Below are 53,409 nucleotides of genomic sequence, written 5' to 3'. Positions count from 1 at the left end.
CCGTGCATAATGGTGCTGTGTCGTAAGGTATTCGGGCGATGTTATTCTCTCGACCCGCTCCTTCGCCTTGCGCATCTCCTCGGCCCAATCCTCCTTTTCCTGAGGGGGCGGGGCAGGCCGGGCCCAGGTTTTGGGGCGCCGGGCGCGCATCCATTGCAGCGCGGCGGCGACATCGGGACGCACTTCGCGCTTGTAGCGCACGATCACCGGCGCCTCGGCATCAGCCGGGTGATAGACGCGCACCGCCTCCTCCTCATAGCCGATCGCGCGCTCGTACAGCGCGCGCTCGACACGGTCGTCGGCAACGTCTTTCCCAAGCTTCGTCGCCTCGGCGAACTCAGGATATGCGGCGCGCCAGCGAAAGATGGTGCTGCGCGAGACGCCGAACGCCTCGGCCAGCTCACGATCGGTCAGGCCATGGGCATAAAGCTCCTGCGCCTGACGGATATAATCGGTTTTGAAAGTTGAGGGTCTGGTTTCCATGCTGCCGGGATAACCGGCTCTGCATGGGGTTTGAATCGAGAGGGCGATAAAGTTCCGGGGGAGATATGGGACACCGGTTGTGCCGTATCTCTGGTGCGCGGCGATCGGGGATCCCTGTAATAATATATATAAATATCAGTAGTTTACTGGTTTTCGCGAGGCGCGGATCGCGAAATAGATATTGTGTCCCCGAAATCGCGACCGGGCCGGTGATGGCGACCGGTGTTGTGACAAGAATCCAGCGCTTCTGCATCCGTAACCACGGGCCTGCCGTATCTCTCGCTGCGATCACGCGAGATCGCGCAGGAGAGCGTCAATGACCAAGTCGATCCGCATGTCGATCTTCGCCGCATCGCTCATGCTTAGCGGCACCGCGATCGCAAAGGGGAACCCGATGGTTGGCGGTGCCGCGATGTATCCGACCAAAACGATCGTCGAGAACGCCGTTAATTCCAAAGACCACACCACGCTCGTTGCCGCAGTCAAAGCGGCAGGTCTGGTCGATACCCTCAACAGCCCGGGCCCGTTCACCGTCTTCGCGCCGACCAACGCGGCGTTCGCCAAACTGCCTGCGGGCACGGTCGACACGCTGCTCAAGCCTGAGAGCAAGGCAATGTTGACCAGCGTCCTGACCTATCACGTCGTTCCCGGCCGGATCAGCGCAGCGGACATTGCCGCCAATGCCAAGGCGCACAAAGGCATGGCGACTTACACCACCGTGCAGGGTGAAAAGCTCATGTTCACGAAAGCAGGCATGGGCTGGAAGATCACCGATTCCAAGGGACATAGCGGCAAGATCACCATCGCCAATGTCGATCAGTCGAACGGCGTGATTCACGTCATCGACACGGTGATGATGCCGTAGTCCGGACAACGTCAAACCTCGGCGACAAACCCCGGCGGCGCGGTCACGCGCCGCCGGCGACGATCGCTAAGCGGAGAAGGGGCCATGCCCAAAAAAACCGTTGGGGAAGAATTGCAGACTCTTTTCAGATTACACGACCAGGGCAGGATCGCTCCGGACGAATTCCAGTATCGCAAGGGGCTTTTGCTGAAGTGCACGGAATGCGAGCTGTCAGCCTTTCTACCTGACCCGGGAGCCGCAACGCGCAGGGCCGCCGTCGCGACTGCCGGTGTTGTGCTGCTGGCCATCATCATGATCGTCCTCGGCCACAAACTGTAGCTGCATTCAGGGCCGCTCCCGAGGGAGCGGTGAGTCGAGCCGGCCAGACCCGACCCGCCAGCATCCGCCTGCGCGTCCGATTTGGGCTCTGTCCTGCCGGGTGAAAACCATGGTCAGATCGAGCTCATCGCGGGGCGCCGCCCGGGAACATCATTCCACGTGCATCCGCACGACATGTTGACCCGTACCTGTTTGCCGAAAGCAGATCCCGATGACTGTGCGCCTGGCTCGCTTGTTGGCGAACGGCCGTGCCGTGCCCGGAATAATCCAGAAAAAATGAATCTTTTCAAATACTTGCAACCAATTTGATATCCGGTAGTTTGCACTGGATGTGACGCATCAGGGAGGTTTGGCAATGACAATCGACCAGGAACAATTGATCGACGTCCTCGACCGGCGTGTCGACCGTCGCAATGAGCGACGCGATTTCTTCAAGGCGGCATTCGGCGCGGCCGCGGTGGCCGGTGCGGGTGTGACCGCGCTCTCCTTTGCCGGCACTGCCGGGGCGCAGAGTGCGCCGAGTGATGCCGATGTGCTGAACTTCGCGCTGAACCTCGAATATCTCGAGGCGCAATTCTATCAGGTGGCGGTGTTCGGCACCGGCCTGCCGGCCGGACAACTGACCGGCACCGGCACGCAGGGTGCGGTGACCGGAGGCCGCAAGGTGACCTTCACCGACCCGGTGGTCGCGCAATATGCCAAGGAGATCGCGCAGGACGAAGTGGCGCATGTCGCATTCCTGCGCACTCAGCTCGGTACCGTGGCGGTCGCGCAGCCGGCGATCGATATCGGCGTCACCCCGACCAGCGCGTTCAGCAATGCCGCGCGCGCGGCCGGCCTGATCGGCGCGGGCGCCGCGTTCGACGTTTATGCCAGTGACGAGAATTTCCTGCTCGGCGCGTTCATTTTCGAAGATGTCGGCGTCACCGCCTATAAGGGGGCGCCGCCGTTGCTGAGCAACAAGACCTATCTGGAAGCCGCCGCCGGCATTCTGGCGGTCGAGGCCTATCATGCCGGGCTGGTGCGCACCGTGCTTTATGCCAAGGGGCTGGCGACGCCGTCGCTGCGCACCTCGGCCGATGCGATTTCCGGCGCGCGTGACAGCCTGGATGGCGCGAGCGATCTCGATCAGGGGATCACCGGCACCGGGACGGGCACTGGTACGACGTCGAACATCGTGCCGCTCGACGCTGACGGGATCGCGTTCAGCCGGACCACGGGGCAGGTGCTCAACATCGTGTACCTGACCAACACGGCCGCCGGCATGGGCGGGTTTTTCCCCGCCGGCGTCAACGGCGCGATCAAGACAAGCGCGGCCAACTGAGCCGCCCCAACCGCTCATCAGCCCGATCGTCACCCATTCAGGGGAGATTTCCGATGCACGATACCGACACGCTTCTCCAGGTCCTCGAGATATCCGATCGTCGTCGCGCGGAGCGCCGCGACTTCATGCGCACGGCGGCCAAGGTTTCGATCGCGGCCGGCGGCCTGTCGCTGCTCGCCGCGTGCGGTGACAATGATAAATGGGACGGGCCGTCGCCGACTCCGACGCCATCACCCACACCGACCCCCACACCGACGGTGACCGACGCCGATGTGCTGAATTTCGCGCTCAACCTCGAATATCTCGAGGCACAATTCTATTCCTTCGCTGCGTTCGGTGCAGGGTTGCCCGCGTCGATGCAGACCGGCACCGGCACGCAAGGGGCGGTGACCGGCGGTCGCGCGGTCAATTTCGTCGATCCGGTGGTGCGCGCCTATGCCCGCGAGATCGCCTTTGACGAACTGGCGCACGTCAATTTCCTGCGCACTCAGCTTGGTGCATCGGCGGTCGCGCAACCGGCGCTCAACATTTCGGGCGATGCGAACGGGGCGTTCACCGCCGCGGCGCGGGCGGCCGGCGTGGTGCCGATGACCGGCACCTTCGATCCCTATTCGAGCGACGAGTTCTTCCTGCTCGGTGCGTTCATCTTCGAGGATGTCGGGGTGACGGCGTACAAGGGCGCGTCGATATTGCTGACCAACAAGACCTATCTCGAAGCGGCGGCCGGGATCCTTGCGGCAGAGGCCTATCATGCCGGCCTGGTGCGCACCGTGCTTTACGCCAAGGGCGTATCGACCACGTCACTGCGCACTGCTGCAGGGCAGATCTCCGACGCGCGCGATAGCCTGGATGGGCCAAGCGATCTCGATCAGGGCATTCTTGCGACCGACCTGACCATGTCGAACATCGTGCCCACTGACGGCAACGGCATCGCCTTCAGCCGTACCGCCGGCCAGGTGCTCAACATCGTCTATCTCAACAAGGCGGCGACGGTCGGCGGGGGGTTCTTCCCCAATGGCGTCAACGGCACGATCCGGACCAGCGCCGCCAGCGGCTGAGTTCGGCTGGGGCGCGCGCAATCTTCCCGCGCGCGCCCGTATCCCGTGTCCTAATTCATGCACCGTCATCGCAATTCGCGGTGGAGCGACATCGCCATGGCCTTGGGCGCCGCTTCGCTGCCCTCGCAAGCGTCGTTTGCCAGCAGGACGAATCCCATTTGCTCCCTGGGGTAGAGGACCATCTGGCTGGTTTCACCGACCGTCCCTCCCGGGTGCGCGGCCGAGCCATTTTCCGCCGGCTATCGGATCGTCAGCGATGTCGTGCGCCAGGGTGCCGCCGGCCTGGGTTGAAGGCTTGCCGGGCGGCATGAGTCATGCTTGGTATCGCCCGATGACGATCAGGGCGATCATGGTCGATGTGGATGGCGTGATCATTGTCCATCCGGATGCGCGCGGGTGGAGCGCCCATCTTGAACGCGACGTCGGCGTGCCCGCATCGGCGCTCCAGACCCGGTTCTTCGAACCGCACTGGGACGATGTGATCCACGGACGCGCATCCCTGCGCGAGCGCCTTGCGCCCGTGCTGAACGAGATATCGCCGCACGTCACCTGCGATGCGCTGGTTGATTACTGGTTCGGCAACGATGCCCATATGAACCACGCTTTGCTGGCTGAACTGGCGTCAATTCGCGCCGCCGGGACGGCGGTTCATCTCGCCACCGTCCAGGACCATGAGCGCGCGCATTATCTGTGGCACGACCTCGACCTGCGCAGCAGATTCGACGGCTTGCATTATGCCGCCGAGCTTGGCTGCGCCAAACCCGCGCCGGGCTTTTTCAGGAGCATCGAAGCGCGTACCGGCTTTCGGCCGCAGGATCTGTTCCTGATCGACGACAGCATCGCGAACGTCGAAGGCGCCACCGCATGCGGCTGGGCCGCGGCGCTATGGACAGGGACGGAAACGGTGCGATCCCTCGTTCACAACCGGCTACGGCATGACGGTACCGAATGACGTTACGGGGCGGTGAAATACACAATATTCTCGATTCTCGCGCGCTGCGCTCAAGCTGGCGGGCTTCGTCATAGGGAAACGGCGATCGATGGCCTGGGACTTCATTAAAAAGATTATGGGTTCCGCCGTGGAAGGCGAGGCACGGGCGACGAAGCCGCCAGCGAAGCAGCCGCCAGCGACGCAGCCGCGACAACAAGGTTTCGGAAGGGCATTGCCCCGACAGCCCGCAAAGGCTTCTTCAAACGCCGATCAGACCGATGCGATGATCGCCAGGATGGTGGAGGAGTCACAGCAGCAGGCTGTCGCTGCCCAGAACGCGCGAACGGCCAAATTCCGTGCCCATGTGGCGCGTCCTGTACCGCCAATCACCGAGGCTGCTCGATCGGAGGTGCGTCGCGCCCAGGATGCCAAGCTGGCGATACGCCACGTCTTCCCCCCGCGCCTGCCGCAGCGCAGCCTCAGCTTCCTTGGTGGATCTCCGGTCGTTCCGACGGATGACAGCTTCGATTGGCCGATGGTGCATAACCGCGAAGGACTGCTCGAGCGCCTTAATTTCATGGCACAGATCGACTGTTCCGATATCCCATCTGGCCCAGCGAGGAACCTGCTGCCGAATAGCGGCTATCTCTATTTCTTCGCTCCGATGTCACTCGAATTCGGCCCGGACGCCCAGCACTTCGTTACGCGATACCTGCCCGGCCCCGCGCGCAAAAGTTGGCAGCCGGATACGTATCTGGCGGTCGGGAAGATCGCGAACCTTTCCGAAGATGTCATCGCACTACGGGGGACAAACTGCGCGTACCCCAAGGTCGAAATCGAATTGGGCTGGTTGGAGGAGCCATCCGATGCGGACGTCGAGGCACGGAGGGCGGAGGGCCTGCCGCACGAGGTTGCGGCGAAAATCCACATTGAGCGTGCCGACGCCTTTCTAGGCCCCAAACGGTTCAGCGAACGCCAGTTGATTGTTTCGGGAGGCGGCAATGCCGATTGGCTTCTCGAGGAAGATTTCCCCACCAACCGGGCCATGGCGCGGACCTTGCGCGACCGCATTTCGAGCCATTGCGCAGCGCAGAACAAGATACTCGATCAGCAGCGTGCCGCGCTGGCAGCGGCCGCCGAGGATGATCCGGCGTTTGCCGTCATCACGGAACGCAAGAGCGCAATATCGGCCCTTAACGAACGATCCAGCAAGGCATTCGCCGGCACGGACTGGAACCAGAGCAATACCGTCGCAGCGCTAACGGAGGACCAAAGAACACGCGCCAATATCTTCCTTCGTGAGATCCTGGAGGAAGGGGGGCTGGTCTGGGCGGAGGGTGCTGAGCGCCCGCACTGGCGCGACAAGCAAGTTATCCATGGCTGGATGGCCCTCGCTGCAGTCAAGGGGGCGCAGGCGGCGTTGATGCGGGAACCGGCTCCCGAGGTGGCACCAATCCCGCCTGCAATCATCGATGCGCTCGCCTTGCGCCACGACGCCCGCCAGCATCATTCGTTCGGCAATGGCATCGTCGTGCAAGTCGCGGCGGACGAGATGAAGGAACGGTATATTCTACTGCTACAACTCGGCCTCGACGCTGAGATGGATTGGCTCGTCGGCGAAATGGGGCCGCTGCAATACTGGATCACGCCCGAGGACCTGGCAGCATGCCGGTTCGAAAACACAGTGCTGACGATTGAAGCCTATTAGTCGGATATGAGGCAGGGGACGGTCGCGATCCGTTTGCCGGTGGACCGTCTATCATCGCGCCGTCGGCCGCTCAGGCCGGCATTGTGTCTCATTGTTCCAGTTCGGGAGAAATTTTATCATTTAATATCAGTAATATATATGGAACAAGTGGCGATCCTTTTGCAGCAAGGCTCCTCGTTACAAAACCGGAAAAGTCTGCGCGTATCATGCAGATCATCGCATAAACTTCAGAAAAGGGGGATTGACGAATGATGACTCGGGGTAGCATGTCGCTACCAATGACAAACAGCCCCCTTTCTCTTCAGCCGATTCCATATCAGGGCAGCAAACGCGCACTCGCACCTCGGATTTGCAAACTTTTCCCTGATCCTGTCGCTACGCTCTACGAGCCCTTTGCGGGGTCGGCAGCGATAACGCTTTTCGCTGCGACGCATGATCTGGCCGAAAAATTTGTTATCGGAGATACGCACGCGCCCTTAGTCGATCTCTGGGCGCTCATCGTTGAAAACCCTGGCGAGCTTTCTGATAGATATGCAGCAACATGGCATGCCCAGTTCGATGTTGGCGCAACTCATTTCAATGAAGTTCGGGCAGAATTTAATGAAAACAAAGACCCTGTTCTGCTGCTTTATCTCATAGCACGATGCGTTAAAAATGCTGTGCGCTTCAATCGCCACGGTAACTTCACGCAGTCACCGGATAAACGCCGCACGGGTATGAAGCCGGATCGTGTCACTCGGACAGCGCATGCCGTGAGCCGGTTGCTCAAGGGGCGGGTGGAACTGTTTCGCGGTGACTTCCGGGAATGCGTCGCGTCAGCTGCGCCCGGCGATCTCATCTATCTCGATCCTCCCTATCAGGGGACGACTTATGGCGCCGACAAACGATACGCGTCGGGTTTGGAGCGCGAAAAGCTGATCGACGCGCTGCATAATTTCGACGATCGAGGCGTACCCTATATCCTGTCCTATGATGGGCAGATGGGCGAGAAGACATATGGCGAGCCGCTCCCCGATACGATCGACGCGGAGCATCTGGCAATCCACGCAGGCAGATCGTCACAGGCGACAATCAGTGGTCGAACTGATGAAACGATAGAAAGCCTCTATGTTTCGCGTTCGCTTAAACCAGATGGCGCCGATATTTTCCGTGCGCGCCCCGCCCAGGAGCTTCTATTCGCTTAATTTCCGCTTGATGTAGCTGCCCAGCTCCAGGCCATGGGCCCTGGCTTGCTTTTTCAGACGCTCGAAATTTGCCACCTCGTCGCCGTTCCAGACCAGTTCGACGCGGCGAGAGGGGGTTTCGGCAATATGAGTGTAATCTTCTGGTGAAGCCCAAAAACATGCCCTGCAAATGACAGGGTTATGCTTGACCAAAAAATTGTCGCAATGCTCACACGACCAGCTTTTGGCGCGGTTCGATGATGCGTCCAGCAACATGAAATCGCGCGGGTCAAGCATTCCGCCGTCGTCACCTGCGATCTCGTAGGGTACGCGGTGATCGATCTGCAGATATCGTTCGTCTAGCGGTTCGCTGGTGATTGTATCTCGTGATCCGTAGAGCCCGATCAGATCTTTTTTAAACTGCTTCGAAAACGCTTTGCGGCCGCCGAGGCGCCCTGCCTTAATCTTCGATATGTCATCAAAGGTATAAGCGCCCATGCGGCGGCCGGTTTTGGAACTCACCACATTATAGGTGATGAGCGGGATGCCATTCTCCCGGACATCCCTGATCGCACGGGGCGGGTGATCATACCCATAAAGCTCGCTCAGATCTTCGTTGGTGATGATCCCATGTTCCAAAATATGGTCAATCACTATGCGAGCGCGTTTCGCATCCACGCTCCTGCATAAAGCCAGCATCGCTTGATCAAGGCTTGCTGCTGGTGTTCGCTCTATACCGTTGAAATCAGACATTCTTAGGCTGCAGCAGTTCTCGGGGATCAATGTTCAAGGCTGTTGCCAATGCTTCAAGCGTAGACAGAGTGATGTTACGCTCTCCGCGTTCAACCGATCCTATGTATGTGCGGTGATATCCACATATTGCCGCGAGCTGTTCCTGCGACAGTCCAAGCCGCAGGCGCTTATCCTTGAGGTTTGAGGCCACTATGATTTGCAGCGCACCGGAATTGGTTTTTTCAGCACTCATTTCCATCGATATGTCAGAAATAGAACACTCTGAGTCTACAGACTTCGAGTAGAGTAGTGCGGTGCATGGAGGCTGCAAGATTCGAAAATTCGAATTATGCGGTAGCCGAGGGGCCCGATCCACAGGTGACGAGGCCGGCGAATGCCGGGTGATCACCAACCCGCTCGATCAGGGCTGCTGCCCGACGCGCAAGCGATAGCTTCCGGTGTTGTGATCCCTGGTCGAGCCCGACGCGCGCACGATAAAGTCGCCGCTTTCCTCGGGAGTGAAGGTGAGAAACGCGTTCATCTTGCCGCCGCCGTCATCGTCGCCGGCAATCGGGTCGGTGCTCTGGCGATTATCCGCCGGATAGACCTGCAGCAGCGGATCGAGGTCGTCGCCCTCGCGATCCATCGAGATCAGGACCCGCTTGCCGCCCTCGAAGTGGAACAGATAGTCATCGATGCGGCGGCCGTTGATCTCGCCATCGCTTTGCGTCAGCGCGCCGGCATAATGTTTGAAGACCAGCGTGCTGCTCCCGTCCGGGCTTGGCCGCAACAGCGGCGGCAAGGGGGGAAGGTCGCGCACCTTCAGCACATAGCTGCCCTTATTGTCGCTGACGGCGGACACGCGCACGCGGTACGTCCCGCTCCGGGTGGGGGTGAACTCGATATAGGCGTTGTTCCCCTCACCGCTATCGTCGTCCTTTGCGATCTCCTCGTCATTATCGTCGGCGAAGGACAGGCGCATCTTGGTGTCGAAATTCTCGGAGTCCGCGCTGAACGCGTACCGCTGCCCCGCCTCCAGCGGCATGGTGCGGACCTGGTAGGGATTGCCGTCGTCCAGCGGGCTCTTGCTGTCGAGCTGTCCCGGAAACTCCCGCTCATTCTTGCCCGTGGTCTGCGCCGGCGCCGGCGTCGCGATCATCGCCGCGATTATCGCCGGGGCGGCCGCCATGGCCAGCCAGCTCAGTTTCATCCGCGACGTATCGATCATGGCGCACCCCTTTACTTGCAACTCGACCGGCCAGGGCAGGGTCGAGACCGAACCTGCCGCCGCATCCCTTGCGGGGCTAGCGAGGTCCGGTGCCGCTGACAATCCGAAACCGGGGGCCGAAACCGGGGGCCGAAACCGGGGCCCGAAAGCCGGGCGCTACCGACAGTCCGCGATCCTGCCATGGCTCTTGATCTGCGTCTCGATCGCGAGAAGCTGATCCCGGGTCTCCCGTGTTGCAGGCTCCTCGCCGCCATCCTGTTCCAGCAAGGCGAGGCGAATTCGCAACGCCACGCGCTCGTCCTGCAACGCCGTCAGCGCCGTGTCGGATTTTATCTGCCTCAATCCCGTTCTCCTTGCTTCCATGTGTTCACGGTGCGTGGAGGTCCATAATATCAAAGAATATTTCTTAGGAAGCGCGGTCGATATAAAGTTGATCTAAAGCAATAAGCTTTTTCCAATCTTGCCGGAACGAAACATTGTTCCGCCCGGTTAAAGACGCTCCATCCTATGGAGTAAGATAATGGCCGATAAAACCCTGGAAACCTTGTTCCATGACACGTTGAAAGACATTTATTACGCGGAACGAAAGATCCTCAAGGCTCTGCCGAAAATGGCCCGGGGGGCTGATGCGCCCGAGCTGAAGGCGGCGTTTGAGAAGCATCGCGAGGAAACCGAGGGGCAGATCGAGCGCCTGGAGCAGGTTTTCGAGATCATCGGCAAGCCGGCGCGCGGCAAGACCTGCGATGCGATCGAAGGCATTCTGGCCGAGGGCGACGAGATACTCGAAGAGTATAAGGGAACGGCCGCGCTGGATGCCGGCCTGATCGCGTCGGCCCAGGCGGTCGAGCATTACGAGATCACCCGCTATGGCACGCTCAAGCGCTGGGCGCTGGTGCTTGGCCTGGACGATGCGGCGGCGCTGCTCGATGCGACGCTGCAGGAGGAATCGGCGACCGACGAAGGCCTGACCGCGCTGGCGGACAGCTCGGCCAACGCCAAGGCGCTCGAACCGGCCTGATCGAAGGCGCGGCGGCCTGGCGGAATCACGCCGGGTCGCCGCGCCTCCCGGGGCGATCACGGACGGGGGTGGGCGGACTCGGGACAGGCGTCATTCGATGAGCGCACTCCAATTGGGGCCCGCAATCCGTGTCGCCGTATCTGCCAAGATTGAGTACCCCAGGTCATCGGTCTATATCTTCGATATGGACACAGGCTTTGCTCCCAAGGTGTTGGTGATCGGCGTCGATCCCGACATGCTTGATCCTGATGATTGGGGAGTGACGGCCGAGCAGAATGCGATGGTAAAGCGCCTGATTGCCGAGGGAGAGGCCGCCCTCAGTGCTGCCGGCTATGCGGTCGAAATGGTCCTGATCGCGATCGATGCACCCCTTGATGATGCCCTTGCGCCAAGGCTGAAGGCCGAAGCGTGGGACTGTGTTGTCGTCGGCGGCGGCATACGCAAACCGCCGGAGCTGCTCGACTTGTTCGAGCGGGTCGTCAACGTCGTCCACCGTCACGCCCCGACAGCCGCAATCGCCTTCAATTCCAGGCCTGACGATACCCTTGATGCCGTGCGTCGCTGGATCGACGCTGGCGATCGCGATCATTAGTTGGAGCTTTTCCCCGACAGCAATGCGGGCGGCTCAGCATATTTCTGAATTTGGCCTAAAGCGGCTTCAGAAATCAGGCAAAACGCAGCCATTGCCTCGGAAAAATAGGCAATGCGCCGCGTGGGCCCCATCAGCTCTTGGCATATTTCCAGAAACCGCCCTTGCCTTCGGCGATCCACGCCAGCGCTTCGTCAATTCGCTTGTCGCGGGTCGCCTCGGTCTTCGCCTCGCCGATCCAGACATTATACTCTTTCTGGAACGACGCTGATTTGCCCTCGAAAATCGCCCTGATCGCCGGCGCCTGCGCGAGCCGTTCGGCAAAGGCGTCGGGTATGCCGACCTCTTTTTTGGGGCCGTCGGACTGTCGTGGCGGGAGCTTCACGCCGCGCTCATTCAGCGACATGGCCTCCCTGATCCAGGCGATGAGGTCATTGTCGGAGGGCAGATCGGCGATTGTCGTCAGCTTGCCCATGAAGCGTTTGGCGGCCGGCAGGTCCGAATTCGCCTTGAGCCGCGCATCGGCCATCAGGCTGTCCTTCCAGAAGCTGAAGGAGCAATGCTTTTTGTAGGCGGCGAAGATGCCCATCATCTCGCCCCGATAGTCGAAATGCGGGATCCCCCATTTCATCTCCTCGACCACCTCGGGGCAGGTCGCGTGGAGCAGGCCGCGCAGATGGACGAAAATCGGCTTCGCAAACTCCTCCGCGGCGTCGAGATAGGCGTCGACCTTGGGATTGTGGTTCGGCACAGGCATAAGATCGGCTCCTTTCAGTCTTTCGCGTGGCCCGCCCCGGACTTTCTCCGCCGGTCGCGAGGTGCGGCGTCACGCAGTCGCCGGCACTGGCGTGGCAGCGCGCGTCCGGCCTGTGCAACCCGGATGCGGCGAACGTCGCGCATGCGCTGCCGAATGACGGCATCCTGAATGCAGGGGGCAGGGCGTTCATTGCGGTTGCGGCATCAGGCAGGCGATCGATGCCCGGATCGCCTCTCCCCAGCAAGCGTCAGTGATATGGCCACAGCGATACCGCGAATGGCGCGGAATGCCGTCGTGTCGCGCGTGCCTATTTCCCGGGATCGAGCATCCCGGGATCAAGCGCGGGCAGGGGATGGGCCTCCTGCGCGTCATATTGCGCTTTGCGGAACTGCCGTTCGACGCGCGTCCTGCTGTCGAATTCCATCAGGGACTCGTCGGCACCGACATAGGCCGGCCATGCCGGGCCGCCGGCGCAGACCGGCGTGCCGGTCCTGGCGAACCCGACCCAGCAGGAGTGCACCAACTTGCTGACCGCGCGGTCGCGTTCGCTGACCGCCAGGCCCTGACCAAGCACGCCGAGATGCTCCCAGCTGTCGAACACGAAAGGGATTTCCCCGGCGTGATCCGCGCCCTTGGCGGTCGCGCGTCTGGCATCGATGACATAGGAGAAATGATAGAGCCATGCCGGATTGCCCGACGCCTTGGACGCGACCCAGCGTGCCGGCGCACCCATCACAGCGTCGCCGAACAGCGAGTCACCCAGATCGTCACCCCCCTTGGTATCGGTATAGGCCGCCTTGAGCGGCGCTGGCGCGATGGCCGCCACCATCGCGGCCGGCAGCTTGAATTCGGCCAGCAGCGAGGCTTCGTAACTGTTGGAGCCAATGATCAGCGGCACCTTGGCGATCCGGCCGGCGGCAAAGGCGTCGCGCGGCGACAGGGTCAGCAAACGGCCGTCCGTCACCGGGAGAAAACCCTCGCCGCTTGCCGCCAGCAGGGCGGCGGCGGGAAGGGCGCGCAACTGGGCGAGGCTGGCCCCGGCGGGAGCACCGGCGCGCGTGGCGGTTTTGACACCCTCGGCTTCGCGTGACGCCAGGCTGATCGATGGCCACCAGCCGCCGCCCGATTCAACGATCGCCTTGGCGAACAGGCCGTTGGCCGACGGCATGGTCATCAAGGCGAGGATGTCCATGCCGCCGGCCGATTCACCGAACACTGTCACATTGGCCGGATCGCCACCAAAGGCGGCGATGTTGCGCTGAACCCATTGCAATGCGGCGCGCTGATCGAGCAGCGCGTAATTGGCGAGCGGTGCGTCGTTGCTGGCTGCTTTGGTCAGTTCAGGATGGGCAAAGAAGCCGAACGTGCCGAGGCGGTAATTGAAGCTGACCAGGATCACGCCGTCACGAGCGAAGGCCGATCCGTCATAGGCCCCGACCGAACTGGCCCCAAAGGCATTGCCGCCGCCATAGATCCACACCATCACCGGCGCTTTCCTGGCTCCCTTTGGCGCCCATATATTGAGCGACAGACAGTCCTCGCTGGTCGGACCGGTCACGCCGCCGGCATTCGGCTTGCCATCGGCGTTCATCTTCTGAAGGCAGGCGGGCCCGTAGTCGCGGACGGGCCGCACACCGAGCCAGCTTTCCGCCTTTTCCGGTGGCGCCCAGCGCAATGGACCGATCGGCGGCGCGGCATAGGGCAGTCCCTTGAAGGACAGGAGATCGCCATTGGCGGTGCCGCCCACTTTGCCGGTATCGGTGACAACCACGGGGCCGGCAGGCGACGCGGTTTTCGCCGTGGAGCCGGTTGCGGCACTGACCGTCAATCCGGCCGCCAATCCGGCCAACACCAACTGCGTCAAGACCTTCATGCTGCTCTCCCCTGGCCTGTTCCAGTCCGCCGTCCTCGTTCCGCCGGCCGATATGCGGCATAGCGGGCAAGGTCTCATCAATGGCATATGATGATAGTTATGGCTATATAGTAATTATAAGTATCCTATCGCCCAATTTCCCGCTACCAAAAGCCGCAAAGCCGCGAGCGATGCGGCGCGACAGGAGAGGGTTATGGGCGAGGGTGCCGATCTATCGCGCCGGGCCGTGATGGCCGGCGTTGCCGGTGCGGCCGCAGCGGCTTTTGCCCCCGCCGCGCAGGCCGCGGCGAAGGCGGCGAAGCCGCTGCCCAGGGGCTTTCTCTGGGGCACGGCGACCGCCGCGCACCAGATCGAGGGCAATAATATCAACTCCGATCTGTGGCTGGCGGAGAATATCAAGCCGACCCTGTTCGCCGAGCCATCGCTCGACGCGTGCGATGCCTATCACCGTTATGACGAGGATATCGCGCTCTCCGCCAGGCTGGGGTTCAATTCGCATCGCTTCGGGATCGAATGGGCGCGGATCGAGCCCGAGCCGGGCAAGTTCAGCGAGGCCGAGCTCGACCATTATCTGCGCGTGCTCGAGGCGTGCCATGCGCATGGCCTTGCCCCGATCGTCACCTATAGCCACTGGACCGTGCCGCGCTGGTTCGCGATGCGCGGCGGATTCGAGCAAGCCGACAGTCCGGACCTGTTCGCCCGTTTCGCCGAGAAGGCGACCGCAAAGCTTGGCCCGCTGATCCATGCCGCGGCGACCTTCAACGAGGCCAATACCGCGCGCGGGCTTCGCGCCAATCCGATGTTCAACACGATCGCGCCGTTCGCGCGGGCGATGTTCGCCGCCTGCGCCAAGGCAAGCGGATCGGACCGCTTCGCCTCGGTGGTGTTCGCCGATCTCGAGAAGAGCGAAGCCAATCAGGTGCTGGCGCATCAAAAGGCGTTTCAGGCGATCAAGGCCGGGCCGGGCGATTTTCCGGTCGGCATCACTCTTGCGCTCCAGGCCATTCAGGGCGTCGGCGAAGGCAACAAGGCCGAAGCGCTTGCCGGGCAACTGGTCGGGCCATGGATGGACGAGGCGGCAAAGGGCGATTTTGTCGGGGTCCAGACCTATACCCGCATCCTGGTCGACAAGAACGGCCAGCTTCCCGCGCCCAAGGGCGCCGAGATGACCGGGGCGGGCTATGAATATTATCCCGAGGCGCTGGGTGAGACGATCCGCTATGCCGCCAAGGCGACCGGCAAGCCGATCTATGTCACCGAAAACGGCATCGCCACCGAAGACGACACACGCCGCATCGCCTATATCGACCGCGCGCTGGCCGAGGTGCGCGCGTGCATCAATGACGGGATCGATGTGCGCGGCTATCTTCACTGGTCGCTGCTCGACAATTTCGAATGGGTGTTCGGCTATAAGCAGCGCTTCGGGCTGGTCGCGGTCGACCGGCAGAGTTTCAAGCGCACGCCCAAGCCCAGCGCGGCCTATCTCGGCAAGCGGGCGCGGGCGAACCGGCTGTAGTCAGCCTGTCATGCTGTGGGCCTACGGCGCCGGGAAACATCGGACAGCCATGGGGACTTGAGCGCTCCAGGTTTGCCTTGAGAAATCCGGTAGCCGGGCACATCCTGCCGACCACCGATCACTGAAATACTGGGCATCAAGGAATGACGGCGCGCTTCTCAGCAAGTCCCATTGTCAATTCAAGGGCGTTGAGAATTATTGTCTGGATATTTAATTTATGAGTGTTTCAACGCAATTGTTACTGGAAGATGCTTTAAGGCGTCTGTTATCTAATGAGCTTAGTCATTATACTAAGTTATCACATGAGATTAAATGTGACGATGGAGTAGAATACCTTGAGTGTCGTATAAAAAAGACGGCAAACGAGTCTTCGGACGAGATTACGAAGGTTATCGTAAATATGGACGACGAAGGTGAGATTAGAATTAAGATAGTGTATTTTTAGATTTCACTACAGTTTCTATATTGTTGAAACTAGAATCGCAGTGATAGTATAAATCTGTTCCATAATTCCGGTCACCGCCACCAACCGCCCCCTGTCATACAGCCACGCCGGCGAGATGGAGCGCGATCCCCGCTGCCGCCGTCATCCGGGTCAGACTGTCCAGGTCCAGTCGATCGGGTGGTTGAAAATCGGGGTGAAGGTCACGCCGACCGCCTCCATATCCCGGCGGCCGTCGACCACCATTTCCTTCAGCCGGTCCAGCTGCGCCGCGTGCTCGTCAGTGTCCCAGACACTGACTTGCACGATCGAGCCCTTTGGCGAGACGCCGGCATAAAAGTGGATGAGCCCCGGCAATTGTCTGATCGCCGGGATGATGTATGCCGAGGTCTTCTTGCTCGCGGCGTCGACCTCGGCGAACCGGCTCGGGTCGAAGCTGGCGCGCGAGACGCGGACGACGGCGGTTGCCGGTAATGACTCGGCCATGGTGATTCTGTCCGTCATCGGAATCCGTCTCCCGGCAATGACGTTAATGTACCATCCGCGCGTAACAACCGGAACGCCATTAAATGCGTGTCCTGTCGGCTAACGCGAATTTTCGTCACCGAACTCCGGCTGCGGTCGCCCTTGCCGGCGCGCTGGTCGTGGCAATGACGGCCGCGCGCCGCCGGGTGAGGTTCGGCGCTCGAGACGGTATTTGGGCGGCGACCGTTCAAGGTTGAACGTCGCGCTTTATGTGCCGATCGGGTGAGTGCATTGCCGCCGAAATCGAACCGCGCCCGTCATACAGCCACGCCGGCGAGATAGAGCGCGATCCCCGCTGCCGATGCGGCAAGGAGCGTGGGGATGGCGCCCGCCTTGAAGCGCAGCATCGCCATGATCGATGCCCCCGACAGGAGCAGCGCCCAGCGATCGACACTGGCGAGCACCGGCATGTCGAACTGGATCGGCCCGGCCGCGAATGGCTGCACGGCGCGGAAGATGGTGTGGATCGCGAACCAGATTGCCAGGTTGAGGATCACCCCGACCACCGCAGCGGTAATCGCCGAGAGTGCGCCCGCGACCGCCGCGTTGCCGCGCAACCGCTCGATGAACGGCGCACCGAGGAAGATCCACAGGAAGCAGGGAATGAAGGTGACCCAGGTCGCGAGCAACCCGCCCAGCGTGGCCGCGATCAAGGGGGGCAGCATGCCGGGGTCGCGATAGGCGCCCATGAAGCCGACGAACTGGAGCACCATGATCAAGGGCCCCGGTGTCGTTTCCGCCATACCAAGCCCGTCCAGCATCTCGCCGGGCTGGAGCCAGTGATAGGATTGCACGGCTTCCTGCGCGACATAAGCGAGGACGGCATAGGCGCCGCCGAACGTGACCATCGCCATGGTCGAGAAAAAGGTCGCGATCTGGCTGAACACATCATCGGGGCCGAGCCACAGGATGAGGATGCCGACCGGGACCAGCCACAGCGCGAGCCACACCGCGGCGGTCCTGGCGGCCTGGCGCGGCGAGACCCTGGCGTGCGCCGGCAATTCCTCGCCAAGCAATGTCTCGGCGTCCGCGACGATCGTTCCACCGGGCGCGCCATGGCCGCCGCCGACCCTGAAGACGGCAAGGCCCGCGCGCCCGCCAAAATAGCCGATCAGCCCCGCCGCCAGGACGATAACCGGAAAAGGCACGCGCGCGAAGAAGATGAGCAGGAAAGCCGCCGCCGCGAGCGCCAGCATGACATTGTTCCTGAGTGCGCGGCTGCCGATCCGGACGACCGCCTGGAGCACGATTGCCAGCACCGCTGCCTTCAGCCCGAAGAACAAGGCCGAGACGATGCCGAGCTGCCCGTAGATCACGTAAATCCAGGAGAGCGCCATGATCGAGACCATGCCGGGCAGGATGAACAGGCCGCCGGCGATGATCCCGCCCCGGGTCCGATGCATCAGCCAGCCGATATAGGTGGCAAGCTGCTGCGCTTCGGGGCCGGGAAGCAGCATGCAATAGTTCAGCGCATGCAGGAAGCGATGCTCGCCAATCCAGCGTTTCTCCTCGACCAGCACGCGGTGCATCAGCGCGATCTGTCCCGCCGGGCCGCCGAACGACAGTGCGGCGATGCGCAGCCAGACCCAAAAGGCTTGGCCGATCGAGACCGCGACGGGCCGTTCCCGCATGGCCGCCGCGTTCGGCGCCGCGGCCCCGCTCACGCGCCCTTCCCGGGCCTGGGCGCCTTGTGGGATGTCCAGTCATGCGTCTCGTCAGTCGCATCGCGGCACCAGCGATAGAGCGCATCATAGACCGCGATCCCGGCGTCGAGCTGCACGAGATCGTCGGCATGGAGGCGTGAGAGGCCAAGCGAGATGGCGAGCAGCCCCGCCGCCTCGGGGGCAAGATCGGGGCGGGCGGTATCCGCGCCGCGCACGATCACCGCGAGCCGGGCGAGCCCGTCGACCTGGCTCAGGCCGAACTCCCTGACCATGACGTCGAAGGTGCAAAGGTCGCCGTCATGCGTCCAGCGCACGCCTGTGCCATCAATATCGAACGGTGTCGCGCCCATCCGCGCCGCGACGGCCAGCACCTCGGGCGTCGGTACGAACAGGAACATCGCCGCCGGATCGACGAAGCGGCGGATCAGCCAGGGACAGGCGATACGGTCGACCTTGGGCCGCGCGCGCGTTACCCAGAGTGTGCGGCCAGCCGGATCGCGCGGCGGGATAGCCGCGTCGTTGAGCACGGGATGTCCCGCATCGATCCAGCCCGCCACGCCGCCGTCAAGGACATCGGCGTCGGCCCCGGCCTGACGCAGCCAGGCGGCCGCACCATGGCCGGCCGCGCCGCCGTCGTCACAGGCAATCACGACCGACGCACCGGCGAGGCCGGGTGCCCAACTGGCGATGTCAGCGAACGGCCGGCGGACCGAGCCAGGGATCCGGCGCGGATCGGCATCATTGCGGATATCGATGATGGCAGGGCATCGCGGCGTGCCGAGCAGTCGGACAAGCTTGTCGGCGGCAATGGCGTTGATTCCGGGCATATGCGTCCTCACGGCAGTTGGGACGCGATACTTCAGCCTGTCGCCTCATGGGGAGATCGCTTTCCCCATGCGGGCAAATTGTCCGGCGACCGGGCCGCTGTCAAGCGGCGCGCTGCCTGTTGCAGCAATGCCCCTGCATCAATGTTCCTGCATCAATGTTCCTGCAGGTGCGCGTTTCCGAACAGGGCTTGACGACCACTATTCTGTGTCACTATGTACCAGTAGTGAGTAGCACTGAGTAGTGAGGGAAAGCAGCCTATGGGCAAGCAGATGACGGAAATGCTCAAAGGCACGCTGGAGGGCATTGTCCTCGCGATCCTGTCCGGCCGGCCGGCCTATGGCTATGAGATTACGGCGCGGCTGCGCGGGCAGGGCTTTTCCGACATCGCCGAGGGCACCGTCTACGCCCTGCTCGTCAGGATCGAGCAGCGCCGCTTTGTCGATGTGGAAAAAATCCCATCCGAGAAGGGGCCACCGCGCAAGGTCTATTCGCTCAACGCGCAGGGGCGGGACTATCTCGAGGAGTTTTGGAGGACGTGGCGCTTCCTCGCGGAACGGCTCGAACAACTGCATGAAGGAGACAAATGATGTCGATCCTGGAGTTCACGTCGAAGCTGATCGGCGAGAAGCGGCGGTGGCGGGACTATAAGGCCCGGGTCCGCAAGCTTCCCGCGAACTACCGCGCCGCGGTCGAGGCGTTCGAGCGGTATCTGATGTATTTCGGATCGGAGGACGCCGACAGCGTATGTTCGATGTTCGAGGACCTAGCCGACCTGTTCGAGCAGAGTGCGGCCGATGGAACCCCGATCCGCGACATTGTCGGGGAAGAGCCGGTGGAGTTCATCGAAGCGTTCCTGCGCAATTATCCGGAGGGGCAGTGGCGGTACCGCGAGCGCGACCGGCTGACCGACGCGATCGATCGCGTCGCGGGTGACGATGAGGCATGAGGCGATGAGTGATATTGATGGCCTGGTCGAGGCCGGCTGGGAGCCGGTGGCGGATATTTTCCGCGCCAATCTGAAGGACGGACGGGATCTGGGCGCGGCATGCTGCGTCTATGTCGACGGGCGCGCCGTGGTCGATCTATGGGGCGGCGTGGCCGACCGCGAGACGGATCGTCGCTGGGACCGCGACACGGTCGCGCTCGTCGCGTCGACCACAAAGGGGGCGACTGCGATCTGCGCGCATCTCCTCGTTCAGCGCGGCCAACTCGATCTCGATGCGCCGGTCACGCGCTACTGGCCGGAATTCGGCGCGGCGGGCAAGGAGATGCTGCCGGTCCGCTATCTGCTATCGCATCAGGCGGGCCTGCCCTATGTCGATCCACCGGTGACGTTCGAGGATGCGTGCGCCTGGGATCCGCTGGTTCGCGCGCTGGAAGCGCAAAAGCCGCTTTGGACGCCCGGGACGGAGCATCTCTATCACGCGATGACATTCGGCTTTCTCGTCGGGGAAGTGGTCCGGCGTATTACCGGCAAGACGCTGGGCAATTTTTTCGCCGATGAAATCGCCGGCCCGCTGGGGTTGTCGGCATGGGTCGGCCTCCCTGAGGAAATCGAGCCGTGCGTGGCGACGCTCGCGACCGCCCCGTTTCCCTATAATTCCATGGAAGACATGGTGGCCGATTTCGCCAGGCTGATGAGACTGGAACCCGCCGTCGCGGGGGCGGTGATGCAGACGGTCTACGGGCCGGGAACGGCGTTCATGAAGGCTGGCGCCGTGGGCGGCGTCACCGAGGAGAATATGCACTCGCGCGACTATCGGGCGGCTGAGTTCCCCGGCGCAAACATGGTCGCCAGTGCTCACGCTATCGCCCGCCTGTATGCCGCGACGGTGAGCGAGGTCGACGGCATCCGCCTGTTGCGGCCCGACACGGTGATGGCGATGACGAAGGCTCAAACCAGCCACAGCCGCATGCACGGCGCCCCGTCGGAACTGCTGCCCGCGACAAAGAACCTGTTCAACATGTCGCTCGGTTTCTGGCGGGCGACACCACCGGTCCATCCGCTGTTCGGCCCGGCATCGTTCGGCCATCCGGGCAGCGGCGGGTCGCTTGGGGCGGCCGATCCCGACTCCCGGGTCGGCTTTGGCTATGTGCCGAATCTCTGGCCGGCCGCCATGATCGATCCGCGCGCCATCGAGCTGACGGCGGCAGTCCGGCGGTGCCTCGGCTGACCGGAAGCGCAGCTGGCCGGCCGCCCCGATCGCGAAATCGCGGGCCGGCTTTATGCGACCTTTATGCCGGAAGGCGACAATCGCTGTGGAATCCTAATGCCGGGAAAACCTATTTCACGGCTCCCATGATCATCCGCCTTTCCCCGACCCGATAGAGGCCGTCAACGCGACGGCCTTCAGGATGCCGATGCCCGCGATCTCGTCGCGGCGCATGTCGGTCGCTGCGGGTCGGGGCGACGAATGATCCGTACAAGGAGCGTAGAAATGTTGTCGCCGACCGATTCGGAGCCTGACCCACGCCGACCCGTCCTTCAGGTAGGCCAGGATTCGGCGGGCCATTGGCTGGTTCAGGAAAGCGGTGGGCGGCTGGAAGGCCGCTTCATCTCGTTCATTGCGGCGATGCACTTCGCGCGACGCGAGCAATCGTCGTTCCCGGGCGCCAGCGTCGTGCTCGCCACGTCTCCGCTGGTGCCGATCGTGCCGTTTGCGCCAGTTCAGCCATGGGAGAGGGCCGCGCCGCATGGCGCGTCCGCGTCCTGCGCGAGGGCGGCGGCATGAACAACGTCGCCGAACACGCCATCCCGTGGCCAATCGCGGCTCGCCCGCGGGTCCGGCGCCGCGCCGCGACGCCGGCGAAGCGGCGCTTCCACTGCCGTGACGCGCGCTGGCCCGCAGTCGCCGCCGCCCTTGACGGGCTGCGCGCCGCCAGGCGGTGCAGCATCCGTATCGTCGATGCCGCGTGCGGCACCGGAGAGCTGTTGCTGTGCGCGGTGCGCCATGCCCGCGCGCTCGGCTTCACCGCGATCGAAGCGCGTGGTATCGACGCCGCGCCGGCGCTGGTCGATCGCGCACGCGCGGCGGCGGCCGGCGTCCGTGATCCGGGGATCGGCATAACGTTCGAGACGGCCGATCTGGTCGCCGCGCTCAGCGAAGAGACGGATCTGCCCGCCGACATTCTTGTGTGGCATGGCGGCAAGGGATGCGACGCGACCGTCGGGCGCGCGGTTGCCGCCGCCGGCAGGACGCTGATCGCCGATCCGGCGGACGCGGACGGCGTCCGGGCATGACCCGCCGTGATCTGATGTGGCGCGGTGGGGGTGCGGCGATCTTCGCCCTCGCCTGCGCAGCGGGGCTGGCGAAGGGGCCCGACGCCAGCGCCAGTATGGGGCTGCTCTGTTTCGCGCTGGCATTGTTCGGGGCTGTGCTGATGGTCCAGGGCAAGCGCGTGTCCGCCGCCCTGCGGATCGAGCGCGGTCGCCACCGCCGATTGCCGCAGGCCATTCACGAGCGCCGCTGCCGACGCTCGGGCGGCCCGGATCGCTGAAGCGCCGGCCCCGCTGACGCGTCGGCCCCAATTTCGGCCCCAACCTCGGCAATCGCCAAAACGAAACATCCCGATCCGCCATCCAGGACTCACCATGCTGTATTTCTCAAACCGTCACGGCGCCCTCCACGCCGAGGGCGTACCGCTGGCGACGATCGCCGCCCGGGTCGGCACGCCGGCCTATGTCTATTCCACCGCAGCGCTTCAGGCGTCGGCGCGTGCCTTCAGGGCGGGTCTGGCGCCTATTCCCCGCAAGCAACTGGCGTTCGCGGTCAAGGCCAATCCCAATCTGGCCGTGCTCCGGCTGCTCGCCGAAGAAGGCTATGGCGCCGATATCGTCTCGGGCGGGGAGCTGCTGCATGCGCTGGCGGCGGGCATGCCGGCCGCCGGCATCGTCTTTTCGGGAGTCGGCAAGACGCGGGCGGAACTCGCCGCGGCGCTCGATGCCGGTATCGGGCAGTTCAACCTCGAGCTGGAAGAGGAGGGCGTTGTGCTCGCCGCATTGGCGAGGGCGCGCGGGACACGGGCGCCGGCGGTGCTGCGCGTCAATCCGGATATCGATGCGGGCACGCACGCCAAGATTTCGACCGGGCGCCGGCAGAACAAGTTCGGCGTCGCGCTGGCGAATGCCGCCGCCATCTATGCGCGGCTGGCCATGCTCGACGGGCTCGAGCTGCGCGGCATTGCAATCCATATCGGCAGCCAGCTCGCCGATCTCGCCCCGCTGGAGGCGGCCTATGCCCGTGTCGGTGCGCTCGTCGCCGCGTTGCGCGCCGCCGGCCATCGGATCAGCCATGTCGATCTGGGCGGCGGGCTCGGCCTGGCCTATCGGCCGGGTGAGGTCTTTCCGACGCCGGCGGCCTATGGCGCGATGGTCGCGCGCGTGACGCATGATTGGGACGTGACGCTGATGTTCGAACCGGGGCGGTTCATCGCCGCCGATGCCGGCGTGCTGCTGACCGAGATATTATGGGTCAAGCCCGGGGCGGTCCATCCCTATGTCATCGTCGATGCGGCGATGAACGACCTTGCCAGGCCCGCGCTGTACGATGCGTTCCACGATTTCGCCGCGGTCCGCCCGACCGGTGCACGCATGACCGCCAATATTGCCGGTCCGGTGTGCGAGAGCGGCGATACCTTTGCGATGGGACGCGAGATCGACGCTGTCCGCGCCGGTGACCTGGCGATATTCCGCACCGCGGGCGCCTATGGCGCGACCATGGCATCGACCTATAATTGCCGCGCGTTGGTGCCCGAGGTGCTGGTCGACGGCGATCGCTTCGCGATCGTGGCGGACCGCGTCACGCCGGCAGCGAAGCTCGCGAGCCAGCATTTGCCGTCATGGATGAACTCGGTCGAGCCGGCGGCGAGCCCGCGCCGCGCGGCCTGAGGCGGGTCTGTCAGGTGCGCAATTCGTGCCGGGTCAGCGTGACAAGAGCGACGTCATAAGCGCGCATGTGGGTCGTGCAGTGACGGTGGCGCATGCGCTCTTGCGATGGATTCGCCTGGCGATGTCTGGCAGCCTTCTGAAAATTGGGGGGCAGGGCGCATGGGAAAGATCTGGAAATCGATACGCGCGGGCGTCGATGCTTATAAGAATTGGGCCTATCTGCTGGGTTTGCTGATGGCCACGATATCGATCGTGAACTTGCTGGTGAACATCGTCAGCTTCGAGCCGGTCTGGTTCATCAAGGCAGTACTCGCTGCCTATCATGAGGTCATCAGTGACCCGATCCGCAATATCCTGAGGCTTTTTGGCGTGTCCGTGCCGCTTTGGGCGATCGATGCGGCTGTCCTCTATGTCGCGGTTGGGACCTCGGTCGCCCGGACCCAGCGAGACTATTTCAAATATCATCGTTTTCAGTCGCAGAGTCAGACGTCGGCCGGTTGGCGGCTCTTCGGGTTTAAGGCGCCGCGGCAAACCTGGCGTGCTTTCAAGATCCTCATTACGCGAAACGCGAAGTTGGCGTGGCAAAATCCCACGCCACGCATCACCCTGTTGGTGCGCATCAGCCTGTTCTATGCTTTCTTGCCGAACATCGGCCGCCTGCTCTTCGATATCCTGCTTTGGCCAGCCTCAATCGCATTGCTTTTCGACGCGCCGTATCTGGTGACCATCGATAATGGGCAGAACCCAGAGGACAATGGTGCCGCCCAGTGGAGCATCGCGTCCTTCAAGGAAGCGCAGGTCCCCAATCAATGGTCCTGGATCCGCGTCGATTTCCTCCACGATTACCGGTTCTTCCTGCTGGGTCAGCTCATCGGCGTCCTGTTGGCGACCGCGTTCGTGATGGGCGCGAACTCCGCGGTCGTGAAGCTGAGTGGACCGGTGGCGGAAGAAAAAGGAGAGGTGAATTACTGTTGAATTACGGTGTCGAGAATGATGGGGGTGGGGCGTAGCGCCTGCAGAAAGTAATTCTGCACTGTCATCAATCTTTCTCGCACCCGCAACATTGCTGACTCGGTTCTCGTCTATGCGCCTGCTCAGCCAGCAGCGTTTACGGGGGAACGACGTTGAAGCTCGGATCGGGATTGAAGCGGCTCGCGATTACCGTCGCGATGCTTGGCGGCGCCTCGGGCGCGAACCAGGGTGCGGCGGTGCGCGCCGTCCCGGCGGAGGCGGCCTTTGCCGCTGTCACGCCCTGGGACGGCACGCTGTCGGTGCTCACCTATAATGTGAAGGGGCTGCCCTGGCCGATCGCGTCGGACCGGCCCGCCGACCTTGCCGAGATCGGCCGGCGCCTGCACGAGATGCGCCGACGCGGTACCGGTCCGCAGGTCGTGGTGCTGCAGGAAGCCTTTACCGACGAGGCGCGCGCGATCGGACTCAGTGCTGGCTATCGCCACATCGTCAGCGGCCCGGCCGCCGGCGAGGCCAGTGACGCGGCGATGACCGAGGCTGACCGCCGCTTCGCCGGCGATGCACGCTGGTGGCTCGGCGAGACGTTCGGCTCGTTCGTCAGCAGCGGCCTGCAGGTCTTGTCCGACCATCCGGTGATCCGAGTCCGCCGCCTGGTCTATCCCCGCTTCGCCTGTGCGGGGTCGGATTGCCTGGCGAACAAGGGGGCGCTGCTGGTGACGTTGCGCCTGCCCGACGGGTCGCTGGTCGATGTGCTGACCACGCACCTCAACAGCCGGCACAGTTCGGGCGCGCCCGATGCGCGCTCGCTCCAGGCCTATCGCCGCCAGGCCGAGTTCCTGTCGGCCTTTATCAACCAGTGGCACGACCCGGCGGTCCCGCTGGTCGCGGCGGGCGACTATAATGTCGGCACCGCGCCGGCGCGCGGACAGGCGCTGATCGCCCAGGTCGCGGGCTGGCGCGGTGCGGCGAAGTTCCGCGACGCGCTGCGTCAGGTGGCGGGGCGGCAGACGGAGCGCGGCACGCCGATTCCAGCATCGGTCAGCGCAGTGATGCACCACAATGCCGACTGGACGCTGTTCGCCCCCGGTACCAACGCGCCGCTCTGCCCGGTTGCGATCCGTATCCCCTTCGGCCCTGACGCCAAGGGCCGGGCCTTATCCGACCATATCGGCTTCACGGCCGTGTTCCGGCTGGCCGGCGCGCGCTGCTGAGCGTTTTCGAGCGCAATTCGTGCATTGTCAGCAATATTCAGCGAGGATCTTCATATTGTTTGAGGACTTCTACCGGCGCGAAGGGAGCCGGCCATAGGATAATGCGATATTGATCGTCACGGTCCAACCCATCGTCACTCAGGGTATTCAGCCCTCCGAAATAGGCTCTCGCGCGGTAAGCTCCGGGCAAGACTGACAGGACGTCGATCGATTCGCCCGTGCATTCGTGGATTTCCAGTCGACCGGAGGGCAGGTCGATGCTCGCTTCCGCGACATGATCCCATCTATCGAACGCGAGAGTTGGAGAGGCCTCGGCCACCTCAACCTCCACGGGAACGGTCATATTACGCGCGGGTTGGATTACGATTACGAATGGGGCGACCTTAATCCGACGGTTAATGTCTTCATCCGTGTAATCAGTTGGAGCATGAGGCTGCTCGCCCTCATCCCGAAGGTAGAACTGAAAATAGTCGGCGAAGATTTCGTAGCGCTTGTTCACCGCCTAACTCTCCGGCGCGTCCCGCACGATCGAGCCGTCGGTGCCCGGTTGGAAGAAGCTGATCCCGGTGCCGCCGGGACGGCCGACCGCGACGAGATAGAGCTGGCCATCGGCAAGCGGCTTCAGCGCTCCGCGCTGGACGAAGCCGGCCGGCACCTTGGCATATTGGAACCGGCTGACACAGATTGCCGTATCGGCTGAATCAATCAGCCAGACCGGGGTCTTGCGGTCGCTCGCCGCATAGACCGTCACTCGATTGATGCAGGGCGGCTGCGTCGCGGGGACCGAGAATTCGACCACGCCCCGGCTCGACGTCACCGCGACCGTGATGTCGAGCTGACACCCGGCGAGCGGCGCGGCGGCGCAGAGCAGGACTGCGGCAAGGCTGGCGCGGGTCATCGCGTCATTGCCCGAGGATTCCGGTCCCGCGCAGCTTGGTGCGGAGTTCCTGGATCAGCGCCGGGGTCTGGCTTCCCGGCGGCAGCGCCATTTGCCGGCCGTAGTCGCCGACCATCGCCGCCTGGCCTTCCAGCATCTCGTCGTCATAGTTCAGCTTGCGCGAGCCATAATCGTACATCTTGCCGGCGTCATAACCGCTCTGGTGGAATTCGCGGGCATAGCGCGTGCCGAACGCGGTGAAGCCCAGCCGTGTATATTGAATGACATGGGTATATTCGTGGAGCAGCATCTCCACCCCTTCCGGATTGCTCGTCAGGTCGCTGCCGCCGCGTGCGCGATAGGCGTCCGGCTTGATATAGATTGTGTTGCCGATGGTGATCGCGGGGTTGCCGTTGCGAAACGCGGCGGCCGCCGCCGGCTGACGGCCCGCGCCGGGCACGATGCGGACCTGACCGGGCGACACCGGCTGTGCGCCGAACGCCTGGGTGATCAGCGCGATCTCATTCGGCACGAGCGGGCGGGCCGAGGGGCCGCGGCCGGCATCGGCGACGGCGTTCGCGGCGCCGTGCGGCATCCGGCCGAGGACCGAGGTCACATAATCGATCGTGTCAGACACATCCCGCACCTTGCGGCGGACGGCGCGGACGGCCGCCTGCTGCACCTCGGCAATCGCGCGATCGAGCGCGCGCGCTGCCGCGCGGCTCAGATAGCGGCGGATCTCGTCAAATGGATCGGGGAAACCAGGGGTCATCGCCATTCTCCCTTCATTATCGCGAGGTTAGCGCGCCGTGTTGGAGATTGGAACCCCAGGCGGATTCGCGCGGCAACGGGCGGTGGGGATGGGATAACCCCTTAACGATACGGTGCGATAATCAATCTATTGCGCATATCGTCGAAATCTCTCGTGGCCTGACGCAAGACGAAAGCCGATGATCTGTGGATGCCTGCGGCTCAATTCTCCACGGCCGGTAAAGATGAGCGAAAGGGTGGTAATGGACTGGTCTGATTCTGACCCAATTTTCTATCTCTATCATGCAAGTTTCAGGCTGCTGGAGCTGGATTTAAAGCTGAATGATAGAATGAGATCGCTGATGCAGGACGATCATTTCGCACAATTTTTATCGGACGTACTGACCAGCTCTGTGGGGAATTTATGTACCCTTGATGGAACGGTCTTGCTGGACGGTGTGGGTGATCATCTGAGAGGCCTGGTTGTGGACCTTCGTGGCAAGGGGGAGACATTTCATCAGTTCGCCGGAGGAATTGTCGACTACCCTATAAAATGTGATGCGAAGCAAATCAGAGAAGAGCTCGCGGCGGTGGGCTGGCGCGCGCCGACAGGGATGGAACTCATTAAACTGTCGGAGCGGAACGAATTATCACGGAATCCCGAGGTGAGCAGAGAAATTGGATCCTGGCTTAAGTAAGCTGTCGCCGAAATAAATTACAGTTTACGAAGGCAATCGTCGATCACACCCCGTTGATCCAGATATAGAGTGTGCGTGCCGACGGATTGTCCAAAATATCGTCATAGCATGAATAGAATTTATCTTTGGGTTCGATATTGATGATGCCTGGCTCGGATACAGCGTTTTCGATACTGATATAGTCATAGACGGAAATAGATCTGTCTTTATTTCGCTTGTAGACCGCAGAGCGAGCGCGCAATCGTTTTTTTTGCCCAGGCCGGATATCCCCGGCCATTTCGAGATATGACTGATAATTCTGTTCACCCGGGGCGGCGCCATAAGTCTTTCCGGGCTCGTTGTCGTAATATACGAAGAGATTTCTGTCGGCGTCCATTCTGATGTCGCCATTGGTCACGATCTTGGCCGGATATGGAAGCTTGTCGGCGGTATGAGCTGTGCAGCCCATCAGAAAGACCGACACCAAAATCGGCAATTGAACAGCACGCGCAACGCTGCCTGGGCGGGAGCGGTACGAGGCGCGGTGAGGGATATCTGCCATTGGTCCAATATTCCCCTGGTGACGGCTGGCCGGTGGGAACCGGTCCGGTATGGGCGGAACTATGGTACCGGTTTATCGTATTCCCGAACTGCGGTGAAAATACGGTGCTTGTGCATTCATTGGCTGGGCGCACCTGCGGTGTCCACCGCGCTCGAATTTTAATGCACTGTCACGGCACTACCGGCCGTCATTCCGGGGTGTGGCAGACCGCCTCGACATTGATGCCGTCGGGATCGAGGACAAAGGCGCCATAATAGGTCGGATGATAATGCGTGCGGAGCCCCGGCGGGCCATTGTCGCGTCCGCCCGCGGCCAGCGCCGCGTGATAAAAGGCGTCGACCTCGGCGCGCGAGGTGGCGGCGAGGGCGATATGGATGCCCTCGCCAAGCGGGCCGTTATTGCCCAGCCAGAATGTCGGCTTGCCGTTCCGGCCATAGCCGATGCCGTGATACCCGCCCGATTGCTCGGGCGTGACTTCCATCACCGGGGTGATGCCCATCGCGGCCAGGGCGGCATTGTAGAAGCGCCGGGAGGTCTCGAAATCGGCGGCCCTGATTCCCAGGTGATCGATCACGGCGCATGCTCCTCCGAACAGTGATTCTATTCCGAGCGGCCCTCAGATCGGCGGATCGGGCCAGCCCATCACCTGGGACCGGGCGCGTACGTCGTCGAACGAGCGACCGTCAAGCGTCGAATCGACCAGTTCAATGTATCGATTCCGCACGCCCTTGAAAGAGCCGGCGACGGACAATTGAGCTTTAGCCTCACCAGCTATTTGATCGACCATGACCTTCGCAATGCCGAACTTCGCCGGCGCATTCTTGTCGCTGCAACCGACATTGACACTGGTCCGCGCCGACCCTTTCGGCGTCAGATAGGCGGTGCATTCATGGTAGGAATGAGCGTAGTCGGTGACCCATGTGACCGACTTTCCCGGCGTGCCGTAAATGCCCTCACGCACCCCTTCTACCTTGATCACGGACGGTGTGCCGTGCCTGAGCTCGATGAGTTTGGCATAGACCTGATCCGGCGACATATCATAGACGTTCGCGTCCGCGCAGCCAGCAAGCAGCGGTCCGAGCAACGTAATGGCTATAACGGCGGTTCGTACGTCCACGCCTCGAATCCTCAGCATCAGGGCAAATCGGGAGTAGCCGCGAAGGTTTGACGCCCCGTAAACGAGCCCGAGCGCCGTCGATAAAACAAACCGCCGCCCGGTTTCCCGAGCGGCGGCCGGCTCTCCCCCAAGGATTAGCGTTGTGGTTCAGCCTGTCGGCGGGATCAGGGAGACGGTGATGTAATTCGCCGGATAGGCCGGCCATGCCGCGGTGCAGGTGCGGGTTGAGGACTGGTTGAGCGACTGCTGTACAATGGACAGATCCTCTTGCTGGGTCGCCGCCGGGGCATAGGGATTCTGATAGTGCATCCGCGCCCCGATGAAGGGGACGCCGTTGGCATCGCGGTCATAGGTGTAGAGCAGGACGAGGATCTGGTCGCCTTCGTCGTTGCCCTGCTCCCGATAGTGAACGAACCCGCCCAGATTCTGCTCGCCGCCGCCCGGGAGGGCCAGCTTGGTGAAGGTGCGGGTCACATTGTTGAACGCCCAGTCGAGCGCATAGGTGACCTGGATCTCGCCATAGCCGCTGGCGATCCGGTCGATCTGCGATTTGAGAGTCGCGGCCTTGATGAAGCTTCCCGTGCCGGTGCTGGCATAGGCGCGGACGCCGTCGAGCGTCAGCCGGGCGATGTCATTGCGCGCGCTATCGGCCTGGTCGCCGAGCTGCGTCAGCACCGGGCCATAGGCCGGGATGATCGCAGGCGAATTCTGCAGGCTGGCGGCGGTGCCCGCGGCATAGGTCAGCGCGGCATATTCGGACGAGAGCCCCAGCAGGGCATGTTCTTCGGTGGTGAGGCCGATCGCGCTGACATCGCCGTTCAGCGTATTGGTGATATCGGCGAATTCGTTCCAGCTCACGCAGATCAGCGCGATCGGCGCGCCGTCAATGCCGGGCAGCGGACCGTTCGCGCTCGGCGAAAAGGACCTGACCGCGTTCTGCATCCCGTCAATGTCGAGCGCCGTGAACGAGATCGGCGTGGAACCGACGACACTGGTATCCTGTGATGAGGTATAGTGGATATTGCTGCTCTGTAGATCCTGCTCGAAGCTGGCCGAGACCGATCCATGCACCCCGAAGCCGGAGACCGAACCGCTGATCGACGCCTTGAGCTGTTCCTTGTCGCTGATCGATTGCGTCTCGATCCGCGAATAGCCCGAGAAGGAGCCGCCATAAGCGATACCGACGATGCAGTGCGTGCCGTATTTGGCGAGGAAAGCGTCGACGCCCTGGGTCCTGAGCATATCCAGTGCATCGGGCGCGATCGTCGCCCTGGTCCAGTCGGCCATGCGGTCCTTGGTGCGCACGACACGATTCCAGGTCAGGGTGACCGAGGTGTCGCTATTGGCCTGTTCGCGCAGATAGGACACCGAGGCCGATGCCGACCAGCTGACGCCCGAAGCGCTCACACTGGCGACTGCGCTCATCAGCCTCGAATAGCTGGCGCTGTCCTGCACCACCAGCGCAGTGGTGTGATCGCCGCTGTCCGACGGGACCGAGATGGTCGGCGCCGGAAGATTCAACACGCAGCCGACAGCGATGCGTTCGCCGGTTAGCTGATTGACGCCATGACCGAACAGCGCGCCGTCCGGCGCATCGATCGGTGCAACCATAATCATCGTCATGATGCCGCCCTCCCCAGGGTGATGTCGGATGTTGAGCGCATTTCGTACTGCAGGGGAGGCGGGGCGTCTGTCGCTACAAATAGCGACAGGAGCGAAATGACGTTACGGAAAGCTTGTGACTCATTAAGGGGCGGTTGATCATGTCACCGAAGCCCGGGCCAGTTCCGTGATTGGATGTTGCGCAATCACATTCGAGAACGTCGTGTCGCATGGGACGCCGCGGCAACCAGAAAAATCAGCGCCGTGAAGATTCCGAGCCCGAAATATACAAAAGGCGTGGCAAAACCGGACGTCCAAAATCGTTCGCCTTGGGCCACTGAGCGACGGGGATCAGCAGGATTGATGCGAATTGAAATATCTGCCCCGACGGGATGTTGCCGCATCAGCACGCATCCGGTCGTATCGCCTTCGTAGCTTCGATTTTTCCACGAATAGCGATATTGTACCGTACAAATGCCTCTGGTGTGTCGATCGTCCGAACGATAGACATACGCTGCCAAATTGGTCCCGTGATCAAAAATGGCCGTGCGGCGATCGAAATCACGAATGCCGATCGATAAAGATACGAGTATAAATAAAAGAAGAATGCTCGACTTCCATTTATGGACACGGAAAAATTCCATCATGCCTCTTAGTCTCTTGCGTCTCCAACTCTTCCTGCCATGGCGGCGATCATTAAATCTTCGGTAGAGCGGGCGCAGAGCAAACCACTTGACTGCGATAGTGCAAGTCAGGCTTGCAAGCAAAAACAGTATCGACCCGATAATCACAAATGGTAATAACGGCAAGCCGCTTGCCATGCGCCAATATGTCGCTGCGAAGAGAGCCAATCCTATTGATAAGCTTATTAATTTCGCTATCGAGGAACACGTTTTTATCCTGCTTCTGGTTTGACGGTATTCAACTTCAGATATTGGGATGGAAATGCTACTGCGCGGCGGGGAAAATGAATATGATCCGCCATCTTGCCGGATAAACCGCGATATGGCCTTCTCAAGCGGATCAGATATGTAGGCCATGCATGTCCCCGACCCGGCGCGCTTCAAGGAGTGGCTGGTGAAGCACAAGCGGGTGGAAAAGCCAGCATGAAATTTCCGGGATCGGGACGAAGGTCGACGAAAGGCGGAGACTTGCGACCGTTGCTGTGATTGGGTTTGGACCCTAGTCTCGAGCCCTCCGCAGAGAATGAAGGGGGCGACCCAGCAAATCTGATCAACGCATATCGTGCCGGTGAATAGTTGGAAGCGGGGGCAATGTGGAACGTCCGAAAGCGATCATCTGGTTCGAGCGCTTTTATCTTGGCGCATTTGCAATCAGGCTGCTGCTGTCGATCGTAAACTGGGACAAGGCAAATAGCGCGGCAACGCAGATCGGAACGACGGTAGCGCTGCTGCTCTGGTTCGGTGTCATGTATCGCCATTCGAATATATCCAGATGGCTCATCATTATATTTGCCGTCACAGGCGCGATCTGGACATGCGTCAGTGCTGCATCCAGTGGCTATGGCTGGCCCACCGGCATTCCGATGTTCGTGGCAGTGATACTGAATCTTGCTGCCGCGCTGCAGTTGATTCACGAGAAGGTTGAACCCTGGTTCGGGGTTCGAGGAGCCGACGATGATCCAGGGGGCTTCAAGGAGCGTCAGGGAAGCTGACGAAGCATCATCCGGCGGGGAAGCCAGAGTAAACCCAGGGTCTTTTTAACGCGGAATATAGATCATTACCCGCCGGTTGAGCGCGCGGCCCTTGGGATTGTCGACGCCGCTTGCACCCTCGTTGGGTGCGATCGGGTCGGCCTCGCCGCGCCCTTCAGGCTTGAGCCGTACTGCCGCCACGCCGTTGGCGGCGAGCCAGTCGCCGACCGCGCGCGCACGGCGGTCGGACAGCCTGATATTATAGTCGACATCACCCTTGCTGTCGGTATGGCCGACGATGCGGATATCGCCACGCGCGCTGTGCGCGATCAGGTCGGCGGTCCGTTTCAGCGGCGATCGCGCCGCCGCCGTCAGATCGGCGGAATCGAACGCGAACAATATATCGGCGGGCAATTCGACGATCGTCTGAAGACCGCTTACCGTCACTTTGAAATCGCTGATCGTCCCGCTGAGCGGGCTGACTTCACCGCGAAGGTTTGTGGCGTTTCGGGCGGGCGGCGCGGTCGTCGCGCGTGGCGCGCCGTCTTGTATGGGGTCTTGCATAGGTTGCGCCGTGGGGGTCGGCGCGGGCTGGCGAGCAGGCGAGCACGCAGCGAGCAAAATCAGTCCGATCAGCGCAGGCCTGTGCATCAGCGCGTTACCGGCACGCCGTCGAAGGGGCCGACTCCCGGCAGGTTGATTGACACCGTCTTGCTCGTCGCAGGGGGCGCGGGGAATTTGAACCAGTAGACCTCGGGCTGGCCTTTGCTCATATAAGCGACGACCCGGGCGCCCTGCCGAGGCGAAGCCATCCATTTCCCGCCGCCGTCCTGAAGCACGCTATAGCGTTGCGACGTGGTATCATCGACCACGCTAACGTCGTTGAGATCGAGCCCAACCGTCGCACTTGTCGGATGGCTGGCGGCGAACTGCACCGTCAGCACGTCACCCGTCACCGCGACACGGGTGAGGTCGAACCGTGATCCGCTTGGTCCCGGCTGGGTCTGAATGACTGTCGCGGGCTGATAGGGCGCGGGGGTCGCGGGCGGTGGCGCCTCGCGCGTAACGCCAAGAGGCGCTTCGGCCGAAGTCGTATCGTTCGAAACAGTCTGGTCGTTCGAGACGGTTTTGGCGCCAGGCCCGCAGGCGGCCAGCATCGCGATAGGAACAAGCAGGGCGTGGGCGAAGGGACGCATCGTCAAGGCCTCTCGAACGTTCAAAGTGGCGCTTCAACGCTTCAATGGTGTTTCGTTTCCCTGACGATCCGAACGTGGAACGTCCTGGGCACGCGCAACGCCCCTTACTTCCAGGTGAAGAATATGCGGAGTTGCTGCACAGGTCACTAAAATCGGGACTCCATGCCGGTTGGCAGGAATATCGTTCATCCTGTTGACGAATATAGTTTTTCATGAAAATATCGGCATATGGTATATGGGCGCTATGTATTCACTGCTCTTGCGGCGAGTATCTACTGGTTCGTTGTGGCCTGGTTGTCGTTCAGGATTTGCGGCATCGACCCCATCGACGCCGCGAGAGGAGAGGGATCTTTGCAGCAGCGCGCCATCGCACTGGCCGTAATTATGGTTAGCGTAATGGTTTTTGCCGCATTGAATTGGCAAGCGGGTTTGCGCCGAATAACCACTCGGGTGCAGTAGCGGCATGGCCGACATCGTCCGCTTGCTCACCCCGGGGGAAGAGCGCGAGGCGCGTTGGATGTTCGGCAATGCCCTAAACACCGGCATCACGAGAATACATTGCGGTAAATATGCCTTCTGGCAACCCGACGATACGGCCATGGCACCCGATGGCGAAGTCTATTTCCCGACACCGATCTACCATGCCGATTTTTCAATCAGTGCCGCCCGAATGTGGTTGTTGATCCACGAGCTTACTCACGTCTGGCAGGTTCAATCCGGCATTTGGCTGAAGTTTCGCCGATTGTTGCTGGAGGGCGGCGTGTATCAATATGGCCGCCTGTCACCGGCCAAGGATTTGGGCAAATACACCGTCGAGCAGCAAGCTTCGATCGTTGCGGATTGGTATCGCCTTCGCCATGGGCTTGGCGCGATCGAGGGCAGTGGCGCGTTGGCCGATTATGAAACCGTCATCCGTCGAGCTATCCCGGCCGCGAGATGAGGCTTGCCATGGTCCTTCACGTCGTCAAGGCCGCGCTCAGCGCCGTCTATTGGTACGGCTGCCTGTATGTCGCCACGGGAATGTTCTTCGGCGACCGGATTGTCGATGGCAGGATCGCTCCGCCGCAATGGGTCATACCCCCCTGGCTGTTCGCGCTAATGGCGATCCTAGTATATGCCGGGCTCTCAATCACCTGGGATCGCCTGCTCCTTCGCCGCGATGGTAACCGCCCGCATTGATTGCGGATTCAGCTGTCATTTCCGTTTCGATGACATGAGCAATAGCCCCTCGACCATGCAGTGCGATGATCAAGGGGCATTGGGCGTATCACTGAAATTATCTCACCGCCGCCATGATAAGGCTGAGATGAAAGTCGGTCCCGCTTAGCTCTCCACCACCCTGAACCCCCTCAATGCCCATTGCCGCGCCGACAGGCACGTTCGGCGCTCAAGCCTGGCGTTGATTACCGCCTCGCCTTTGGCATGTGGCGTCAGGCAGATGGCGCGCGGGCCCGACACATTGCTCTGGGTCGAGACGATGACGCGCGTCATGCTCGGAGTGGGACGCGCGACGGCGGGGAGGGCGGCGCTTGCGGCGGCGATGGTGGCGACACATGCGAGCGATTGGCGGGCGGTGACCATGGGTTTCTCCTGTTGCGAAGACAGGCCGCAATCGGCCCGCATCGCGGCAACAGGTGCATTAGTCGTGCCATACAGCCGAAGCGTGTGATTTCAATGCTTTACGTATCCACTGCCAATCAGATGCATGTTGGATCACGCCAACAGGTCGCCAATTCCACCAGCTTTTGGTGGTTGCCATGGCGTGGCTCAGTTCGGATTTCGGCCGCCGCTTACAGCAGGCGCAGAACCTCAAGCCCCATTTCAGGCGGCACGGCCAGCGCGGTTTCAATCAGCGCAATACGGGCGTCGCAGCGGCTCTTCGCTGTACCCTTGCCCATCATCGATGCCACGAACAGCTCGTGCGGCTGGTGTGCTCGTCCGGCTGCGGCGTTGACGAACATCTTCTTCGTGGCAATGGTCCCGGGTTCGGCCTGCACGGTCGATCTGGTGCCGGCCGCGGTCAATGTCCGGGCGATGATCTCCTTTTGCTGATCGGTATCGTTGAAGAATGTCTCTTGCGGGATCTTCCCAGTCGTGAAGAGCGCCTCACAGGCATCGGCGCCCATTGACCGCGCCTTCTTCATCCGATTGAGAGTTAGACGAGCATATGCGGCGACGATATCATAATCGGCCTGCCGCAGGGCGAGGCCGTAGCGTTTGGTCAGCAGCTCGACCATGCCCTGGTTGATGCCCTCGCGATCGACATTCTCCCTCTTTGCCGCGGTCCAGTTTGCGGCAAGCTCATTGTAAAGCGTCGGGTTTTTCCTTTTGAGGATGTCATAATCGAGCCACCGACCGCCGACTTTCTCCAGTATGGCGTCAAGATCTTCGTTGAAAGCGCTCAATTCGGCCTGCCCGGGCGGCAGCGAAACGGTATCGGAGGCAAGGCTATTCGATGGGGAAATACTATTCGATGACGTGTTCGAGAGCCCGCCGAGCGAACTGAGGATCGTCAGCGCGATCCACGCACCGATCACCCAGACAACCCAGTTACGCTTGGAATTGCTGAAGCTGGACGCTTCCCACAACGACACCCGATAGCTGTCGAACATGTCTTCCAGATCGGGATATTCCCGGCGTATCTTGACGAGCAGCGAGCGGACCGCCGCGCCGCTGACATCAATGCCTTTCCAGCTATTCTCCTGCGCGGGCGTGGTCAGCTCGCGCCACGCCTTGCGCAGGGGATGGTCCTTGCTTTGCACGCGCGTGACGAACGCGAGCGAGTCGTGCCGCGCGACGATCGCGGCGATGACCGGTGGCTGGTCGATGCGGCCGCGGCTATCGAGCCAGCCGAACGCCGTCATGACCATATCGAGGATTGGGTCGGATCGCGGGATCGATTGCGCGACGACATTGGCGAACCAGCGGTCGGCGTCCGCGCGAAAGGCGATTTCCTCCATGCGCGGATCGGCGAGCAGCACCGCGACATGATCGCGAAGCGCGGACAGGTCGGGATCCCGCACATGATAATGGCGCCGTTCGTCCTGCGGGAAAAGCAGGCTGAGCACGGCATTGTAGCGCTGATCCATCGCCTCGGCGAAGCCCGGCGGGAGGCCGTTGATGGGTTGCAGTGGTGGTGCCTCGCCCAGGTCGAGAACCGGCGGCGTCAGCGTCACCTCGACCAGCGGCAGAATCCGTTCCTCAGCGGCCGGTACCAGCTCCGGCGGCACCGGCCGGAAATCACCATCCGGTGGGATCGGGGTGATCGCGATCGGTGTGTCCGGCGGCGATGCGTCGAATAATGTCGGGGCGCTGAGGCCTGTCGCGAAATCGGGCAGGGGAATCGTGATGCCGGGGAGGATTGCCTCCTCGGGGTCGGTTGCCTGGCCATCGCTCGCGTCGTCGTCGGATTGCGGCTGTCGGGCATAAGCGAGCGCGGCGTCGCGCGCGTCGCGCAGGGCGGCGTAGCGTGCCGGCTCGTCATCGATGTCGAAAGATTTCAGTGCCCGGGCGTAAGCCGCGCGGATCGTCGGAACGTCGCGGGTCCTCTCTACATCGAGTATCCGCCAGATTCCGTAGAGGGGGCTCATAGATAGCGATCGCCTTCGAGCTGGTTGAGCGCATCCTCGAACTGTGCGCGCGCCGTGTCGATCACGCGCGGATCCTGCCCGTCGAGCGCCGCCTCGAATTGCGCGGTCCATTTGCCGACCATGTCGCGGCGCTCGCCAATAAAGCTTTCGTAGCAGCGCGCGGCACGGGCCAGCACCGCCATATTGTGGCTTTCCTCACGCGGATGGCGCTTCAGCGCGGCGAGCACTTTCCGGCGCGCCTCGACTTCCTTCGCATTCGGCGCCTCGTCATCGTCCATCAGCACCAGGTTGCGCACCAGGCCGGAGGCGGGGACCTTGATATCGATTTCGAGCAAACCGCTGGTGTCGTAGCTGAAGCGGCATTCCACCTGGACATGGCCGGCAGGGGCCGGTGGCACCGGCACCTTGATTGCGCCGAGCTTGACGTTGCCCTGCACCTCGCGCGCTTCGCCCTGGTAGATGCCGAATTCGACGTTGCGCTGATTGTCGGACAGGGTCGAATAATAGCTCACCCGGCTCGCCGGGATCGGCGTGTTGCGCTCAATGATCGGGGAGAACAGGCCATGACGGAAGCCGCCGCGGCCGTCCGGCGCGCTGTTGTCGACGCCCAGCGTGAACGGGCAGACATCGGTGAGGCGGATTTCCTCCAGATCGGCGTCGCGCGACTTCAATCCGCCTTGCACCGCAGCGCCCAGCGCGACCGCGTGATCGGGATGCACGGCGGCATTGGGGAAGCGGCCGAACATGCGCGTGATCGTCTTGCGCACGATTGGCATGCGTGTTGCGCCGCCGACCAGGATCACCTCGCTCAGCGTCTCGACGCGGATGTCGCTATCGCGCAGCGAGCGCAACACGGGATCGCGCAGCCTGGCCAGCAAGGGGGCTGCCTGCGTCTCGAACTCGCCCGCGGTGACGGTGGTGGCGAATTGGCGGTCGCCTGAGGTAATGGTGAAGCTCGCTTCCTCCTGCTCGCTCAAGGTGCGGCGGCAACGTTCGGCGGCGGCGCGCAGCAATTCGTGCAGCACCAGTGGGTCGATCTTGGCCAGATGGCCTTCGGGGTCGATGCGCGGGCGGGCGACCTCAATGATCGTGTCGTTGAAATCTTCGCCGCCCAGCCGGTTGTCACCGGCTGAAGCGCGGACCTCGATCACGCCGTCGAAAATCTCCACGATCGACACGTCGAAGGTGCCGCCGCCCAGATCGAAGACGAGGAACGGCTCCTTTTCCGACCGGTCCTGGATGCCGTAAGCGAGCGCGGCGGCGGTCGGTTCGTTGATCAGCCGCTCGACCGCCAGGCCGGCAAGCTCGCCCGCGCGGCGCGTTGCCTTGCGCTGGCGGTCGTTGAAATAGGCGGGGACCGTGATCACCGCGCTGGTCACCGATTCGCCGAGAAAGGCTTCCGCATCGGCTTTCAGGCTGGACAGGACGATCGCCGACAGATCCTCGGCAGTGAAGGTCTTGCCCGCCAGCGTGACGGTCTGGCGCGTGCCCATCCAGCGCTTGAACGCCGTGACGGTCGCGGTCGGGTGCGTCGACTGACGCTCGCGCGCGGCCATGCCGACGATCACTGCGCCGCTGTCGTCGATCGCCACCGCCGAGGGAGTCAGCAGGTCGCCGAGCGCATTGGGCACGAGCTGCGCCGCGCCGTCGCGCCAGATGCCGATCGCGCTGTTGGTCGTTCCAAGATCGATTCCGACGATCATCGGCGTCTGTCCCCCCATTTGGTGCGATGGGCGATAATTGGTTCGCGGCCGGGATGCCAGCGTGCGCCGTGCGGTGGGCGTTGAAAATCTGTGTCGGTTTGGGCGGGTTGCGACGCGGCACGCAATAAGCTGCTGACGGCCCGGCCGGATCGGATTAGGCCGTGACCCGCAACCGCCAGGACGAGGCCGATCATGTTCCGAATGATGCTGTGGCTGATGACCCTGATCGCCGGCATTGCCGTGCCCGCCGCGGCAGCGCCGGCCCCGACCGCGCCGCTGGTGCTGGCGGCGGCGAGCCTGCAGGAATCACTGAGCGCGGCGGCCGATGCCTGGGCGCGCAAGGGGCACCCGAAACCGGTCTTGTCGTTCGCCGCGTCATCCGCGCTGGCGCGGCAAGTGCTGGCGGGCGCGCCGGCCGACCTGTTCATCTCGGCGGATGAGGAATGGATGGATGCACTGGCGGCCAAGGGATTGGTCGCATCCGGGACTCGGGCGTCTTTCCTTGGCAACCGGCTGGTGCTGGTGGCGGGGCTACGCAATGCGGCGCGAGTCGACCTGCGCAGCAGCCGCCCGATCGTCGCGGCGGTTGGCGCCGGGCGGCTGGCGATGGCCGATCCGGATTCGGTGCCAGCGGGGCGTTATGGCCGCGCGGCACTGACCAGGCTTGGCGCCTGGGCCGCGCTTGAACCCAAAGTTGTGCGGGCGGAGAATGTCCGCGCCGCGCTGCTACTGGTCGAGCGCGACGCGGCGGCATTCGGGATCGTCTATGCGACCGATGCGCGGGCCTCGGCCAGGGTGCGCGTGGCGGGCGCGTTCCCGGCCGGCAGTCATCCCGCGATCACCTATCCGATCGCGCGGCTGACGGCGTCGCGCAATCCCGAGGCCGAGGGGTTCCGGCGGTTTCTGGTGTCGCGCGAGGGCAAGATGATCTTCGCGAAATACGGATTTTTGCCGCGTTGAGGCGGGCGGCCACCTTGCAAGGAGTTGTCACCCTGAGCGTGTTTCGGGGTGACGAAGTAAGTTGGGCAACGTCATGCTGACCCCGGACGAATGGGCGATCGTCGCCTTGTCGTTGCAGGTCGGTGGCGTGGCGATGCTGGCAACGTTGCCGATCGCCTTTGCGCTCGCCTGGATCCTTGCCCGCACGGCATTTCCCGGCAAGATCGTGCTCGATGGCCTGATCCACCTGCCGCTGGTGGTGCCGCCGGTGGTGACCGGCTGGCTGTTGTTGCTGGCCTTTGCGCCGGGTGGGCCGATCGGGGCGTGGCTGGGAAGCTGGTTCGGCGTGTCGGTGCTGTTTCGCTGGACCGGCGCGGCGATCGCGGCAGGGGTGATGGCACTGCCGCTGATGGTGCGGGCGATGCGCCTGTCGATCGAGGCAGTCGACCGCCGGCTGGAGGGGGCAGCACGGACGCTGGGCGCGTCGCGCTGGCGGGTGTTCCGAACCATCACGCTGCCATTGTCGGTGCCGGGCGTGCTGGCCGGCGCGGTGCTTGGCTTTGCGCGGTCGATCGGCGAGTTCGGCGCGACGATCACCTTCGTGTCGAACGTGCCGGGCCAGACCCGCACGCTTCCGCTGGCGATCTACGCGGCACTACAGCAGCCGAACGGCGATGCGATGGTGCTGCGGCTGTCGGCGATCTCCGTCGCCTTGTCGCTGGCGGCGCTGATCATGTCCGAACTGCTCGCGCGACGGGCGGGGAGGGGGCTGCATGTCCTTTGAGATCCATGTCTCGAAGCGCCGCGGCGACACTCAGATTGCGCTGAAGCTCGACGCGGGGGACGGCTCCACGGTGCTGTTCGGGCCGTCGGGTGCGGGCAAGACCAGCATCCTCAATATGGTTGCCGGGTTGCTGCGGCCCGACCGCGGCACGATCCGGGTCAGTGGCGAGACGCTGACCGATATCGCTGCCGGGATCGACATCGCACCGGAGCATCGCCGGGCCGGCTATGTGTTCCAGGAGGCGCGGCTGTTTCCGCATCTGCGGGTTCGGGCCAACCTGCTTTATGGCGCGGGCGATGCGCCGCTCGATGCGGATCGGATCGCGTTCCTCGGCATCGGCCAGCTGCTCGACCGCTGGCCGCGGACCTTGTCCGGCGGTGAGGCAAGGCGGGTCGCGATCGGGCGGGCGTTGCTCAGCAATCCCCGTTTCCTGTTGCTTGACGAACCGCTATCGTCGCTCGACCGGGCGCGGCGCGAGGAGGTCATGCAGGCGATCGAGCATGTCCGCGATGTGCTGAAATTGCCGATCCTGCTCGTCACGCACGATGCGGGCGAAGCGGAACGGTTGGGGAGCCGTATCGTCGCGATCTAATGCAGTTTCGCGCTGCGTTGATCCATCCCGATCCATTCGTGAGCGATCCCACCAGTTTCGTCCCACTTTTGGGTTGCTCCAACCGCTCGATCATGACGTATTTGTCATGCGTATGACCTGAAAATGCCAATAGCCGGAGTCTAGTCGCGCCCGTCATGACCCAGCAATCGATCTTCTATGATTCATCCGGGCGCAGGCGCCGCCGTTTTGGTGTCGCGGTGGCGGCATTCGTGTTGCTGGTGGTGGTCGCGGTGGCGGCGCTGGCGATCTCGATCGGTGCGGTGCCGCGCGCGCCGCTGCTGCCCGTCGTGGCCGAACATCCCGCGCTGACCAAGCTGCCCGCGCCGCACGAGCCCTTGCTCAAGCGCACCAAACACCGCCTGTACGACTATGCCCGGCTGCTGACCGGCCGCAAGCGCGGCGTGGCCGAGGATGTGCCGCTGGCGATCGGCTTTCATGTGCCATGGGACGAATCCAGCGCGGCGTCGCTGCGCGAGCATATCGGCGAGCTTGACTGGCTGATCCCCGGCTGGGTTTCGGTGACTGGCGCGGACCACAAGATCTCGGTGTTCCGGGACGATGCCGGGCGCAACGTGATCAACCATTCACCGCATCGCCCGCTGCTGCTGCCGATGATCCAGAATGCGATCCAGGGCGATTGGGATTCGGCCGGGATGGCGGCGCTGCTGCGCGTGCCGGCACAGCGCAAGGCGCTGCTCGACCGGCTCGAACCTTGGCTGGCGGCCAATCAGGCGGGCGGCGCCTTTTTCGATTTCGAGGAACTGCCGGCGGCGTCGCAAAAGGATTACCAGGCCTTTCTGCGCGAGGCCAAGGCGCGCTTTGCCAAGCGTAACTGGGTGGTCGCGATTGCCGCCCCGGTCGGCGACGAAAGCTGGAACATCAAGGCCTATGCGGCGATCGTCGACCGGGTCTTCCTGATGGCCTATGACGAGCATGAGCTGAGCGGCGAGCCGGGGCCGATCGCATCGCAGACCTGGTTCGAGCAGAGCGTGGCGCGCGCCGCGAACGGCGTGCCCAAGGCCAAGCTGGTCGTGGCGATCGGCAATTACGGCTATGACTGGCATGATAAGGGTGGCGAGCCGCTGGCGATCGACGAAGCCTGGGAGGCGGCGCAGGAATCGAGCGCGATGCCGGTGTTCGACAAGAATAGCGGCAACAGCAGCTTCGCCTATGAAGAGGGCAAGAGCCGCCATGTCGTGTGGCTGCTCGATGCGGCGTCGGCCTATAACCAGCTGCGCTTCCTGAAGCGCGCCGGCCTGAGTGGCGTTGCGCTGTGGCGGCTCGGGTCGGAGGATCCCGGCCTGTGGTCGATCTTCGGCCGGTCGCACCGGATATTGCCGCCGCCATCGGCGATCAGCGCGATCCCCGCCGGTACCGATGTCGATATCGAGGGTAATGGCGAGATATTGAAGATCGCCGCGGTGCCGGTCGCGGGGACACGCCAGCCCATCGTGGCGCGCGACGGGTCGATCGAGGGGGTGGATTTCACCCGGTTGCCGTCGCCTTATGTCGTGGCGCGCACCGGTTACAAGCCGGGCCAGATCGCGCTGACCTTCGACGATGGCCCTGACCCGACCTGGACGCCGCGCATCCTTGATGTGCTCAAGGCGAAGAATGTCCATGCGACCTTCTTCATCGTCGGCGAGAATGCGCTGACCCAGCGTTCGCTGCTGAATCGCATGGTCGCGGAGGGCCATGAGATTGGCAGCCATACCTATACCCATCCCAATCTCGCCGGTGCTTCGCCGGCCGAAACCGCATTCCAGCTCAACACCACGCAGCGGTTGTTCCAGGCGTTCACCGGGCGCTCGCTGCGGCTGTTCCGCGCGCCCTATTTCGGAGACGCTGAGCCGACCACGGCGGACGAGATCGAGCCTGCGCTGCAGGCGCAGGACCGCGGCTATATCTCGGTCGGGCTGCATGTCGATCCGGATGACTGGAAGCGCCCGGGCGTGCAGGCGATCATCGACAAGACGCTGAGCATGGTCGATGCCGGCAAGGCACCGTGCGGCAATAATTCCCCGGCCAATTGCAGCCGCAATGTCGTGCTGCTTCATGATGCCGGCGGCAACCGTGCGCAGACGCTCGCTGCCCTGCCGGTGATCATCGATCAGTTGCGCGCACGCGGCTATACACTGGTGCCGGTGTCGACGCTGGCAGGCATTCCGCGTGACGTCGCGATGCCGCCGATTTCCGCGAGCGACCGGCTCGCGGCGCAGGTCGACCTGTTCATCTTCGGCACGCTGGGCACTATCGTGACCGCGCTGGGATGGATCTTCCTGTTCGCGATCACGATCGGCATCCTGCGCGCACTGACCCTGTCGGCGCTGGCGTTGATCCAGGCGCGGCGCGAGGCGCGGATGGTGTTCCCGGCGATCGATCCGGCACGCTTCGTCACAGTGATGATCCCGGCCTTCAACGAGGAGACGGTGATCGTGCGCGCAGTCGAGGGCGTGCTGGCATCGACCGATGTGCGGATCGAAGTGATCGTGATCGATGACGGATCGAGCGACACGACCAGCGAACGGGTGCGCGAGGCCTTTGCCGAGGAACCGCGCGTGCGGCTGCTGACGCTGGAAAATGGCGGCAAGGCGCGCGCGCTCAATCGTGGCCTAGAGCTGGCGACAGGCGAGATCATCATCGCGCTTGATGCGGATACCCAGTTCGAGACGACGACGATCGCGCGGCTGGCGCGCTGGTTCGCTGATCCCGCGCTGGGTGCGGTCGCGGGCAATGCCAAGGTCGGCAACCGCGTCAATCTGGTCACCAAATGGCAGGCGCTGGAATACATTACCGCGCAGAATCTCGAACGGCGCGCGCTGGCGCGGCTCGACGCGATCACCGTTGTGCCGGGCGCGGTCGGGGCGTGGCGGCTGGCGGCGATCAAGCAGGTCGGCGGCTATCCCGACGACACGCTGGCCGAGGATCAGGACCTGACCATCGCGATCCAGCGTGCCGGATGGCGGGTGACCTACGACCAATATGCCGTCGCCTGGACCGAAGCACCGGAGAGCTTCGCCGGCCTTGCCAAGCAGCGTTTCCGCTGGGCGTTCGGCACGCTGCAATGCCTGTGGAAGCATCGCCGAGTGATGGCCGAGGGCAAGCCGCGAGGCTTGGCGCGGGTCGGCCTGCCACAGGCGATCATATTCCAGATCATCCTCGCCTCAATCTCGCCGATCATCGACCTGGCGCTGATCGTCAGCTTCGTGACCACCTGGGTTGCTGTGCAGGCGCATGGCTGGGCGCAGACCCAGCATGATGTCGAGAAGATGCTGATCTACTGGCTGGTATTCACTGCGATCGACCTGCTTGCGGCAACGATCGCCTTTGCGTTGGAGCGGCGGGAGAATTGGCGGCTGCTGTGGCTGCTGATCCCGCAACGCATCGGGTATCGCCAGGTGATGTATTATGTCGTGCTGAAAGCGATCACCCAGGCGCTGCGCGGTCCGCGGGTCGGTTGGGGCAAACTGGCGCGGACTGGGCGGGTGAGCGTTTAACCTCGGCCGCGATCTGGGATCTTTGTCATGCGGACGCGTATGCTGCCTGGCGCCTACGCAGAGCGGCCAGCGCTACGGCGGCGACCAGTGAGCCAAGACCCATCGCCACGGCCACAGGGAAGAGTCCCCAGCCCTGATTGAACAACTGCCCGGCGATGATCGGCCCGAGCGCTGCGCTGCCGCGCCCCACGCCGATCACGAACCCGGTGCCGCCGGCGCGGACTGCGGTCGGAAAGGTCTGTGCCATGATGGCGTAGAGGCCGACGACGCCGGCATTGGTGCAGAAACCAGCGGCGGCGGCGATCAGGCTCAGTTGCGACAGGTCTGACTGGCCCAGCCCGAAAACCGAGACTATTACAGTCGACGCTAGCAGCGCGGCGATGACCAATGAGCCCACCGCGATTCGCCAGGTCAGGAAACTGAGCAGCACCGCGCCGGCAAGCCCGCCGACATTCGCCCAGACCAGCACGCTACCGGCGGTCGACGCCGCATGACCCATATCGACTACGATCTTCGGGATCCATTTCAGGATGAAGTAAAAGGTCATGATGTGCATGAAATAGGCGGTGGTGAGGAGCAGGGTGATCGGCGCCAGGGCAGGAGCGAATAACTGGCCAAGGCCGGTGCGTGGTGTGCTTCCGGACAAAGCGGGGAGAGAATCGACCGACTCGCGGCTGAACCGCGCCAGGAGGTGATTCACTTTCGCCAGCGCATTGGTCGGCCGGCGCTGGACCAGATAGCCTAGCGTTTCGGGCAGCAGGAACCAGACCAGCGGCAGCAGCGCCGCCGTCACCAACGCACCGAACGAAAACACAATGCGCCAGTCACCCGCAACCAGCAGCTGGGAGGCGACCGCGCCGCCGATGATCGCGCCAGCCGGATAGCCCGCCGCCATCAGTGCGACGCACAGGCTGCGGTGCTTCGCGTTGGCGAATTCGGCGACGACGGCATTGGTCGCCGCGAGCATGCCGCCGATACCGAAGCCCGTGAGCAGGCGGAACAACGACAGCGCGACGACGTCGCCGGCCGCCGTAGCCAGCGCCATGCCGGCGGACATGATGACAAGGCAGCCCAGCACAATGGGGCGCCGCCCGATGCGGTCGGCGAGATTGCCCAGCACCATCGACCCGACCGCCATGCCGATCAATTCCATCGACAGGACCAGGCCAAGCGCGGCGCGATCGATCCCCCATTCCCGGGCGATGCCCGGCGAGGCGAAGCTGATCGACAGAACATCGAAACCATCGAGCGCATTCAGACCCACGCACAGCGCCACGGCGATGATCTGGACTCTGCCCATCGGTGCGGCGGCAATCGTTTCCCGGGGGTCCGTCTGCATCGTCCAATCCTCCCAACTCTATTATCTGCTTATGTCGTCAGGATCGCGTCAACATCATGTCCCGGATCAACCGGCAGGGTCTTTCGCATCGGCAAGAATCAGGGCGTCGAGGACCATCACGCCCTCGCCTTGTGGATAGACGATGACCGGATTGAGGTCGATTTCGCGGATCGACGGCTCGGTTAGGAGCAGGCGGCCCAGCGTGTCGACGAGGCGCGCTACCGCTGCGACATCGCAGGGTAGCGTACCCCGGAAACCACGCAGCAATGCCGCCGCTTTCAATCGGTGGATTTCCTCGATGATCGCGGCGATCGGCAAGTCGGGCGCGAGCAACCGGACGTCCTGGTAGATTTCGGCCGTGACTCCACCGAAACCGACTAGGATCACCGGTCCCCATTCGGGGTCATTGCGCGCGCCGACGATCAATTCGATGCCGCGCCGGCTCATATTCTCGATCAAGACGCCATCGAGCGCGAGATCGGGGCGATGATGGCTGACATCATGCTGCAGTCGCTGCCAACCCTGCTCGAGCGCTGTCGTATCGGCCAGACCGAGCACGACACCGCCCGCGTCGCTCTTGTGGCTGAGCTCGGGCGATTGCGCCTTCAGCACCACCGGATAGCCAATGGCCTCGGCCGCGATTATCGCTTCCTGCAGTGTCTCAACAAAGCGCCCGTGGGGAAAGGGGATGCCGAGCGGTGCGAGCATTTTCTTGGCGCGATATTCTGGAATGATGCCGCCCGCTTCGGGCAAAATAGGTGCCGTAAGAGCGGACGTCTCGTGCGGGGTGAAATCGCGCTCCGCAAAATCGGCAAGGCGTTTCATTGCGCGCAAGGCACGCTCGCTGGAGGGGAAATAGGGAATGCCGAGCGCGCGGAGCTCGGCGATATAGCCGGCGGGGATGGCGGCACCTTCGTCGAGCCCGGCGAAGATGATCGGCTTGGTGGGCCTGAGGTCGCCGACCGCGCGCAGGATTGGTGGCACCTTGATGCCGCAGGTGACCGGGTCGGTCTGAATGATCGCGGCGAGAACCGCACCAAAGCGATTATCGGCGAACAATGCTGCCAGCGTCCGGAAATAGAGATCGGGTTCGACCAGCCCCTGCGCAGTCAGGTCGAGCGGGTTGGCGATGCCGACGAACGGGGGGAGCGCGGCGCGCAGGGCGGGCGCGTTCGCTTCGTCGATCGTTGGAAGGTCAAGCGCCAGCGTCTCGCACAGATCGAGCGTCAGCGCCTTGAACGCACCGGATTCGCCCATCACGGCAACGCCGACTGATGTCATCGCCGGGCAGCGCAGGGCGATTTCGGCGATGTCGCCCAGTTCCTCAAGCGTCTCGGCCAGGATCACTCCGGCGCGGCGTACCTTCGTCACCATGAGTTGATAATCGCCGGCCATTGCCCCGGTATGGGTCGCGGCGGACTCCCGAGCGGCGCTACTTCTGCCGGGATGGAGCAGTACGATAATCTTGCCGGCTTCGCGCGCCCGGCGAGCCGCAGCGAGGAATCGCGCCGGCTGGCGGAATTGCTCGACGATCATCGCGATGACATGCGTGGAGCGGTCATCGACGAGATAGTCGACATAATCCTCGACGCCGCTCGCCGCTTCATTGCCGGTGGAAATGGAGAAGGAGAGGCCAAGATCGCGGCTGGCGAGGGTAACTGCGAGCACCGCAGCCATCGCGCCACTTTGCGATACGATGCCGATGCCGGGCCGGTCTCCCAGCGCGACCGCGTCGGTCTCGACAAAGGTTAGCGGAATGCGATCGACATAATTGACCAAGCCAAGACAATTGGGCCCTTCGATCACCATGCCGCCCTGATCGGCGATGCGGGCAATCTTGCGTTGTTCGGCAAGCCCTTGCGGGCCACCTTCGGCAAAGCCGGCGGAGAAGATCACCGCGGCACCGACGCCGCGCCGCGCCAGCGCGGCGATCGTCTCCAGCACCGCGGCGCGCGGGATGGCAAGCACCGCGGCGTCGACGCCGTCGGGCAAATCATCGACCGAGGCGAGGCAGCGCCGGCCGTTGATCTCCGTGCGTTTGGGATTGATCAGATGGACCGCACCGTCAAAATCATTGCGGTCAAGATTGGCCAGCACTGACGCGCCCAGCGCGCCGGGCTTGTCGGACGCGCCGACAATCGCGACCGACCGCGGCCGCAACAGGCGATCCAGCGACGTGCCGGTCGTTGTGGAGATGGGCCCCGCCACGGGGGGCTGAAGTGTCTCTACGGTCATCCGACGGCCGATCAGGCGGGCTGTCTGGATTTGTCATAGGCACCGAGACCCGGCTTATAGGCCTTGTCGTCGATGAATTGCCGGATCCCTTCCTTGCGGCCTTCATTGTCGTAGCTGTTGGCCGCTTCCTGCGCGCGGATGAGATAATCCTCGGCATTGTCGTAGCTCATCTCGCGAACGCGGCGGATCGCGTCCTTGGTCGCCTTGAGCGCCACCGGATTCTTCTGCAGCAGGACATTGGCGACTTCAGTAACGCGCGCCTTGAGCCGGGCGAGCGGCACCGCTTCATTCACCAGACCCCATTGGGCGGCTGTCCGGCCGTCGACATTCTCGCCCATCAGCGCATGGTACATCGCGTTGCGGAACGAGGTCAGCTCGACCGCGACCTTGGCTGCGCCGCCGCCGGGCAGGATGCCCCAGTTGATCTCGGACAGGCCGAACTGCGCCTCCTCCGCCGCAAAGGCGAGGTCGCAGGCGAACAACGGGCCATAGCCGCCCCCGAAGCACCAGCCATTGACCATCGCGATGGTCGGTTTCTGATACCAGCGCAGACGCCGCCACCAGCCATAGCTTTCGCGCTGCGCCGCGCGCGTACCGCCCAGGCCTTGTGCCTCGGTCTCGCGGAAATATTCCTTGAGGTCCATGCCGGCGGACCAGGCGGTGCCTTCGCCGGTCAGCACCAGCACGCCGACATCGTCGCGATATTCCAACTCGTCGAGCACGCGCATCATCTGCCGGTTGAGCTTCGGACTCATGCAGTTACGCTTGTCGGGGCGATTGAAGCTCACCCAGGCAATGCCGCCGTCGACGACATGGGTGACCGTTGCCAGTTCGGTGGGATCGATTGTCATGAGGCTGCTCCTGAAAATGAGTTAGATCGGGAAATGGCCGGGCTGCGTCTCGATCGTGATCCAGCGCAGCTCGGTGAAGGCGTCGATCCCGGCCTTGCCGCCAAAGCGGCCGTACCCCGACGCCTTGGTGCCGCCGAACGGCATCTGCGCCTCGTCGTGAACGGTCGGGCCGTTGATGTGGCAAATGCCGGATTTGATCTGGCGCGCGACGCGCAGGCCGCGTGCGATATCGCGAGTGAACACCGCGGCGGACAGGCCATAATCGGTGTCGTTGGCGAGCTCGATTGCATGGGTTTCGTCGCGGGCGCGAATGATCGCCACGATCGGGCCGAAACTCTCGTCGCGGAACAGCTTCATGTCGGACGTCACCCTGTCGATGACCTGCGCCGGCATAAGCACGCCGTCGCTGCGCCCTCCATTGGCCTGCACCGCGCCCCGCGCCAGCGCGTCGTCGATCAGCGCCTGGACGTGGCCGACGGTGCGGAGGTCGACCACCGCACCGAGCGGCGTGTTGCCCTTGCGCGGATCGCCGGCCGGCATGGTGTCGACCTTGGCGGAAAACTGTTCGGCAAAGGCGTCGGCGACGGCATCGACGACGATGATGCGTTCGGTCGACATGCAGATCTGGCCTGAATTCATGAAAGCGCCGAACGCGGCCGCCTTCACCGCTTCGTCGAGATCGGCATCCTCGAGGACGATCAGTGGCGCCTTGCCGCCCAGTTCGAGCAGCACCGGCTTGAGATGCTCCGCCGCGCGTTTCGCGATGATCCGGCCGACAGCGGTCGATCCGGTGAAGTTGATCCGGCGCACCGCCGGGTGATCGATCAGGACGCCGACCACCTCGCTCGCATCGGCGGGCGCATTGGTAACGAGATTGACGATCCCGCCACCCAGGCCGCCCTCGATAAACGCCTCGACGATCAACGCATGGGTGCGCGGGCATTGCTCCGATGCCTTGAGGATGACGGTGTTGCCGCATGCGAGCGGGACGGCGATTGCGCGGACGCCGAGGATGATCGGCGCGTTCCACGGCGCGATCCCGAGCACGACGCCCGCCGGCTCGCGCAGCGCCATCGCGATACAGCCGGGCTTGTCCGACGGGATGACCTCACCGCCGATCTGCGTGGTGAGGGCCGCAGCCTCGCGGACCATGCCGGATGCCAGCATCAGGTTGAAGCGCGCCCAGCCTTCGGTCGCGCCGATTTCGCTCATCATCGCATCGACGAAATCGGCGGCCCTGGCATCAAGCGCGTCAGCGGCTCTGGTCAGCAGCGCGCGGCGTGCGTTCGGGCCTAGCACCGACCATGCGGCCAGCGCGTCGGCGGCCGCGTCGGCCGCCGCGATCGCATCGGCGGGCGTGGCGGCGGCGGCGCGGGTCGCGACGGTGCCCGTCACCGGATCGTGCCGTTCGAAACTGGTCACCGCGTTGGCCGCGCGGCCGCCGATCGACAGGGAAACATCATGCATCAGGCATTTGCCTCTTCGGTATAAATGTTATGCTACATAACAATGTGGATTGCATACGGCAAGAGCGACCGCCGTTTGGACGGTCAGCTTTGCGGGGTGCAGCCATAAGGATGGTCCGCCGGCAGGAGCGGCGGACGTTGCGTTCTACCGGGAGCGGACCGATTGCAGCATCGCGAACAATGCCGCCCGGTCCATACCCTCCAGACAGGTGCTGAACTTCGCTTCGTGCGTCGCGATGATCGTCTTGACGATCTTCGCCTGGGCTCGTCCCGCCTCGGTTAGGCTCAGCCCCTGGGATCGGCCATCGACCCGCGTCTTCTGGATCAGGCCGCGGCCGGCGAGCTTGGTGATCAACGGCACCATATTGGCGCGCTGGACGCCCAGCGTGCGGCCGAGGTCGCTTTGCGTCGCGCCCGATCGGGTCTCGACCAGCCAGAGCAGCGACGCCTCCACCACCGTCAGCCCGATCGGGACCAGACGCTCGGTGAGGTCGGCCATCATTACTGCGGAGGCCCGCCGCAATTGATATCCGAACAGGGCGTCCAACCCACCCAGATCGTCTTGTTCCATCAGTCACCACGGCAGAAAGGAGAAAGGCTTCACCTAACATAGGCCGATCCTCGATCGTAGAAAGCGAAACGTCCCGAAAGGGGCCGGATCGACCGGTGCGCCGGCCGATCCGGTGTGCCCGATCAGAATTTGAAGCTCGCCGAGACGCCCCATTCGCGCGGCCGCCCATAGCTGGCTTCGGCCAGCCCGAACGCGCCGGAGGCATTGCCCGATACGAGATAGAGCGTGTTGGTCAGGTTGGTGCCAAAGGCCGATAGCTGGATATCGCCCCCCGGCAGAGTGTAGCTGATCCGCGCGTTGACCAGCGCATAGCCGTCATCGGTGATGATCGGGGTGTTGGCCACGTCATGATAGGTGCGGCTGTACATGCTGACATCGCCGCGCAGCGTCACCTCACTGCCGCCGCTGAATTCATGCCGCACCTCGGCACCGGCCGAGACGGTCCAGTCGGGCGCCTTGACGAAATGGCTGGAGAGGGTGATCGGCAGAATCTGCGTCGGCCCCAATCCCTCCCCGATCGAGGTGTAGCGCGCATCGAGATAGCCGACCGCCGCATTGGCGGTGAACCAGCGCACCGGACGCATCACCAGTTCGAGCTCGAACCCATCGACCTTTCCTTTCGCGGCATTGGCGACGAAATTTGTCGGCGTCTGGTTCACGGTAAGCTGGATGTCGTTGTAGATCGAATGGAACACCGCGAGATTGGCGGTCAAGGTCCGGTCGAGCCATTGCGACTTGATGCCGATCTCATAGGTTTCCAGCTCTTCGGGCCGGAACTGTGTCACTTCAGCCTGGCTGACCAGCGGTCGGCCATTAAACCCGCCCTGCTTGAAGCCCTTCGACCAGGATGCATAGAGCATGACATCGTCGGTAACCGCATAGTTCACGCCCAGTCGCGGGGTGAATTTCTTGAAGGTCGCCTCAACCGTCGTGTTGACGAATTCGACATTGTCGCGCTGGCGCACATTGATCGAGGTGAACCGCTTCGTGTCATGGGTGTAGCGTCCGCCGACCGTCAGGCTGAGCCCATCGGTGATCTTGACATCGGCCTGGCCGAACACCGCCCAGCCCTTGTTGTCGACATAGTTCTGGATGAACACCGCCGGGGTGAAGGGCGGGGTCAGCACGAGTGGGGGATTGAGGCCGATGGCCAGATCTGCCGTGGCCATATCCGACGCCTTCTCCTTGAAATAGAAAGCGCCAAGGACATAGCTGACCCGGTCACCGAAAGCTTTGCCGGCGAGCTGGAGCTCCTGGCTGAGCTGCCATTGCCGATCGTCGTTGGTAGTCTGG

At 63.0% G+C, this 53,409-nt stretch carries 56 protein-coding genes; 27 read left to right on the top strand and 29 right to left on the bottom strand.

The annotated features are described in order from the left end of the window. Positions 1–483: helix-turn-helix domain-containing protein (locus ACRECS_RS20610; protein ID WP_431584830.1), on the bottom strand; the 483-nt coding region annotated here is incomplete at its 3' end. A 334-nt stretch (positions 484–817) separates the two neighbouring features. On the opposite strand from ACRECS_RS20610, the gene ACRECS_RS20605 reads away from it, so the two are divergent. The 7 genes from ACRECS_RS20605 to ACRECS_RS20575 all read left to right on the top strand — a co-directional run bounded on the left by ACRECS_RS20605 (position 818) and on the right by ACRECS_RS20575 (position 7,871). Further along, positions 818–1,348: a fasciclin domain-containing protein gene (locus ACRECS_RS20605; protein ID WP_431584832.1), complete on the top strand. Its 531-nt coding sequence runs from the start codon at positions 818–820 to the stop codon at positions 1,346–1,348. Positions 1,349–1,432: 84 nt separating this feature from the next. Next, the gene (locus tag ACRECS_RS20600; RefSeq protein ID WP_431584829.1) at positions 1,433–1,666 is read left to right on the top strand and encodes a hypothetical protein; all 234 of its coding nucleotides are present in this window, start codon (positions 1,433–1,435) and stop codon (positions 1,664–1,666) included. Between the two features lie 355 nt (positions 1,667–2,021). Further along, the gene (locus ACRECS_RS20595; RefSeq protein ID WP_431584828.1) at positions 2,022–2,990 is read left to right on the top strand and encodes a ferritin-like domain-containing protein; all 969 of its coding nucleotides are present in this window, start codon (positions 2,022–2,024) and stop codon (positions 2,988–2,990) included. A gap of 53 nt (positions 2,991–3,043) precedes the next feature. Then, a complete protein-coding gene (locus ACRECS_RS20590) occupies positions 3,044–4,048 on the top strand; it encodes a ferritin-like domain-containing protein (RefSeq protein WP_431584827.1) in 1,005 nt (334 codons plus the stop codon). 256 nt (positions 4,049–4,304) lie between these two features. Further along, positions 4,305–5,000, top strand: a complete 696-nt coding sequence (locus ACRECS_RS20585) for an HAD-IA family hydrolase (protein ID WP_431584826.1) — start codon at positions 4,305–4,307, stop codon at positions 4,998–5,000. Positions 5,001–5,088: 88 nt separating this feature from the next. Continuing rightward, positions 5,089–6,687: a DUF1963 domain-containing protein gene (locus ACRECS_RS20580; protein WP_431584825.1), complete on the top strand. Its 1,599-nt coding sequence runs from the start codon at positions 5,089–5,091 to the stop codon at positions 6,685–6,687. 278 nt (positions 6,688–6,965) lie between these two features. After that, positions 6,966–7,871, top strand: coding sequence for a DNA adenine methylase (locus tag ACRECS_RS20575; RefSeq protein WP_431584824.1), 906 nt, complete (start codon positions 6,966–6,968; stop codon positions 7,869–7,871). On the opposite strand, the gene ACRECS_RS20570 is transcribed toward ACRECS_RS20575, so the two are convergent. The 4 genes from ACRECS_RS20570 to ACRECS_RS20555 form a co-directional block, all read right to left on the bottom strand. After that, complete coding sequence (locus tag ACRECS_RS20570) at positions 7,860–8,603, bottom strand: hypothetical protein (protein WP_431584823.1); 744 nt, start codon at positions 8,601–8,603, stop codon at positions 7,860–7,862. The genes ACRECS_RS20575 and ACRECS_RS20570 overlap by 12 nt on opposite strands. Continuing rightward, positions 8,596–8,841, bottom strand: a complete 246-nt coding sequence (locus ACRECS_RS20565) for a helix-turn-helix domain-containing protein (RefSeq protein ID WP_431584822.1) — start codon at positions 8,839–8,841, stop codon at positions 8,596–8,598. Before ACRECS_RS20565 ends, ACRECS_RS20570 begins: the two co-directional genes overlap by 8 nt. 162 nt (positions 8,842–9,003) lie before the next feature. Beyond that, on the bottom strand, positions 9,004–9,810 hold the full coding sequence (locus tag ACRECS_RS20560; RefSeq protein WP_431584821.1) for a PPC domain-containing protein: 807 nt from the start codon (positions 9,808–9,810) through the stop codon (positions 9,004–9,006). A 156-nt stretch (positions 9,811–9,966) separates the two neighbouring features. Then, positions 9,967–10,152 carry a hypothetical protein gene (locus ACRECS_RS20555; protein ID WP_431584820.1) on the bottom strand — a complete coding sequence of 62 codons (186 nt, stop codon included), beginning with the start codon at positions 10,150–10,152 and terminating at the stop codon, positions 9,967–9,969. 178 nt (positions 10,153–10,330) lie between these two features. Here ACRECS_RS20555 and ACRECS_RS20550 point away from each other — a divergent pair, with 178 nt between their 5' ends. Both ACRECS_RS20550 and ACRECS_RS20545 read left to right on the top strand, forming a co-directional pair. After that, positions 10,331–10,828 (top strand): ferritin-like domain-containing protein, encoded by a 498-nt coding sequence (locus ACRECS_RS20550; RefSeq protein ID WP_431584819.1) that lies wholly within the window; start codon positions 10,331–10,333, stop codon positions 10,826–10,828. 97 nt (positions 10,829–10,925) lie between these two features. Continuing rightward, positions 10,926–11,420: a hypothetical protein gene (locus ACRECS_RS20545; RefSeq protein WP_431584818.1), complete on the top strand. Its 495-nt coding sequence runs from the start codon at positions 10,926–10,928 to the stop codon at positions 11,418–11,420. A gap of 130 nt (positions 11,421–11,550) precedes the next feature. On the opposite strand, the gene ACRECS_RS20540 is transcribed toward ACRECS_RS20545, so the two are convergent. After that, positions 11,551–12,174 carry a YdeI/OmpD-associated family protein gene (locus ACRECS_RS20540; protein WP_431584817.1) on the bottom strand — a complete coding sequence of 208 codons (624 nt, stop codon included), beginning with the start codon at positions 12,172–12,174 and terminating at the stop codon, positions 11,551–11,553. Between the two features lie 307 nt (positions 12,175–12,481). Further along, complete coding sequence (locus ACRECS_RS20535) at positions 12,482–14,047, bottom strand: carboxylesterase/lipase family protein (protein WP_431584816.1); 1,566 nt, start codon at positions 14,045–14,047, stop codon at positions 12,482–12,484. A gap of 193 nt (positions 14,048–14,240) precedes the next feature. On the opposite strand from ACRECS_RS20535, the gene ACRECS_RS20530 reads away from it, so the two are divergent. Further along, positions 14,241–15,563, top strand: coding sequence for a glycoside hydrolase family 1 protein (locus ACRECS_RS20530; RefSeq protein ID WP_431584815.1), 1,323 nt, complete (start codon positions 14,241–14,243; stop codon positions 15,561–15,563). Positions 15,564–16,158: 595 nt separating this feature from the next. Here the strand turns inward: ACRECS_RS20530 and ACRECS_RS20525 are convergent. The 3 genes from ACRECS_RS20525 to ACRECS_RS20515 form a co-directional block, all read right to left on the bottom strand. After that, positions 16,159–16,509 carry a hypothetical protein gene (locus ACRECS_RS20525; RefSeq protein WP_431584814.1) on the bottom strand — a complete coding sequence of 117 codons (351 nt, stop codon included), beginning with the start codon at positions 16,507–16,509 and terminating at the stop codon, positions 16,159–16,161. Positions 16,510–16,787: 278 nt separating this feature from the next. Further along, the gene (chrA, locus tag ACRECS_RS20520) at positions 16,788–18,161 is read right to left on the bottom strand and encodes a chromate efflux transporter (protein WP_431584831.1); all 1,374 of its coding nucleotides are present in this window, start codon (positions 18,159–18,161) and stop codon (positions 16,788–16,790) included. Positions 18,162–18,190: 29 nt separating this feature from the next. Continuing rightward, positions 18,191–19,021: a chromate resistance protein ChrB domain-containing protein gene (locus ACRECS_RS20515; protein WP_431584813.1), complete on the bottom strand. Its 831-nt coding sequence runs from the start codon at positions 19,019–19,021 to the stop codon at positions 18,191–18,193. Between the two features lie 258 nt (positions 19,022–19,279). On the opposite strand from ACRECS_RS20515, the gene ACRECS_RS20510 reads away from it, so the two are divergent. The 9 genes from ACRECS_RS20510 to ACRECS_RS20470 all read left to right on the top strand — a co-directional run bounded on the left by ACRECS_RS20510 (position 19,280) and on the right by ACRECS_RS20470 (position 26,093). Continuing rightward, on the top strand, positions 19,280–19,609 hold the full coding sequence (locus tag ACRECS_RS20510; protein ID WP_431584812.1) for a PadR family transcriptional regulator: 330 nt from the start codon (positions 19,280–19,282) through the stop codon (positions 19,607–19,609). Continuing rightward, positions 19,609–19,968: a DUF1048 domain-containing protein gene (locus tag ACRECS_RS20505; RefSeq protein ID WP_431584811.1), complete on the top strand. Its 360-nt coding sequence runs from the start codon at positions 19,609–19,611 to the stop codon at positions 19,966–19,968. The genes ACRECS_RS20510 and ACRECS_RS20505 overlap by 1 nt, the downstream gene beginning before the upstream one ends. A gap of 4 nt (positions 19,969–19,972) precedes the next feature. Continuing rightward, positions 19,973–21,196, top strand: coding sequence for a serine hydrolase domain-containing protein (locus tag ACRECS_RS20500; RefSeq protein WP_431584810.1), 1,224 nt, complete (start codon positions 19,973–19,975; stop codon positions 21,194–21,196). A 264-nt stretch (positions 21,197–21,460) separates the two neighbouring features. Further along, positions 21,461–21,754, top strand: coding sequence for a hypothetical protein (locus ACRECS_RS20495; protein WP_431584809.1), 294 nt, complete (start codon positions 21,461–21,463; stop codon positions 21,752–21,754). Beyond that, the gene (locus ACRECS_RS20490) at positions 21,751–22,263 is read left to right on the top strand and encodes an SAM-dependent methyltransferase (RefSeq protein WP_431584808.1); all 513 of its coding nucleotides are present in this window, start codon (positions 21,751–21,753) and stop codon (positions 22,261–22,263) included. Before ACRECS_RS20495 ends, ACRECS_RS20490 begins: the two co-directional genes overlap by 4 nt. Beyond that, a complete protein-coding gene (locus ACRECS_RS20485) occupies positions 22,260–22,520 on the top strand; it encodes a hypothetical protein (protein WP_431584807.1) in 261 nt (86 codons plus the stop codon). Before ACRECS_RS20490 ends, ACRECS_RS20485 begins: the two co-directional genes overlap by 4 nt. A 94-nt stretch (positions 22,521–22,614) precedes the next feature. Next, positions 22,615–23,910: a diaminopimelate decarboxylase gene (gene lysA, locus ACRECS_RS20480; RefSeq protein ID WP_431584806.1), complete on the top strand. Its 1,296-nt coding sequence runs from the start codon at positions 22,615–22,617 to the stop codon at positions 23,908–23,910. Between the two features lie 159 nt (positions 23,911–24,069). Then, complete coding sequence (locus ACRECS_RS20475) at positions 24,070–24,885, top strand: hypothetical protein (RefSeq protein ID WP_431584805.1); 816 nt, start codon at positions 24,070–24,072, stop codon at positions 24,883–24,885. A gap of 149 nt (positions 24,886–25,034) precedes the next feature. Then, complete coding sequence (locus ACRECS_RS20470) at positions 25,035–26,093, top strand: endonuclease/exonuclease/phosphatase family protein (protein ID WP_431584804.1); 1,059 nt, start codon at positions 25,035–25,037, stop codon at positions 26,091–26,093. Between the two features lie 37 nt (positions 26,094–26,130). Here ACRECS_RS20470 and ACRECS_RS20465 read toward each other — a convergent pair whose 3' ends face one another. The 3 genes from ACRECS_RS20465 to ACRECS_RS20455 are packed head-to-tail and all read right to left on the bottom strand — an operon-like array spanning position 26,131 to position 27,748. Further along, the gene (locus tag ACRECS_RS20465; protein ID WP_431584803.1) at positions 26,131–26,592 is read right to left on the bottom strand and encodes a hypothetical protein; all 462 of its coding nucleotides are present in this window, start codon (positions 26,590–26,592) and stop codon (positions 26,131–26,133) included. Between the two features lie 3 nt (positions 26,593–26,595). Beyond that, positions 26,596–26,991, bottom strand: coding sequence for a hypothetical protein (locus tag ACRECS_RS20460; RefSeq protein ID WP_431584802.1), 396 nt, complete (start codon positions 26,989–26,991; stop codon positions 26,596–26,598). A gap of 4 nt (positions 26,992–26,995) precedes the next feature. Then, complete coding sequence (locus ACRECS_RS20455) at positions 26,996–27,748, bottom strand: eCIS core domain-containing protein (RefSeq protein ID WP_431584801.1); 753 nt, start codon at positions 27,746–27,748, stop codon at positions 26,996–26,998. Positions 27,749–27,965: 217 nt separating this feature from the next. On the opposite strand from ACRECS_RS20455, the gene ACRECS_RS20450 reads away from it, so the two are divergent. Next, on the top strand, positions 27,966–28,418 hold the full coding sequence (locus ACRECS_RS20450; RefSeq protein WP_431584800.1) for a hypothetical protein: 453 nt from the start codon (positions 27,966–27,968) through the stop codon (positions 28,416–28,418). A gap of 43 nt (positions 28,419–28,461) precedes the next feature. On the opposite strand, the gene ACRECS_RS20445 is transcribed toward ACRECS_RS20450, so the two are convergent. The 5 genes from ACRECS_RS20445 to ACRECS_RS20425 form a co-directional block, all read right to left on the bottom strand. Then, positions 28,462–28,959 (bottom strand): hypothetical protein, encoded by a 498-nt coding sequence (locus tag ACRECS_RS20445; protein ID WP_431584799.1) that lies wholly within the window; start codon positions 28,957–28,959, stop codon positions 28,462–28,464. Positions 28,960–29,146: 187 nt separating this feature from the next. After that, positions 29,147–29,533: a VOC family protein gene (locus ACRECS_RS20440; protein ID WP_431584798.1), complete on the bottom strand. Its 387-nt coding sequence runs from the start codon at positions 29,531–29,533 to the stop codon at positions 29,147–29,149. Positions 29,534–29,575: 42 nt separating this feature from the next. Further along, positions 29,576–30,076, bottom strand: coding sequence for a hypothetical protein (locus tag ACRECS_RS20435; RefSeq protein ID WP_431584797.1), 501 nt, complete (start codon positions 30,074–30,076; stop codon positions 29,576–29,578). Positions 30,077–30,223: 147 nt separating this feature from the next. Further along, complete coding sequence (locus ACRECS_RS20430) at positions 30,224–31,699, bottom strand: MAC/perforin domain-containing protein (protein WP_431584796.1); 1,476 nt, start codon at positions 31,697–31,699, stop codon at positions 30,224–30,226. A 185-nt stretch (positions 31,700–31,884) separates the two neighbouring features. Then, positions 31,885–32,325 carry a DUF3592 domain-containing protein gene (locus ACRECS_RS20425; RefSeq protein ID WP_431584795.1) on the bottom strand — a complete coding sequence of 147 codons (441 nt, stop codon included), beginning with the start codon at positions 32,323–32,325 and terminating at the stop codon, positions 31,885–31,887. A gap of 629 nt (positions 32,326–32,954) precedes the next feature. On the opposite strand from ACRECS_RS20425, the gene ACRECS_RS20420 reads away from it, so the two are divergent. Continuing rightward, positions 32,955–33,353, top strand: a complete 399-nt coding sequence (locus ACRECS_RS20420) for a hypothetical protein (protein ID WP_431584794.1) — start codon at positions 32,955–32,957, stop codon at positions 33,351–33,353. Positions 33,354–33,398: 45 nt separating this feature from the next. On the opposite strand, the gene ACRECS_RS20415 is transcribed toward ACRECS_RS20420, so the two are convergent. Together ACRECS_RS20415 and ACRECS_RS20410 are read right to left on the bottom strand one after the other, a co-directional pair. Continuing rightward, a complete protein-coding gene (locus ACRECS_RS20415; RefSeq protein ID WP_431584793.1) occupies positions 33,399–33,896 on the bottom strand; it encodes an OmpA family protein in 498 nt (165 codons plus the stop codon). Positions 33,897–33,982: 86 nt separating this feature from the next. After that, positions 33,983–34,528 carry a hypothetical protein gene (locus ACRECS_RS20410; RefSeq protein WP_431584792.1) on the bottom strand — a complete coding sequence of 182 codons (546 nt, stop codon included), beginning with the start codon at positions 34,526–34,528 and terminating at the stop codon, positions 33,983–33,985. 463 nt (positions 34,529–34,991) lie between these two features. Between ACRECS_RS20410 and ACRECS_RS20405 the strand changes: the two genes are divergently transcribed. Both ACRECS_RS20405 and ACRECS_RS20400 read left to right on the top strand, forming a co-directional pair. Further along, positions 34,992–35,468 carry a vgr related protein gene (locus ACRECS_RS20405; RefSeq protein WP_431584791.1) on the top strand — a complete coding sequence of 159 codons (477 nt, stop codon included), beginning with the start codon at positions 34,992–34,994 and terminating at the stop codon, positions 35,466–35,468. An 8-nt stretch (positions 35,469–35,476) separates the two neighbouring features. Then, entirely contained in the window at positions 35,477–35,707 is a 231-nt protein-coding gene (locus ACRECS_RS20400) for a hypothetical protein (protein WP_431584790.1), read from the top strand. Positions 35,708–35,851: 144 nt separating this feature from the next. Here ACRECS_RS20400 and ACRECS_RS20395 read toward each other — a convergent pair whose 3' ends face one another. From ACRECS_RS20395 to ACRECS_RS20385, 3 genes are all read right to left on the bottom strand, one after another. Continuing rightward, on the bottom strand, positions 35,852–36,109 hold the full coding sequence (locus tag ACRECS_RS20395; protein WP_431584789.1) for a hypothetical protein: 258 nt from the start codon (positions 36,107–36,109) through the stop codon (positions 35,852–35,854). A gap of 209 nt (positions 36,110–36,318) precedes the next feature. Continuing rightward, entirely contained in the window at positions 36,319–38,118 is a 1,800-nt protein-coding gene (locus ACRECS_RS20390) for a hypothetical protein (RefSeq protein WP_431584788.1), read from the bottom strand. Next, complete coding sequence (locus ACRECS_RS20385; protein WP_431584787.1) at positions 38,115–39,821, bottom strand: Hsp70 family protein; 1,707 nt, start codon at positions 39,819–39,821, stop codon at positions 38,115–38,117. Before ACRECS_RS20385 ends, ACRECS_RS20390 begins: the two co-directional genes overlap by 4 nt. Positions 39,822–40,013: 192 nt before the next feature. On the opposite strand from ACRECS_RS20385, the gene modA reads away from it, so the two are divergent. The 4 genes from modA (at position 40,014) to ACRECS_RS20365 (ending at position 45,654) form a co-directional block, all read left to right on the top strand. Beyond that, on the top strand, positions 40,014–40,781 hold the full coding sequence (gene modA, locus ACRECS_RS20380; protein ID WP_431584786.1) for a molybdate ABC transporter substrate-binding protein: 768 nt from the start codon (positions 40,014–40,016) through the stop codon (positions 40,779–40,781). A gap of 73 nt (positions 40,782–40,854) precedes the next feature. Next, positions 40,855–41,544 (top strand): molybdate ABC transporter permease subunit, encoded by a 690-nt coding sequence (gene modB / locus ACRECS_RS20375; RefSeq protein WP_431584785.1) that lies wholly within the window; start codon positions 40,855–40,857, stop codon positions 41,542–41,544. Beyond that, positions 41,534–42,136, top strand: coding sequence for an ATP-binding cassette domain-containing protein (locus tag ACRECS_RS20370; protein ID WP_431584784.1), 603 nt, complete (start codon positions 41,534–41,536; stop codon positions 42,134–42,136). The genes modB and ACRECS_RS20370 overlap by 11 nt, the downstream gene beginning before the upstream one ends. Positions 42,137–42,291: 155 nt before the next feature. Continuing rightward, complete coding sequence (locus ACRECS_RS20365; RefSeq protein ID WP_431584783.1) at positions 42,292–45,654, top strand: polysaccharide deacetylase family protein; 3,363 nt, start codon at positions 42,292–42,294, stop codon at positions 45,652–45,654. A 25-nt stretch (positions 45,655–45,679) separates the two neighbouring features. Here ACRECS_RS20365 and ACRECS_RS20360 read toward each other — a convergent pair whose 3' ends face one another. From ACRECS_RS20360 to ACRECS_RS20335, 6 genes are all read right to left on the bottom strand, one after another. Beyond that, on the bottom strand, positions 45,680–46,993 hold the full coding sequence (locus ACRECS_RS20360) for an MFS transporter (RefSeq protein WP_431584782.1): 1,314 nt from the start codon (positions 46,991–46,993) through the stop codon (positions 45,680–45,682). A gap of 66 nt (positions 46,994–47,059) precedes the next feature. Next, positions 47,060–49,228 (bottom strand): acetate--CoA ligase family protein, encoded by a 2,169-nt coding sequence (locus ACRECS_RS20355; RefSeq protein WP_431584781.1) that lies wholly within the window; start codon positions 49,226–49,228, stop codon positions 47,060–47,062. A gap of 11 nt (positions 49,229–49,239) precedes the next feature. After that, complete coding sequence (locus tag ACRECS_RS20350; protein WP_431584780.1) at positions 49,240–50,079, bottom strand: p-hydroxycinnamoyl CoA hydratase/lyase; 840 nt, start codon at positions 50,077–50,079, stop codon at positions 49,240–49,242. A gap of 21 nt (positions 50,080–50,100) precedes the next feature. Then, positions 50,101–51,546 (bottom strand): aldehyde dehydrogenase, encoded by a 1,446-nt coding sequence (locus ACRECS_RS20345; protein WP_431584779.1) that lies wholly within the window; start codon positions 51,544–51,546, stop codon positions 50,101–50,103. A gap of 144 nt (positions 51,547–51,690) precedes the next feature. Then, positions 51,691–52,044 (bottom strand): MarR family winged helix-turn-helix transcriptional regulator, encoded by a 354-nt coding sequence (locus ACRECS_RS20340; protein WP_431584778.1) that lies wholly within the window; start codon positions 52,042–52,044, stop codon positions 51,691–51,693. A gap of 194 nt (positions 52,045–52,238) precedes the next feature. Further along, a partial coding sequence (locus tag ACRECS_RS20335; protein WP_431584777.1) for a TonB-dependent receptor occupies positions 52,239–53,409 on the bottom strand: 1,171 nt, incomplete at its 5' end.

The organism is Sphingomonas sp. (genome assembly GCF_050725575.1).
In the GTDB taxonomy this organism is placed as follows: domain Bacteria; phylum Pseudomonadota; class Alphaproteobacteria; order Sphingomonadales; family Sphingomonadaceae; genus Sphingomonas.
Note: the sequence above shows the minus strand (reverse complement) of the source record. Positions and strands in the feature narration are given on the sequence as shown.

What these genes read in the sequence shown, in the direction of transcription:
- chrA (WP_431584831.1), bottom strand. Translation starts at nt 18,161, where the DNA reads ATGCGGGAACGGCCCGTCGCGGTCTCGATCGGCCAAGCCTTTTGGGTC.
- ACRECS_RS20595 (WP_431584828.1), top strand. Translation starts at nt 2,022, where the DNA reads ATGACAATCGACCAGGAACAATTGATCGACGTCCTCGACCGGCGTGTC.
- ACRECS_RS20605 (WP_431584832.1), top strand. Translation starts at nt 818, where the DNA reads ATGTCGATCTTCGCCGCATCGCTCATGCTTAGCGGCACCGCGATCGCA.
- ACRECS_RS20365 (WP_431584783.1), top strand. Translation starts at nt 42,292, where the DNA reads ATGACCCAGCAATCGATCTTCTATGATTCATCCGGGCGCAGGCGCCGC.
- modB (WP_431584785.1), top strand. Translation starts at nt 40,855, where the DNA reads ATGCTGACCCCGGACGAATGGGCGATCGTCGCCTTGTCGTTGCAGGTC.
- ACRECS_RS20475 (WP_431584805.1), top strand. Translation starts at nt 24,070, where the DNA reads ATGGGAAAGATCTGGAAATCGATACGCGCGGGCGTCGATGCTTATAAG.
- ACRECS_RS20525 (WP_431584814.1), bottom strand. Translation starts at nt 16,509, where the DNA reads ATGACGGACAGAATCACCATGGCCGAGTCATTACCGGCAACCGCCGTC.
- ACRECS_RS20550 (WP_431584819.1), top strand. Translation starts at nt 10,331, where the DNA reads ATGGCCGATAAAACCCTGGAAACCTTGTTCCATGACACGTTGAAAGAC.
- ACRECS_RS20400 (WP_431584790.1), top strand. Translation starts at nt 35,477, where the DNA reads ATGGTCCTTCACGTCGTCAAGGCCGCGCTCAGCGCCGTCTATTGGTAC.
- ACRECS_RS20495 (WP_431584809.1), top strand. Translation starts at nt 21,461, where the DNA reads ATGTTGTCGCCGACCGATTCGGAGCCTGACCCACGCCGACCCGTCCTT.
- ACRECS_RS20350 (WP_431584780.1), bottom strand. Translation starts at nt 50,079, where the DNA reads ATGACAATCGATCCCACCGAACTGGCAACGGTCACCCATGTCGTCGAC.
- ACRECS_RS20535 (WP_431584816.1), bottom strand. Translation starts at nt 14,047, where the DNA reads ATGAAGGTCTTGACGCAGTTGGTGTTGGCCGGATTGGCGGCCGGATTG.
- ACRECS_RS20460 (WP_431584802.1), bottom strand. Translation starts at nt 26,991, where the DNA reads ATGACCCGCGCCAGCCTTGCCGCAGTCCTGCTCTGCGCCGCCGCGCCG.
- ACRECS_RS20490 (WP_431584808.1), top strand. Translation starts at nt 21,751, where the DNA reads ATGAACAACGTCGCCGAACACGCCATCCCGTGGCCAATCGCGGCTCGC.
- ACRECS_RS20530 (WP_431584815.1), top strand. Translation starts at nt 14,241, where the DNA reads ATGGGCGAGGGTGCCGATCTATCGCGCCGGGCCGTGATGGCCGGCGTT.
- ACRECS_RS20545 (WP_431584818.1), top strand. Translation starts at nt 10,926, where the DNA reads ATGAGCGCACTCCAATTGGGGCCCGCAATCCGTGTCGCCGTATCTGCC.
- modA (WP_431584786.1), top strand. Translation starts at nt 40,014, where the DNA reads ATGTTCCGAATGATGCTGTGGCTGATGACCCTGATCGCCGGCATTGCC.
- ACRECS_RS20510 (WP_431584812.1), top strand. Translation starts at nt 19,280, where the DNA reads ATGGGCAAGCAGATGACGGAAATGCTCAAAGGCACGCTGGAGGGCATT.
- ACRECS_RS20385 (WP_431584787.1), bottom strand. Translation starts at nt 39,821, where the DNA reads ATGATCGTCGGAATCGATCTTGGAACGACCAACAGCGCGATCGGCATC.
- ACRECS_RS20565 (WP_431584822.1), bottom strand. Translation starts at nt 8,841, where the DNA reads ATGGAAATGAGTGCTGAAAAAACCAATTCCGGTGCGCTGCAAATCATA.
- lysA (WP_431584806.1), top strand. Translation starts at nt 22,615, where the DNA reads ATGCTGTATTTCTCAAACCGTCACGGCGCCCTCCACGCCGAGGGCGTA.
- ACRECS_RS20540 (WP_431584817.1), bottom strand. Translation starts at nt 12,174, where the DNA reads ATGCCTGTGCCGAACCACAATCCCAAGGTCGACGCCTATCTCGACGCC.
- ACRECS_RS20500 (WP_431584810.1), top strand. Translation starts at nt 19,973, where the DNA reads ATGAGTGATATTGATGGCCTGGTCGAGGCCGGCTGGGAGCCGGTGGCG.
- ACRECS_RS20390 (WP_431584788.1), bottom strand. Translation starts at nt 38,118, where the DNA reads ATGAGCCCCCTCTACGGAATCTGGCGGATACTCGATGTAGAGAGGACC.
- ACRECS_RS20505 (WP_431584811.1), top strand. Translation starts at nt 19,609, where the DNA reads ATGTCGATCCTGGAGTTCACGTCGAAGCTGATCGGCGAGAAGCGGCGG.
- ACRECS_RS20425 (WP_431584795.1), bottom strand. Translation starts at nt 32,325, where the DNA reads ATGATGGAATTTTTCCGTGTCCATAAATGGAAGTCGAGCATTCTTCTT.
- ACRECS_RS20580 (WP_431584825.1), top strand. Translation starts at nt 5,089, where the DNA reads ATGGCCTGGGACTTCATTAAAAAGATTATGGGTTCCGCCGTGGAAGGC.
- ACRECS_RS20585 (WP_431584826.1), top strand. Translation starts at nt 4,305, where the DNA reads ATGTCGTGCGCCAGGGTGCCGCCGGCCTGGGTTGAAGGCTTGCCGGGC.
- ACRECS_RS20450 (WP_431584800.1), top strand. Translation starts at nt 27,966, where the DNA reads ATGAGCGAAAGGGTGGTAATGGACTGGTCTGATTCTGACCCAATTTTC.
- ACRECS_RS20355 (WP_431584781.1), bottom strand. Translation starts at nt 49,228, where the DNA reads ATGACCGTAGAGACACTTCAGCCCCCCGTGGCGGGGCCCATCTCCACA.
- ACRECS_RS20455 (WP_431584801.1), bottom strand. Translation starts at nt 27,748, where the DNA reads ATGGCGATGACCCCTGGTTTCCCCGATCCATTTGACGAGATCCGCCGC.
- ACRECS_RS20370 (WP_431584784.1), top strand. Translation starts at nt 41,534, where the DNA reads ATGTCCTTTGAGATCCATGTCTCGAAGCGCCGCGGCGACACTCAGATT.
- ACRECS_RS20560 (WP_431584821.1), bottom strand. Translation starts at nt 9,810, where the DNA reads ATGATCGATACGTCGCGGATGAAACTGAGCTGGCTGGCCATGGCGGCC.
- ACRECS_RS20590 (WP_431584827.1), top strand. Translation starts at nt 3,044, where the DNA reads ATGCACGATACCGACACGCTTCTCCAGGTCCTCGAGATATCCGATCGT.
- ACRECS_RS20410 (WP_431584792.1), bottom strand. Translation starts at nt 34,528, where the DNA reads ATGCGTCCCTTCGCCCACGCCCTGCTTGTTCCTATCGCGATGCTGGCC.
- ACRECS_RS20485 (WP_431584807.1), top strand. Translation starts at nt 22,260, where the DNA reads ATGACCCGCCGTGATCTGATGTGGCGCGGTGGGGGTGCGGCGATCTTC.
- ACRECS_RS20575 (WP_431584824.1), top strand. Translation starts at nt 6,966, where the DNA reads ATGACAAACAGCCCCCTTTCTCTTCAGCCGATTCCATATCAGGGCAGC.
- ACRECS_RS20515 (WP_431584813.1), bottom strand. Translation starts at nt 19,021, where the DNA reads ATGCCCGGAATCAACGCCATTGCCGCCGACAAGCTTGTCCGACTGCTC.
- ACRECS_RS20395 (WP_431584789.1), bottom strand. Translation starts at nt 36,109, where the DNA reads ATGGTCACCGCCCGCCAATCGCTCGCATGTGTCGCCACCATCGCCGCC.
- ACRECS_RS20600 (WP_431584829.1), top strand. Translation starts at nt 1,433, where the DNA reads ATGCCCAAAAAAACCGTTGGGGAAGAATTGCAGACTCTTTTCAGATTA.
- ACRECS_RS20415 (WP_431584793.1), bottom strand. Translation starts at nt 33,896, where the DNA reads ATGCAAGACCCCATACAAGACGGCGCGCCACGCGCGACGACCGCGCCG.
- ACRECS_RS20405 (WP_431584791.1), top strand. Translation starts at nt 34,992, where the DNA reads ATGGCCGACATCGTCCGCTTGCTCACCCCGGGGGAAGAGCGCGAGGCG.
- ACRECS_RS20360 (WP_431584782.1), bottom strand. Translation starts at nt 46,993, where the DNA reads ATGCAGACGGACCCCCGGGAAACGATTGCCGCCGCACCGATGGGCAGA.
- ACRECS_RS20340 (WP_431584778.1), bottom strand. Translation starts at nt 52,044, where the DNA reads ATGGCCGACCTCACCGAGCGTCTGGTCCCGATCGGGCTGACGGTGGTG.
- ACRECS_RS20430 (WP_431584796.1), bottom strand. Translation starts at nt 31,699, where the DNA reads ATGACGATGATTATGGTTGCACCGATCGATGCGCCGGACGGCGCGCTG.
- ACRECS_RS20445 (WP_431584799.1), bottom strand. Translation starts at nt 28,959, where the DNA reads ATGGCAGATATCCCTCACCGCGCCTCGTACCGCTCCCGCCCAGGCAGC.
- ACRECS_RS20570 (WP_431584823.1), bottom strand. Translation starts at nt 8,603, where the DNA reads ATGTCTGATTTCAACGGTATAGAGCGAACACCAGCAGCAAGCCTTGAT.
- ACRECS_RS20345 (WP_431584779.1), bottom strand. Translation starts at nt 51,546, where the DNA reads ATGCATGATGTTTCCCTGTCGATCGGCGGCCGCGCGGCCAACGCGGTG.